This window comes from Pseudomonas sp. S2_B07, from assembly GCF_054668435.1.
In genome coordinates this window covers 3204282-3261291 of record NZ_CP162769.1, presented here as the reverse complement: position 1 = coordinate 3261291, position 57010 = coordinate 3204282, and the positions used below count along the sequence as shown (strand labels likewise).

Sequence of the window (57010 nt, the reverse complement as noted above, 5' to 3'; positions counted from 1 at the left end):
CCGGCATTGCCGTGCTGTACCTGACGGTGTTCGCCGCCATGCGTTTGCATCCGTTGCTTGATCCCACCGCAGCGCTTGGCTTGCTGGTAGCGGTGACGGTGTTCTCGGCCATTCTGGCGATCACCCAGGACTCCCTGGCGTTGGCCTGCGTCGCCGCGCTGGGCGGTTTTGCCGCGCCGATTCTCACGTCCACTGGCGCCGGCAATCACGTCGCGCTGTTCAGCTACTTTGCGTTGCTCAACGCCGGCATCCTCGCCATCGCCTGGTTCAAGGCCTGGCGATTGCTCAACTTGATTGGCTTCGTCGGCACCTTCGGTATCGGTTTCGCCTGGGGCCTGCGTTCCTACACGCCAGAGTTGCTGTGGAGCACCGAGCCGTTCCTGATCCTGTTTTTCCTGATGTACCTGGCCATCGGCCTGCTGTTCGCCCGGCGCAAGTTACTGGAAATGAGCGATGCGCCCGAGGACGACAGTCGCGAGGCGTTGCTGCGCTGGTCGGCGCGTAAAGGTGATTACGTCGACGGCACGATGCTGTTTGGCCCGCCGTTGGTGGGCTTCGGCTTGCAGTTCGCGCTGGTCCAGCACCTTGAGTTTGCCGCCGCGTTCAGCGCATTGGCGCTGGGCATGATTTACATGGGGCTGGCCCGATTGCTGATGGGCGGCCGCGCGTTGTTGGTGGCAGAAACCTGTCTGGCACTGGGTGTGATTTTCGCCAGTCTGGCGATTCCATTGGGGCTGGATGCGCGCTGGACGTCGGCGGCCTGGGCCGTCGAAGGTGCCGGGATTTTCTGGCTCGGCTTGCGTCAGCAACGCCCGTTGGCCAGGGCCTTTGCCTTGTTGCTGCAACTGGGTTCGGCGCTGGCGTTTCTCAGCGAGCTGCGGATCGGCGAAAGCAGCCTGCTCGACGGCGCACCGTTGGGTGCGTTGATGCTCGGCGTGGCGTTGTTGTTCAGCTTCTACCAATTGCGCCAAGCCTCGCCGGAGCACACGGCGCAATGGGAACGCAAAGGGCTGCCGGTACTGGCTTGCCTCGGCCTGATGTTCCTTTACCTATTGGCGCCGTTGTTTTTCTTCACCCACGGTACGGCGATCAGTTGGGCGCTGGCCGGGCTGGCGACGTTGTTTGTCGGTCTGCGCCTGCAATCGCGCACGTTCCTGTTCACCGCGTTTGCTGTGCAATTGCTCGGTGGCGCGTTGTTCCTGCTGCGTCTGCAAGGGGCTGGCGGTGAATCGGCGGCGGTGTTCAGTGCCGGCTGGAGCGGTTTGCTCAGTGCCTCGCTGATCGGCCTGGCGTTGATCGCCGGCATGCTGCTGGCGGCCCGTGATGACATGGTGCGCAGCGACGTGCGACTGCTGCGCGGTTTGTCGGTGGTGTTGCTGGCCGGCCTGGTGCTGATCAATCTGGCGGTGCTGTTCGTGCTGCCATGGCAGACCGCGAGTGCGGTGTGGGCGGCCAGTGGTTTGTTCATCATCTGGTTGAGCCTGTATCTCAAGCAGCGCGTGAGTTTTGTCTTCGGTTTGCTGTTGCAGGTGATTGGCGGCGCGGCGTTCCTGTTTGCCGGGCCGGACCTGCTCGGACCGTTGGCCAGCGAAGGACTGAAGCCACTGGCGCACAGCGGTTTCTGGACGCCGTTGGTACTGGGCTTGGCGGCGCTGGTCGGGGCCTGGCGATTGCAGCTGGGCAACCATGCTTCGGCGTTCGATGTGTTGAGCTTGCAGCGTTTGTCCGAAGTGCTGCTGGTGTGGGGTGCAGGTTGGTGGGCGCTGGCGTGGGTCAGTGAAGTGCTGCGCTTTGCGCCGGTGAATCTGCAAGCGCCGCTGCTGCTGGCGGTGGCGGCCATTAGTGTGGCGCTGTGGACACTGTTGGCACTGCGCTTGAAATGGTCTTCGCTGGGTTTGCTCTGCACCTTGCTGATACCCGCGGCCGGCGTGGTGTTGCTCGCGGCGTGGCATTCGCGTTATCACCCGGCGGCGAGTTTTGGCTGGTTGGCCTGGGCGGCGGTGTTTGTCGTGCATTTCGTTTCGCTGAAACGACTGGCGCCGATGTTGCGGGTGCGCGCGCTCAGCACCGCGCATGTGCTTGGCTGCTGGTTGTTGATCGGTGTGCTGGCGCTGGAACTGCGTTACGGCTTGCTGTTGTTGTCCGAGCAGTACAACGCCTGGCGCTGGTTGGGCTGGGCGATTCTGCCGAGTCTGTACCTGGTGCTGATGGCGGCGCCGCGCACTTGGCCGTGGCCGGTGTCGGCGTATCCCCGCGAGTACCGACTGTATGCGGCGGCACCGTTGGCGCTGCTGATGCTCGGCTGGTTCTGGCTGGCGAACGTGGTCAGCGACGGCACCGCCGAACCGCTGCCTTATGTGCCGCTGATCAACCCGCTGGAATTGGGCCTGCTATGTGCGCTGTTCGGCGTCTACGTCTGGTCGCGCAGCGCGGTGACGCAGCTGGCGATCCGCAAGGATTACGCCGAACACGCCACGCAATTGATCGCCGGGGTTTCGCTGTTCGTGTTCTTCACTGCCTTGGTGATGCGCACCGCGCACCAATGGGGCGGTGTGCCGTTCGAATTCGATGTCTTGCTGGAATCGATGCTGGTGCAGGCCGGCCTGTCCATCGTCTGGACCCTGATGGCGCTGAGCCTGATGATCGGTGGCCATTTACGCCATCGTCGCGAGGTCTGGCTGATCGGTGCGGCGTTGATTGGCGTGGTGGTGGCCAAGCTGTTCTTTGTGGAATTGAGTAACCGCGGCGGGCTCGCGCGGATCGTGTCGTTTATCGGCGTGGGTGTGCTGCTACTGGTGGTGGGCTATTTCGCGCCGCTGCCGCCCAAGCGTGCCGAGGCTGTGCCGGAATCTGAAAAACCGGCCCCGGAAACCGAAGGAGTGTCGTCTTGAGTCAGAAGCTGAACCTGGGATGGTTGGGTGCCGTTGCGCTGGGTGTGACGTTGTCAGTCAGCGCCCAGGAGCAACCGGCGGATTTCACCACTCAAGTGCCGTTGTCCGTGAGCGGCGAAGGCCCGTGGTATCGCCTCGAATTGCCGTTGAGCGTGCAGTTGAATGCGCGGCAAACCGACCTGAGTGATGTGCGTGTGTTCAACGCCGCCGGTCAGGTTCAGGCGTATGCCCTGGCGCGGGAATCGGCCCAGACCCGCAAAGATCGCACGCTGACCGACGTGAAGTGGTTCCCGCTGTACAACTCGGCGGATTCCACCGAGCGCGCGCCCAGCGTGCGGGTGCAATCGAGTGCCAACGGCACCCTGGTCGAAGTGCAGCCGTCCAGTCAGTTGGAGGCGGGCGAAGAAGTCCTGCGCGGCTGGTTGCTCGATGCCAGTGGCATCAAGGCGCCGTTGCAGCAATTGGTCCTCGACTGGACCAGCGAGCGTGACGGCTTCCAGCGATTCAGCATAGAAGCCAGCGACGACTTGCAGCATTGGCAATCGTGGGGCGAAGGGCAGGTCGCACGGCTGACGTTTGCCGACGAACAGGTCGAGCAGCATGAAGTCGGGTTGCCGGGGCAATCGGCGCGCTATCTGCGCTTGCTGTGGAATTCGCCGCAATCGGCGCCAGCGCTGACCTCGGCGCAGCTGGAAAGCGCCAGCACCCGCAGCCTGCCGCTGCCGTTGGTCTGGTCTCAAGCGTTGGCCGGCAGCAGCGCGAAGGTCGGTGAATACACTTGGCAGTTGCCGATGGGGCTGAATGTCGAACGGGTGCAGGTCGATCTGAGTCAGCCCAACAGTCTGGCGCCGGTGACGTTGTCGGGTCGCCGCGAGAGCAGTTTGCCGTGGCAGCCGCTGGGCAGCGGTTTGCTGTATCGCCTGACCCAGAGTGGCCAGGACGTGGTGCAAAACGAATTGCAGTTGTCGGGGCAAACCGTGCAGCAGTTGAAACTGGTGGTGGACGAGCGTGGCGGCGGCCTGGGTGCCGAAGCGCCGACGCTGAAGTTCGCTGTGCGCTCGACGCAACTGGTGTTCCTGGCACGCGGCCCCGGGCCTTACATGCTGGCGCTGGGGAGTGCGACGGTGAAAGCGGCGAGCTTGCCGTTGTCGACGCTGATTCCGGATTACAGCGCGCAGAAACTGGCGACATTGGGCAAGGCAACGGTGGACGGCGGGGCGGTGGTGACGCCGACATCGACGGTGATCACGACGGCAACGGCGGGCACGAGCTGGAAAAAAATCGGGTTGTGGGCGGTGTTGTTGCTGAGTGTGCTGTTCCTGGCAGCGATGGCGTTCAGCTTGCTGCGCAAGCCCCCTGTCAAACCCTGAAAGTGGGTGTTGCGCCCCCATCGCGAGCAGGCGCGCTCCCGCAGTGGATCTCCCGTGTTCATGGGATCCAAGTGGGCGTGAGCCTGCTCGCGATAGCGGTTTATCGGCCGGTAAAAATGCCCGTTTCGAACTACGCTCATCCCGGTGCATGAACTCTCTTGGGCGTATCACGTCTGATAGGAGGAAATGCGCCTCGACTCGCGTTAAACTGCGCGGGTTTTTAGCCCCCCATTCCACCGGAGCCTTCCATGTCCCGCGTTACCCTGAGTCGCTATTTGATTGAGCAGACCCGTAGCAACAACACCCCTGCCGATCTGCGTTTCCTGATCGAAGTGGTGGCGCGTGCTTGCAAAGAGATCAACCACGCCGTGTCCAAAGGCGCATTGGGTGGTGTTCTGGGCAGCATGGGCACTGAAAACGTCCAAGGTGAAGTGCAGAAAAAACTCGACGTGATCTCCAACGAGATCCTGCTCGAAGCCAACGAATGGGGCGGTCACCTGGCCGGCATGGCGTCCGAAGAAATGGACAATGCCTACCAGATCCCGGGCAAATACCCGAAAGGCGCGTACCTGCTGGTATTCGACCCGCTGGACGGTTCGTCGAACATCGACATTAACGCACCGGTCGGTACGATCTTCTCGGTGCTGCGTTGCCCGAACGAATACCTGAGCCAGAACGAGCCTTTGAACGAGAAGGCCTTCCTGCAGCCAGGCACCGAGCAAGTGGCTGCCGGTTACGCGATCTACGGTCCACAGACCATGTTGATCCTGACCCTGGGTGATGGCGTTAAAGGCTTCACCCTGGACCGTGAAATGGGCAGCTTCGTGCTGACCCACGAAGACATCAAGATCCCGACTTCCACTCAGGAATTCGCGATCAACGCCTCCAACCAGCGTCACTGGGAAGCCCCGGTACAACGTTACGTCGGCGAATTGCTGGCTGGCGAAGAAGGCCCGCTGAAAAAGAACTACAACATGCGTTGGGTCGCCGCGATGGTCGCGGACGTGCACCGCATCCTGACCCGTGGCGGTCTGTTCATGTACCCGCGCGACAGCCGCGAGCCGTCCAAGCCGGGCAAGCTGCGTCTGATGTACGAAGCCAACCCGATGTCGTTCCTGGTTGAACAGGCCGGCGGCGCTTCCACCGATGGCCATCAGCGCATTCTCGACATCAAGCCGGACGGCCTGCACCAGCGTGTCGCGGTGTTCCTCGGTTCGAAAGAAGAAGTCGAACGCGTCACGGCTTACCACAAGGCCTAAACCATGACCGCGCCCTGGCAGCCGTTGCTCGATTGGTGGTTCGGTTCTTCCGGATCAGCGAACGAAACAGCGGCCGCCAAGGGCAAGTTATGGTTCGGCAAGCGCAACAGCCAGGACCTCGAAGCGCAAACGCGTTTCGGGGACTGGGTCGAGCAGGCACTGGTCGGCGGATTGACTGACTGGGCGCAACGCCCCGAAGGTTGGCTGGCTCTGGTGCTGCTGCTCGATCAACTCCCGCGAATGATCTACCGCGACACTCCCAAATCCTTTTCCGGCGATCTCAGGGCTCAGGCTCTGGTGGCGCAAGGCATTGCTGCGGATTTTGATCGGCAGCTGCAGCCGATTCAGCGGGTGTTTATTTACCTGGTGCTGGAGCATTGCGAGCATCTGGCGGTGCAGAACGAAGCTGTTTCGCGGTTCATCGAATTGGTGGCGCAGCAGCCGGAGGCTGATCGGGCGGTGTTTGCCGATAACCTGGATTATGCCGAGCGGCATCGGGACGTGATTGCGCGGTTTGGACGGTTTCCGCATCGCAATGCGGTGTTGGGGCGGGCGTCTACGGCTGAGGAAATAGAGTTTCTTTCGGGGCCTGGATCTCGGTTCTGATGCTTCTTTTTTGCTAATGCCGCCATCGCGGGCAAGCCCGCTCCCACAATGATCTCTGTCCACCGAAGATCCCTGTGGGAGCGGGCTTGCCCGCGAAGAGGCCAGTAAGAGCGCCTTAGATTCTGAAGCTACCCACCAACTGCTTCAATCGCGCCGCCTGCTGCTCAAGATCCGCACACGCACGCAAGGTCGACTGCAAGTTCTCCACCCCTTCCTGGTTCAAGGTGTTGATCTCGGTAATGTCGACGTTGATCGACTCCACCACCGCGGTCTGTTCTTCCGTCGCTGTCGCCACTGACTGGTTCATCCCGTCGATTTCACCAATGCGCTGCGTCACGCTGCCCAGGCGTTCACCGGCCTGGTTGGCGATGCCGACGCTGCTTTCGCTCTGGCGCTGGCTGTCGGTCATGGTGCTGACCGCTTCACGGGCGCCGACTTGCAGCTCCTCGATCATCTTCTGCACTTGCTGCGCCGAATCCTGAGTGCGGTGGGCAAGGTTGCGCACCTCGTCCGCCACCACGGCAAAGCCACGACCGGCTTCACCGGCACGGGCTGCTTCGATGGCCGCGTTCAGGGCCAGCAAGTTGGTCTGCTGGGAGATGCTGGTGATCACTTCCAGAATCTGCCCGATGTTCACGGTGTTGCTGTTGAGTGTTTCGATGTTGCCGCACGAATCGCTGATCTTCGCCGACAGCTGCTGCATCGCAGCGATGGTTTTATCCACCACTTGCTGACCGTCTTCGGCGAGGGCGCGGGCGTCGCTCGAATGCTGCGAGGCGAGGGCGGCGTTCTGGGCGATTTCCTGGGCGGCGGCCCCCAGTTCGTTGATCGCGGCGGCCACGCTGCTGGTGCGCGAGGCTTGCTGGTCGGAGTTGAACATCGACGAGTTGGACGCGGCCACCACACGCAGGGCGACTTCGTTGACCTGGCCGGTGGCCGAGGACACTTCGCGAATCGAGGTGTGAATACGTTCTACAAAACGGTTGAACGAGGTGCCCAGTGCGCCGAATTCGTCCTGGCCGTGGATGGTCAGGCGTTTGGTCAGGTCACCTTCGCCTTCGGCGATGTCATGCATCGCGCGGCCCATGGTCAGCAGCGGCTGCATCAGGAAGCTGATCAACATGCCCAGCAACGCGATGATGATCACCACGGCGATGACCATGGCGATGATCGCCGAGGTGCGGAATTCGCTGAGCATCGAGAACGCGGTGTCCTGATCCAGCACCAGCGCCACATACCAGTCCGCCGACGGCACGCCGTTGACGTGGGTGAAGGAGATGAACTGGGTCTTGCCGTCGAACTCGACTTCTTTCATGCCCGGGCTGACTTTCGGCGCGCCGTTCGGGTAGGCATCGGCCAGTCCTTTGAGCACCAGTTTGCTGTCCGGGTGGATCAGGATCTTGCCGTCGGCGCTGACGATGAATGCATGGCCGTGGCCGCCGAAATTCAGCGAGTTGATGATTGCGCTGACGCTGGACAGGTCGATGTCCGCACCGGCGACACCGATCATCTGGCCCTGATTCTTCACGGGCGTGGCGACGGTGATTACCAATTTGCCCGAGGACGCAGCGATGTACGGTTCGGTGACGATGGTCTGTTGCGCGCTGTTGGCCGCCTTGTACCAGCCGCGAGCGCGAGGGTCGTAGTCGGCGGCGCGATTGCCGGCCGGGACCGAGAACATCACCCCGTCAGTGCCGCCGAAATAGCTCAGCTGGAAGTTGCTGGTGTAAGCCGGCAGGTCGATGGCGCGTTTCAGGCTGGCGGGTGCGCTGCCATCCATGGCGATCTGCTGGGACAACGATTGCAGCAACTGAATGCGGCTTTCCAGCCAGGTCTGGATGTTGCTGGTGGTCAGGCTGCCGAGTTCCTGCATCGAGGATTCGGTACTGCTGCGCAGGGTCTGGCGCTGGCGGTAGTCGTTGAACAGGATGAAACAAGCGAATGCAACGGCCACCACGAGGGCGGCAGCCAACAAGATCTTGTGGCTGAACTTCATGTTTCTGGTCATTAAATGAGCTACCGCGGAGGGGCTGATCAACTGGGGGCGTCAATTTGCCACAGTCAGGGCTGTGGGATCCCTCTGTGTCGACTGGCCAGCGCCAAAGATTAGGCGTCTTTTTGCAAAAACTGACGAAATACCCATTTGCGTAAGAAAGTGGCTGATTTTTCGAAAAAAGGCAGACGAGTGGCCTGATAAATAGCGTGACGGTCGGGGAACCAGAAGAGGGTTTTCTCTTCTAAGCTTCTGCTTGGCAGCCATGCCATTCCCCTTCGCTCCAGGAGTTTCACCATGTCGCTGCGATCTATCGCCTTGCTCTCGTTCTGCGTGTTGTTGGCCGCATGCAGCAAGGTCAATCAGGAAAACTACTCGAAACTGTCGACCGGCATGCCTAAGGCCGAGGTCGAAACGTTGTTGGGTCAACCTGCTGATTGCTCGGGCGCGCTCGGTATGTCCAGTTGCACCTGGGGCGACAAAAACAGCTTTATCAGCGTGCAGTACGCCGGTGACAAAGTATTGATGTTTTCCGGCCAAGGCCTGAAGTAAACCGGGGCGTTGCGCCCACGGGAGAAAAACAATGAAGCGGTTCCTGTTCGTACTTTTTGCCGGCCTGGTATTGGCTGGCTGCGCCACTTCTGGCCATGATTCGTTGGCGCCAAAAACGGTCAACAGCGTCAACCTCAAGCGTTACCAGGGAACCTGGTACGAGTTGGCTCGCCTGCCGATGTATTTCCAGCGCGACTGCGCGCAGTCCGAAGCCCATTACAGCCTCAAGCCTGACGGCAACATGGCGGTGTTGAACCGCTGCCTGACACCGCAGTGGCAGTGGGAAGAGGTCAAGGGCACGGCTTATCCACAGGTGTCGGGTAAATTCGACAAACTGTGGGTCGAGTTCGATACCTGGTTTTCTCGTCTGCTGCCCGGTACGGCGAAGGGCGAATACTGGGTGTTGTACGTCAGCGATGACTACAAGACAGCCATTGTGGGCGACCCGAGTCGCAAGTACCTGTGGCTGCTGTCGCGGACCCCGACGGTCAATGGCGTGGTTCGAGAGGAATTGCTGAGCAAGGCGCGTCAGCAAGGTTACGACACCACGCGGCTGATCTGGCGTGCGACGGATACGCAGATGGCCAAGACCTCGAACTAACTGTTTGCAGAAACCCAATGTGGGAGCGAGCCTGCTCGCGAAGGCGGACTGTCAGTCAACATCTCTGTTGAATCTGATGGCCCCTTCGCGAGCAGGCTCGCTCCCACATTTTGTTTGGGGTTAGCCCAGAAGATCGCGCAGGACCTGGGTGAAGGCGCGATTGCTTTCTTCTTCTCCCGCATGACGCCCGTCACGCACGACCCACTGGCCATTGACCAGCACATCACGCACCTGACGATCACCACCGGCAAACAACCAGCGATTCAAAATCCCGTCGCCACTGGCCGTCGCCAGGTACGGATCGTTGCCGTCCAGTACCAGCCAATCCGCACGCTTACCGACTTCCAATGCGCCAATCGGCTGACCCAACGCCTGAGCGCCGCCATCCAATGCCGCGTCGTACAGTGTGCGACCCACCATCGGCTGCTCCGCGCCATACAAACGATTACGCCGCTGATCGCGCAGACGCTGGCCGTATTCCAGCCAGCGCAATTCTTCCACCACGCTCAACGACACATGACTGTCGGAACCAATACCCATGCGTCCGCCCTGAGCGAGGAAATCCACCGCCGGGAAAATTCCGTCGCCAAGGTTGGCTTCGGTGGTCAGGCACAAACCGGCAATGGCGCGACTCTTGGCCATCAGCGTGACTTCTTCCGCGTTGGCGTGGGTGGCGTGAACCAGGCACCAGCGCTGATCGACCTCATTGTTTTCGTACAGCCATTGCAGCGGACGACGACCGCTCCAGGTCAAACAGTCGTCGACTTCCTTCTGTTGTTCGGCAATGTGAATGTGCACCGGGCATTGTTTGTCGCTGGCGGCCAGCACTTCGCTGATCTGCTGCGGGGTTACTGCGCGTAGCGAATGGAAGCACAAGCCCAGCGACTGCGCCGGTTGCTGCGCCAGGATCGGCTGCAAACGCGACTGAAGTTTCAGGTAGTTCTCGGTGCTGTTGATAAAGCGGCGCTGGCCTTCGTTGGGCGTCTGGCCACCGAAACCGGAATGGCTGTAGAGCACCGGCAGCAGGGTCAGGCCGATACCGGCGGAACTCGCCGCCTGGCTGATACGCAGCGCCAGTTCGGCCGGGTCGGCGTAAGGCTGGCCATTGGTGTCGTGGTGCACGTAATGAAATTCCGCGACCGAGGTGTAACCAGCCTTGAGCATTTCGATGTAGAGCTGACGGGCGATGACGCCGAGTTGATCCGGGCTGATTTTTCCGACGAGGCGATACATCAAATCGCGCCAGGTCCAGAAACTGTCGTTCGGATTACCCGCCACTTCCGCCAAACCGGCCATCGCTCGCTGGAAGGCATGGGAGTGCAGATTCGGCATCCCCGGCAGCAGCGGACCGCTTAGCCGTTCGGCGCCATCTGCATGGGAATCGGCCTGGATATGGGTCAATACGCCCGCGGCGTTGACCTCAAAACGTACATTGTTGGCCCATCCACTAGGCAGCAGCGCGCGTTCGGCAAAGAAGGCGGACATGGTTCAGCACCCCATCGTGTGTTATTTGTATATACATATACAGACGTTTGCCTGCTCGGTAAACTCCGGCAAGCTAGCAACTCTTCTCAAACGAACAAGGATTAACCGTGCCGACTCCGCCCCCAGTGTCACCGTTGGCCGCGAACATGGGCGACAGTCCGGCGCCCTTGTACGCCCGCGTCAAACAGATGATTACCCAGCAAATCGACAGTGGAAACTGGCCGCCGCACTACCGCGTTCCGTCGGAAAGCGAGCTGGTCAGCCAGCTCGGCTTCAGCCGCATGACCATCAACCGTGCCCTGCGCGAGATGACCGCCGACGGTCTGTTGGTGCGCATGCAAGGCGTGGGTACGTTCGTCGCCGAGCCGAAAAGCCAGTCCGCGCTGTTTGAAGTGCACAACATCGCCGACGAGATCGCCTCCCGTGGCCATCGCCATACCTGCAAGGTGATCACCCTTGAAGAAGAGGCCGCCGGCTCCGAGCGCGCTTTGGCGCTGGATATGCGCGAAGGGCAGAAGGTTTTCCATTCGCTGATCGTGCATTTCGAAAACGATATCCCGGTGCAAATCGAAGACCGTTTCGTCAACGCGCTGGTCGCCCCGGAGTACCTCAAGCAGGATTTCACCCTCCAAACGCCTTATGCCTACTTGAACCAGGTCGCGCCGCTGACCGAAGGTGAGCACGTGGTCGAGGCGATTCTGGCCGAGGCGTCGGAGTGCAAATTGCTGCAGATTGAAAAGGGCGAGCCGTGCCTGCTGATTCGTCGCCGCACCTGGTCCGGCCGTCAGCCCGTGACCGCCGCCCGTTTGATCCACCCCGGTTCCCGTCATCGTCTGGAAGGTCGGTTTCATAAATGAGAACAATGGTTTTACGCGCCAAAGATTACCCGCGCATGCCGTGGAAAAACGGCGGCGGCAGCACTGAAGAAATCACCCGCGATGCGGGCGTTGGCCTTGAGGGTTTCGGCTGGCGCCTGTCGATTGCCGACATCGGCGAGTCGGGTGGTTTCTCGACATTCACCGGTTACGAGCGGGTCATCACTGTGCTGCAAGGTGACGGCATGACCTTGCGGGTGGATGGCCAGGACACGCATCCGTTGTTACCGCTGCACCCGTTTGCCTTCAGTGGTGAGAGCGAAGTGTCCTGCACACTGCTCGGCGGGCCGATCCGCGATTTCAACCTGATTTATGCGCCGCAACGTTACAGCGCGCGGTTGCAGTGGCTGGCGGGTGAGCAGCGGTTTTTCAGTTCGGCGGGGACCGTGTTGGTGTTCAGCATCGCCGACGCATTGGAGGTGAAAGCCGGTAACAGCGTTTCGCAACTGGGTCGCCATGATTGCCTGCAACTGGACGGTAACACTGGGTTGTTGGAAGTCTCCAGCAATGGCCCATGCTGTGTGATCGAACTGACTGCGCACTGATTCAATATCAAGTCGCCTCTATCGCGGGCAAGCCCGCTCCCACAGGTACGATGATTTCCCTGTGGGAGCGGGCTTGCCCGCGATGCTTTTTGCCTCGCAAAAACTGTTCCCCTGCGCGCACCATCTTGTTACCGAACGCCCCAGCGTGGCGCAAAACCTCGCTCAAGTAACAGCCGTCACCCTTCTGCAACAATCCCCCCGAAAAATTTCATCTCTACCAGAACCCTTGATCTACAAGCGTTCCAGCCCATCCAAAAACTTTCTTGAACACCCATCAAACAAGTTGGCCGCTTGATTGCATATGCTTGTATGTACAAGTAAAGACGTATGCGTATGAGTCGACCGAGACTCTCCGCAGCGTCCACTGATTCGCTTGTGGCGCAACGATGCGCACAGGCTGGCTTGCCCACTGCCAGGGTTGGTTTGAATTGATCGCTGAGGAGTCTTTTTCGTGACTGACAATACCCAGAAACCTACCAAGTTTCGTAACGTTGAAATCCGTGCCGCACGCGGTAACAAGCTGACCGCCAAGAGCTGGCTGACCGAAGCGCCGCTGCGGATGCTGATGAACAACCTCGACCCGGAAGTCGCCGAGAACCCTAAAGAACTGGTGGTTTACGGTGGTATCGGACGTGCGGCACGTAACTGGGAGTGCTACGACAAGATCGTCGAAAGCCTGACCAACCTGAACGACGACGAGACGCTGTTGGTGCAATCCGGCAAACCGGTCGGCGTGTTCAAGACCCACACCAATGCACCGCGCGTGCTGATCGCCAACTCCAACCTGGTGCCACACTGGGCGAGCTGGGAACACTTCAACGAACTGGACGCCAAAGGCCTGGCCATGTACGGCCAGATGACCGCCGGCAGCTGGATCTATATCGGCAGCCAGGGCATCGTCCAGGGCACCTACGAAACCTTCGTCGAAGCCGGTCGCCAACACTACAACGATGACCTGAAAGGTCGTTGGGTCCTGACCGCCGGTCTGGGCGGCATGGGCGGCGCCCAGCCTCTGGCCGCCACTCTGGCTGGCGCTTGCTCGCTGAACATCGAATGCCAACAGGTCAGCATCGATTTCCGTTTGAACAGCCGCTACGTCGACGAGCAGGCCAAGGACCTCGACGACGCACTGGCGCGCATCGAAAAATACACCAAAGAAGGCAAAGCGATTTCCATCGCACTGCTGGGGAACGCCGCTGAAATCCTGCCGGAACTGGTTCGTCGTGGCGTACGCCCGGACATGGTCACTGACCAGACCAGCGCCCACGACCCGCTCAACGGTTACCTGCCGGCCGGCTGGACCTGGGAAGAGTACCGCGCTCGCGCCAAGACCGAGCCTGCTGCTGTGGTCAAAGCCGCCAAGCAGTCGATGGCCGTGCACGTTAAAGCGATGCTGGATTTCCAGAAAATGGGCATCCCGACCTTCGACTACGGCAACAACATCCGTCAGATGGCCCAGGAAGAAGGCGTGGAAAACGCATTCGACTTCCCAGGCTTCGTACCGGCTTACATCCGTCCACTGTTCTGCCGCGGCATCGGCCCATTCCGTTGGGCTGCACTGTCGGGCAACGCCGAAGACATCTACAAGACCGACGCCAAGGTAAAAGAGCTGATCCCGGACGACGCCCACCTGCACAACTGGCTGGACATGGCCCGCGAGCGCATCAGCTTCCAGGGTCTGCCGGCGCGTATCTGCTGGGTTGGCCTGGGTCTGCGCGCCAAGCTCGGCCTGGCCTTCAACGAAATGGTGCGCAGCGGTGAATTGTCCGCGCCGATCGTGATCGGTCGCGACCACCTGGACTCCGGTTCGGTCGCCAGCCCGAACCGCGAAACCGAATCCATGCAAGACGGTTCCGATGCCGTGTCCGACTGGCCACTGCTCAACGCTCTGCTGAACACGGCGAGCGGCGCGACCTGGGTGTCCCTGCACCACGGCGGCGGTGTCGGCATGGGCTTCTCCCAGCACTCGGGCATGGTGATTGTCTGCGACGGTACGGACGAAGCAGCCGAGCGTATTGCTCGCGTGCTGCATAACGACCCGGCGACCGGCGTTATGCGTCACGCCGATGCGGGTTACCAGATCGCGATCGACTGCGCCAAGGAACAAGGGCTGAACCTGCCGATGATTACCGGCAAATAAACAACCCGAGTAGCAGCTGCCGAAGGCTGCGTTAAGGGCCGAAGGACCTTCGTTCCACATTGGAATGCCGGGGTCGCTTCGCAACCCAACGCAGCCTGCGGCAGCTGCTACAGGGATTGCGTAAACCTACAAAACAATCCACAGAGGTTGAACCATGGCTGTCAGCGAACGTGCAGGCAACAAACCGTTGATCGAGAAGCGCTCGATCGACTACATCCCGGAAGCGGAAAGACACGGTCGTCTATTTAGCCAGTTCACCCTGTGGATGGGTGCCAACCTGCAAATCACCGCGATTGTCACCGGGGCCCTGGCCGTGGTGTTGGGCGGTGATGTGTTCTGGTCGTTGATCGGTCTGTTGATTGGTCAACTGCTCGGCGGCGGGGTCATGGCGTTGCATGCGGCGCAAGGTCCCAAGCTGGGCCTGCCGCAGATGATTTCCAGTCGGGTCCAGTTCGGCGTGTATGGCGCGGCCATCCCGATCGTGCTGGTCTGCTTGATGTACCTGGGCTTCACCGCAACAGGTACCGTGCTTTCCGGTCAGGCGCTGGGCCAGTTGTTTGGCGTCAGCGACAGCGTCGGCATCCTTATTTTCGCCAGTGTCATCGTGCTGGTCACGGTGCTCGGTTATCGGGTGATCCATTGGATCGGCCGTGTGGCCAGTGTCATTGGCGTGATTGCCTTTGTTTATCTGTTCAGCCGTCTGATGAGCCAGGTTGATGTGGGCGCACTGTTGCAAATCCGTCACTTCAGCTGGAGCAGTTTCTTGCTTGCGGTATCGCTCGCGGCCTCCTGGCAGATCGCTTTCGGCCCTTATGTGGCTGACTACTCGCGCTACCTGCCGAGCAAGATTTCTTCGGTGAAAACTTTTTTGCCGCAGGCGCAGGTTCGGTCATTGGTGCGCAGGTCGCGATGGTCCTCGGCGTGTTCGCTGCTGCATCGGCCAACGGCCAATTCGCTGGGCATGAAGTCGCCTACATCGTTGGTCTGGGCGGTACCGGTGCCACCGCTGCGCTGCTGTATTTCAGCATCGCGTTCGGCAAGGTCACCATCTCCACGCTGAACTCCTACGGCAGCTTCATGTGCATTGCGACCATCATCAGCGGTTTCCGTGGTGACCTGAAAGTATCGCGCCTGCAGCGTCTGGTCTTCGTGCTGGTGATCGTTGGTGCTGCGACCCTGATGGCGTTGCTCGGCCAGCACTCGTTCCTCGGTGCGTTCAAGTCCTTCATCCTGTTCCTGCTGGCGTTCTTCACGCCATGGAGCGCGATCAACCTGGTGGATTACTACTGCATCACCCGCGAGCGCTATGACGTGCCGGCACTGGCCGATCCTAACGGTCGCTACGGCCGTTGGAACGCCCTCGGTATCAGCGTCTATGTCTTCGGTGTGCTGGTGCAGCTGCCGTTCATCTCCACCAAGTTCTATACCGGTCCGCTGGTGGCGGCCCTCGGTGATGTGGATATCTCCTGGATCATCGGTCTGGTGATTCCCGCGGCCCTGTATTACGTGTGTGCGAAAAAATGGCACGGCACCGTGCCCGATCAACTGATTCTGCCGATCGAGCAGGACAGTGTTGTACAACCTAAAACAAACGGGACCGGTCGCGTTGCGACGCAGGCCTGATTGGACGTGGACAGGGCTGGATGCCTCTTGACTGCCGTAAGCCAATTCATGATTAGGAGCGTCACAATAATGAAATCGAACAAGACCCTGCTGACCACATTGCTTTCCATGGGCCTGCTGGCCAGTGCTGGCGCCACTCAGGCGGCTGGTTGGTGCGAGTCGGGCAAACCGGTGAAATTTGCCGGCCTGAACTGGGAAAGCGCGATGCTGCTGACCGACGTGATGCAAGTCGTGTTGGAGAAGGGCTACGACTGCAAGACCGACAGCCTGCCGGGCAACTCCATCACCATGGAAAACGCCCTGAGCAGCAACGACATTCAGGTGTTTGCCGAAGAGTGGGTCGGTCGCAGCGAAGTCTGGAACAAGGCCGAGAAGGCCGGCAAGGTCGTCGGTGTCGGCGCACCTGTGGTGGGCGCAATCGAAGGCTGGTACGTGCCGCGTTACGTCATCGAAGGCGATGCCAAGCGCAAGCTGGAAGCCAAAGCTCCCGACCTGAAAAACATTGCCGACCTGGGCAAATACTCGGCGATTTTCAAGGACGCTGAAGAGCCCTCCAAGGGCCGTTTCTACAACTGCCCGGCCGGCTGGACCTGCGAGCTGGACAACAGCGAAATGCTGAAGAGCTACGGCCTGGAAAGCACCTACACCAACTTCCGCCCAGGCACCGGCCCGGCGCTGGATGCGGCCGTGCTGTCGAGCTACAAGCGTGGCGAGCCGATCCTGTTCTACTACTGGTCGCCAACCCCACTGATGGGCCAGATCGACGCGGTGAAACTCGAAGAGAAACCAGGCGTGAACAAGACCGTGGATATCAAGGTCGGCCTGTCCAAGACTTTCCACGAACAGGCCCCGGAACTGGTGGCCGTGCTGGAAAAGGTCAACGTGCCAATCGACATCCTCAACCAGAACCTTGGGCGCATGACCAAAGAGCGGATCGAGTCGCCAAAACTGGCGAAGATCTTCTTGAAGGAACATCCTGAAGTCTGGCACGCGTGGGTGAGCGAAGACGCAGCCAAGAAAATCGACGCGGCCTTGTAGGTTGAGCCTCTCCGACTGCCGGTAGCGGCAGTCGGACGCTTGATCGCAACCCCTTGATTGAGAGTCTCCTATGTTTCCCGAAAGCTTTACCTTTTCCATCGCCGACTGGGTCAACGGTTGGGTCGATTCGCTGGTCACCAACTACGGCGACGTGTTCCGGCAGATCTCTGACACGCTGCTGTGGGCCATCGTCAACCTTGAAGGCCTGCTGCGTGCGGCGCCTTGGTGGTTGATGCTCGCCATCGTCGCGGGCATTGCCTGGCACGCCACGCGCAAAGTCGTGACCACGGCCGTGATTGTCGGGTTGTTGTTCCTGGTGGGTGCGGTCGGCCTCTGGGACAAGCTGATGCAAACCCTGGCGCTGATGATGGTCGCGACGATCATTTCGGTGCTGATCGGCATTCCGCTGGGCATTCTCTCGGCACGTAGCAATCGCCTGCGTTCGGTGCTGATGCCGTTGCTCGACATCATGCAAACCATGCCGAGCTTCGTGTACCTGATCCCGGTGCTGATGCTGTTCGGTCTGGGCAAGGTCCCGGCGATTTTCGCCACCGTGATCTACGCCGCCCCCCCGCTGATTCGCTTGACCGACCTGGGCATTCGCCAGGTTGATGGTGAAGTGATGGAGGCGATCAACGCTTTCGGTGCGAACCGCTGGCAGCAACTGTTTGGCGTGCAACTGCCCCTGGCCCTGCCGAGCATCATGGCCGGGATCAACCAGACCACCATGATGGCGCTGTCGATGGTCGTGATTGCCTCGATGATTGGTGCCCGTGGCTTGGGCGAAGACGTACTGGTGGGGATTCAGACCCTCAACGTCGGACGTGGCCTGGAAGCCGGTCTGGCGATCGTGATTCTGGCTGTGGTGATCGACCGCATTACTCAGGCGTACGGTCGGGCACGGCATGAGGTGAGCAAATGAACAACGCGACCGTAAGCAAGATTGAAGTCAAAAACGTCTTCAAGATTTTCGGCAACCGCTCCAAGGATGCGCTGGCGATGATTGGCCAGGGCAAGACCAAAGACCAGGTGCTGTCCGAAACCGGCTGCGTAGTCGGCGTGAACGATCTGTCCCTGAGCATCGGCACGGGCGAGATCTTCGTGATCATGGGCCTGTCGGGTTCCGGCAAATCGACCCTGGTGCGTCACTTCAACCGCCTGATCGACCCGACCAGCGGCGCGATCCTGGTGGACGGCGTGGACATCCTGCAATACGACATGGAAGCCCTGCGCGAATTTCGCCGGCACAAGATCAGCATGGTGTTCCAGAGCTTCGGCCTGCTGCCGCACAAGACTGTGGTGGACAACGTCGCCTACGGCCTGAAAGTGCGCGGCGAGAGCAAGCAAATGTGCTCCGAGCGCGCGCTGCACTGGATCAACACCGTGGGCCTCAAGGGCTACGAAAACAAATACCCGCATCAGCTCTCGGGCGGCATGCGTCAGCGTGTGGGCCTGGCCCGCGCCTTGGCCGCCGACACCGACATCATCCTGATGGACGAAGCGTTCAGTGCCCTTGACCCGTTGATTCGCGCCGAGATGCAGGACCAGTTGCTGGAACTGCAAAAGACCCTGCACAAGACCATCGTCTTCATCACCCACGACCTCGACGAGGCCGTGCGCATCGGCAACCGTATCGCGATCCTCAAGGACGGCCGCCTGATTCAGGTCGGCACCCCGCGCGAGATCCTGCATTCGCCGGCGGATGAATATGTCGACCGGTTTGTTCAGCGTCGGGCTGCAGTGGTTTAAAAGATTTGCGGTGACTTTTGCCGGCCTCATCGCGGGCAAGCCCGCTCCCACAGGGATTGGTTGTGTTGCATAAATTTTCTTCACACGACAGAACACTGTGGGAGCGGGCTTGCCCGCGATGGGGCCGGTAAAGCTGCATCAATATTCAGGTTTTACGCACGAGGTCAAAGATGTCCCAGGCTGAAAAAATCGTTATCACCGAAGCGCAGGTCCGCTGGCAGGATGTGGTCGCCGTTGCCCGTCATGGCGCGCAGCTTGAGCTGTCGGCGCCGGTCTGGGCACGCATTGAAAACGCCCAGGGCATCGTCCAGCGCATCGTCACCAGCGGCGAGCGTGCCTATGGCATCAACACCGGGCTGGGCGCGTTGTGCAACGTCTCCCTGCAAGATGAACAACTCAGCCAGTTGTCGCGCAACACCCTGCTCAGCCACGCCTGTGGCGTGGGCGCGCCGCTGACCAACGAGCAGACGCGCGCCATCATGTGCGCCGCCGTCGTCAACTACAGTCACGGCAAATCCGGCCTGCACCGCCAAGTGGTCGAAGCCCTGCTGGCGCTGCTCAACCGTGGCATCACCCCGCAAGTGCCGTCCCAGGGTTCTGTGGGCTACCTGACGCACATGGCTCACATCGGCATCGCGCTGCTGGGTGTTGGCAATGTCAGCTATCGCGGGCAAATCGTTTCCGCTCAGCAAGCCCTGGCCGAAGAAGGCCTGCAACCGGTCAAGCTCGGCGCCAAGGACGGTTTGTGCCTGGTCAACGGTACGCCGTGCATGACCGGCCTCAGCTGCCTGGCGATTGCCGACGCCGCGCATTTGCTGCAATGGGCCGATGTGATCGGCGCCATGAGTTTTGAAGCCCAGCGCGGTCAGATCGATGCGTTCGACGCCGAGATCATTGCGCTCAAGCCGCACCCGGGCATGCAGCAAGTCGGCGTCAACCTGCGCGCGGTGCTCGATGGCAGTGAAGTGATCGCCAGCAGCAAAGGTATTCGTACCCAGGACGCCCTGAGCATTCGCTCGATCCCGCAGGTCCACGGCGCTGCCCGTGACCAGCTGGTTCACGCGACTCAACAAATCGAAAACGAACTCAACGGCGCCACCGATAACCCGTTGGTGCTGGGCACGCCGGACAACTACCGCGTCGTTTCCCAAGCCAACCCGCACGGCCAGTCCGTAGCGATGGCAGCGGACCTGCTGGCCATCGCCATGGCTGAAATCGGCTCCATCGCCGAACGTCGCCTCGATCGCCTGATCAACCCGCACGTCAGCGGTCTGCCGGCGTTTCTGGTGGCCAATCCGGGTGTTAACTCCGGGATGATGATCGTTCAGTACGTCGCCGCGTCCCTGTGCGCGGAAAACCGGCAATTGGCGCAACCCGCCGTGCTCGACAACTACGTTACGTCGGGCCTGCAGGAAGACCACTTGAGCCTGGGCACCAACGCCGCGCTGAAGCTGCATCGTGCGCTGGAAAACTGCACGCAGATCCTTGCCATCGAGTACTTGCTGGCGGCTCAGGCGTTTGAATTCTTGAAAGAGCAACGCTTTGGCGCTGGCACCGATGTCGCGTGGCGTCTGCTGCGCGAGCGGGTTCCGGCCTACGACCAGGACCGCTGGCTTGCACCGGACATCGCCGCCGCTGCCGGTGTGTTGAAAGACCCGATTTTGCTGCACAACGCGTTGCCGAACCTGAACTGATTTCCATAACACCAGCGTGCCAAGGCGCGTCTCCCCAAAAGCGAGACGCGACGGACAACGGAAATCTCCGGAGCGTCTGGTGAGTTAATAAAAACTCTCAAAAGGAGAATGATGTGACTGCGCTTAATTTGATTCCCGGCCAACTGAGCCTTGCCCAACTGCGTGATGTTTATCAGCAACCGGTCAAAATCACCCTCGACAACAGCGCCTCGGCCCAGATCGAAGCCAGCGTGGCCTGCGTGGAACAGATCCTCGCCGAGAACCGCACCGCTTATGGCATCAACACCGGTTTCGGCCTGCTGGCCTCGACCCGTATCGCCAGCGAAGACCTGGAAAACCTCCAGCGCTCGCTCGTTTTGTCCCACGCCGCCGGTGTCGGCGAGCCGATCAGCGACGCGCTGGTACGCCTGGTCATGGTGCTCAAGGTCAACAGCCTGAGCCGTGGTTTTTCCGGGATTCGTCGCGTGGTCATCGACGCGCTGATCGCCCTGATCAACGCCGAGGTTTACCCGCACATTCCATTGAAAGGTTCGGTCGGTGCTTCCGGCGATTTGGCGCCTCTGGCGCACATGTCGCTGGTGCTGCTGGGCGAAGGCAAGGCGCGCTACAAGGGCGAATGGATGGAAGCCACCGAAGCGCTGAAAATCGCTGGCCTGACCCCGCTGACCCTGGCCGCAAAAGAAGGCCTGGCGCTGCTGAACGGCACTCAGGTATCGACTGCTTACGCCTTGCGCGGTCTGTTCGAGGGTGAAGACCTGTTCGCTGGCGCTGTCGCGCTGGGCGCGCTGACCGTTGAAGCGGTATTGGGCTCGCGCTCGCCGTTCGACGCACGCATCCACGCTGCCCGTGGCCAGAAAGGCCAGATCGACGCCGCTGCCGCTTACCGTGATCTGCTGGGCGAGCGCAGCGAAGTGTCCGACTCGCATGAAAACTGCGAAAAGGTCCAGGACCCGTACTCCCTGCGCTGCCAGCCACAAGTCATGGGCGCCTGCCTGACCCAGTTCCGTCAGGCTGCCGAAGTGTTGGCGATCGAAGCCAACGCCGTGTCGGATAACCCGCTGGTATTCGCTGCTGAAGGTGATGTGATTTCCGGCGGTAACTTCCACGCCGAACCGGTGGCCATGGCCGCCGACAACATGGCGTTGGCCATCGCTGAAATCGGTTCCCTGAGCGAACGTCGTATCTCGCTGATGATGGACAAACACATGTCGCAACTGCCCCCGTTCCTGGTGGCTAACGGTGGCGTGAACTCCGGGTTCATGATCGCTCAGGTGACGGCGGCGGCACTGGCCAGTGAGAACAAGGCCTTGGCGCATCCGCATTCGGTGGACAGCCTGCCGACTTCGGCGAACCAGGAAGACCACGTGTCCATGGCTCCGGCGGCAGGCAAGCGTCTGTGGGAAATGGCTGAAAACACCCGTGGCGTGCTGGCGGTGGAATGGCTGGCGGCGGCTCAGGGCCTGGACTTGCGCAATGGTTTGAAGACTTCGGCGAAACTGGAAAAGGCGCGTGCCATCTTGCGTAAAGAAGTGCCGTTCTATGAGAAGGATCGCTTCTTTGCACCGGACATCAATGCCGCGACCGAGTTGTTGGCAACGCGTTGCCTGAACGAGCTGTTGTCGGTGAAGTTGCTGCCTAGCCTGTAATGGCCTCTTCGCGAGCAAGCCCGCTCCCACAGTGGATCTCCAGTGTTCACACAACCCCTGTGGGAGCGAGCCTGCTCGCGATACGATTTTGAGTCGAATAAGAATAATTAAGGACGAGAAATGCAACAGCCAGCAAAAGGTTTGAAACGCGGGCTCTCTGCCCGACATATTCGCTTCATGGCACTGGGATCGGCGATCGGCACCGGGCTGTTTTACGGTTCTGCCTCGGCCATTCAAATGGCCGGGCCTGCGGTACTGCTCGCATACCTGATTGGTGGCGCGGCGGTGTTCATGGTCATGCGCGCCCTCGGCGAGATGGCGGTGCACAATCCGGTGGCCGGCTCTTTTGGCCACTACGCCAGCACCTATCTGGGGCCGATGGCGGGCTTCATCCTCGGTTGGACCTACGCGTTTGAAATGGTCATCGTCGGCATGGCCGACGTCACCGCGTTCGGTATTTACATGGGCTTCTGGTTTCCGGAAGTCGCCCGCTGGATCTGGGTGCTGGGCATCGTTTCGGTGGTCGGCGGCTTGAACCTGTGCAACGTCAAAGTCTTCGGTGAAATGGAGTTCTGGCTGTCGCTGCTCAAAGTGGCAGCTATCGTTGCGATGATCCTTGGCGGCTTTGGCATCATGCTGTTCGGCATCAGCACGGCACCCGGTGCTCAGGCGACCGACATCAGCAATCTCTGGAGCCATGGCGGATTCATGCCCAATGGCGTGGGCGGCCTGATCGCTTCGTTTGCGGTGGTGATGTTTGCGTTTGGCGGCATCGAAATCATCGGTGTGACGGCCGGCGAAGCCAAAGACCCGCAGCACGTGCTGCCCCGGGCGATCAATGCCGTACCGTTGCGTATCCTGCTGTTTTACGTGCTGACGATGTTCGTACTGATGTCGATTTTTCCATGGCAGCAGATCGGCAGCCAGGGCAGCCCGTTCGTGCAGATTTTCGACAATCTGGGGATCAGCTCGGCGGCAACCATTCTCAATATCGTGGTGATCTCGGCGGCGGTGTCGGCGATCAACAGTGACATCTTCGGGGCGGGCCGCATGATGTACGGTCTGGCCCAGCAAGGGCACGCACCCAAAGGCTTTGCCCGCTTGTCGCGCAACGGTGTGCCATGGATGACCGTGGTGGTCATGAGTGCCGCGCTGCTGCTGGGCGTGCTGCTCAACTACCTGATTCCGGAAAACGTGTTTCTGTTGATCGCCTCCATTGCCACCTTCGCAACGGTCTGGGTCTGGTTGATGATTCTGTTCACCCAGGTGGCCATGCGTCGTTCCATGAGCCGCGAACAGGTCGCCGAACTGAAATTCCCGGTGCCGTTCTGGCCCTATGCGCCGATGGCAGCGATTGCCTTCATGCTGTTCATTTTCGGCGTGCTGGGCTATTTCCCGGACACCCAGGCGGCTCTGATCGTCGGCGTGGTCTGGATTGTATTGCTGGTGCTGGCCTACCTGACGTGGGTAAAACCGGCGGCAGGGAAGGCAGTACCGGTAGAGCGGGAACCTTCTTTTTCTCATCGATAACCTAACGGAGGCCACGGATGAAAACTCTCTGGCAACACTGCCACGTCGCAACCATGGCGCAAGGCGTCTACTCGATCATCGAGGATGCGGCCATCGTGACGTCAGGTGCGCACATTGAGTGGATCGGCCCACGCGCTGAACTGCCGTCGGGCGAGTACCCGGCAGTCAATGATCTTAAAGGGGCCTGGGTGACTCCGGGCCTGATCGACTGCCATACCCACACGGTGTTTGGCGGTAACCGCAGCGGTGAATTCGAACAGCGTCTGCAAGGCGTCAGCTACGCGGAAATCGCCGCGGCCGGTGGTGGCATCGCCAGCACCGTGCGCGCTACTCGTGCGGCGACCGAAGACGAACTGTTCGCCAGTGCCGCCAAGCGTCTGAAGAGCTTGATGCGCGACGGCGTGACCACCGTCGAGATGAAATCCGGCTACGGCCTCGACCTGGCCAGCGAACGCAAAATCCTTCGCGTGATCCGCCGTCTCGGCGCCGAACTGCCGGTGAGCGTGCGCAGCACCTGCCTGGCCGCTCACGCCTTGCCGCCGGAATACGCCGATCGCGCCGACGACTACATCGATCACATCTGCGCCGACATGCTCCCGGCCCTGGCCGCCGAAGGGCTGGTGGATGCCGTGGATGCCTTCTGCGAATACCTGGCGTTCTCGCCGGCGCAGGTCGAGCGCGTGTTCGTCACCGCACAGGAGCTCGGTTTGCCGGTGAAGCTGCACGCCGAACAACTGTCGTCGCTGCACGGTTCGAGTCTGGCGGCGCGTTATCACGCACTGTCGGCGGATCACCTGGAGTTCATGACCGAGGACGACGCCATCGCCATGGCCAAGTCCGGCACCGTCGCCGTGCTGCTGCCGGGCGCGTTCTACTTCCTGCGGGAAACCCAGTTGCCGCCCATGGAAGCCCTGCGCAAGCACGGGGTGAAAATCGCCATCGCCAGCGACCTCAACCCCGGCACCTCGCCGGCGCTGTCGTTGCGCTTGATGCTGAACATGGCCTGCACCTGTTTCCGCATGACCCCGGAAGAAGCACTGGCCGGTGCAACGATTCATGCCGCCACCGCGCTGGGCATGGCCGACACCCACGGTTCGCTGGAAGCTGGCAAGGTCGCGGATTTTGTCGCCTGGCAAATCGATCGTCCGGCCGACCTGTCGTACTGGCTGGGCGGTGACCTGGAAAAACGCGTCGTGCGTCACGGCGTCGAGACAAGCGTTTAGGAGAGCAATTGTGGATAAGGTTCTGAACTTCAAACAAGGCCGCGTGCCGCTGCTGATCAGCATGCCCCACGCCGGCCTGCGCCTGACCCCGGCGGTCGAAGCCGGGTTGATCCCCGACGCCCGCAGCCTGCCGGACACCGACTGGCACATTCCGCAGCTTTACGCGTTTGCTGCAGAGTTGGGCGCGAGTACGTTGGCAGCCGAGTATTCGCGATTCGTGATCGACCTGAACCGGCCATCCGACGACAAGCCTTTGTATGTCGGCGCGACCACCGGTCTGTACCCGGCGACGCTGTTCGACGGCATTCCATTGTTCCGTGAAGGGCTGGAGCCGTCGAAAGAGGAGCGCGCGACCTATCTGGAGCAGATCTGGACGCCGTATCACACGACCTTGCAAAACGAGCTGGCGCGACTGAAAGCCGAGTTCGGCTATGCGTTGCTGTTCGACGCGCACTCGATCCGCTCGATCATCCCGCACCTGTTCGACGGCAAACTACCGGACTTCAATCTTGGCACCTTCAATGGCGCCAGTTGCGATCCGCAGTTGGCCACTCAGCTGGAAGCCATCTGCGCGCGTCACGGCGACTACAGCCATGTGCTGAACGGTCGTTTCAAGGGCGGCCACATCACCCGGCATTACGGCAACCCGGCCGAAAACATCCATGCGGTGCAACTGGAGTTGGGGCAGTGCACCTACATGGAAGAGTTCGAGCCGTTCCGCTATCGCCCGGATCTGGCCGAGCCGACGCAAGTGGTGCTCAAGGAATTGCTGCAAGGCCTGCTGGCCTGGGGCGAAAACCACTACGGCTGACTGATCGATCATTCCCGCGCAGAGTGAGGGGATGATTAAGGATGGGGGCGATTTTTGATGGTGGAAAATCGCCCTCTGTATTGAGCTGGAATTAAATAGAATGTTGGCCTCTGTTTAATAAATTGAAGTTTCCATTCATTATTCGGATATCTGTAGTGGGGCCTGGATTGTCGTGGTCCATTACCAGAAGATTGAAAGTGCCGTTGATCCGTGTTCGCTGTTGATCCCACTCGTAACTTGTCGAACCTTCGATGCCCCGGTAGTTATCGGTCGTATCTATCAGATTGTCTTTGTCAGGGTTTCTGTCGACTATCTTGAATAGGTTTCCACTGTGTTTGATCACGTTGGGCGGGAGGCGTGCGGAGACCAGCGCTTCGTTTGTTCCCTTGAGCTCTGCTCCGATATATAAGTGAATTGCGATAACCTCTTTGATGCCTGCTAAGCCAGCTTTGGGGGGGAAGTCTTTAAAAATATCGTGGAAGGCCTGTAGCTCCCAGCATTTACTCCCTGAAGAATCAATGCTCTCTTTTATGTTTATCTTGTTTGCTTTGAATGCGAAGTTTCCAGCTGGGAATTTTATGGTGGCAGTGAATTCTTCATTAAGTATTTGTGAGGTTGAGGGTGTGCTCATAATACATTTCCTGGATTGAAATATTATATTCGAGGAGGGTGAAATTACGGCTACCTTGTCGATTTAATATTTCTTCAGGTTTTTTGTCTGCTGGTACTTCTGACAGTTTTTTATATTGTTTGGTTATATTGTTTTGTTTTTTTTGCACCCTCTCGCTGAATGAATATCAACGCTTGGCCACTCAGCTGGAAGCCATCTGCGCGCCTCACGGCGACTACAGCCATGTGCTGAACGGTCGTTTCAAGGGCGGCCACATCACCCGGCATTACGGCAACCCGGCCGAAAACATCCATGCGGTGCAACGGGAGTTGGGGCAGAACTGGGCAGTACCGTCGCCACCGTGCAAATCTCGGTCGCCACAGTTCGCTTTTACCCTCTCGCTGCTGCGTAATGTGCTGAGCACGGTGCACGAAGACACCGGCCCTCACAATAATCTGCCGCACGAGACTCTCACGATGAAAAGACTGTTCACCCGCTGTCTCTCAATCCTCTGCGGCACGGCTCTTTTGAGCACCAGCGTCCTGGCCAGTGACGATGCTTCCTGCAAAGCCGTGCGCATGGGCGTGGTCAACTGGACCGACGTCATCGCCACCAGCGGCATGGCCGATGTGCTGCTCAATGGCCTGGGCTACGAAAGCAAGCAAACCAGCGCCGTGCAGCAAATCATCTTCGCCGGCATCCGCGACAAGCGGCTCGACATCTTCCTTGGTTACTGGAAACCGGCGATGGACAAAAACATCGCGCCGTTCGTGGCCGCCAATCAAGTGAAGGTCATGGACAAACCGAGCCTGGCCGATGCCCAGGCGACGCTCGCGGTGCCGGATTACGTGGCCGCCGCCGGACTGAAAACCTTCGCCGATATCGCAAAATTCAAGGACCAGCTCGGTGGCAAGATTTATGGCATCGAGCCGGGTAGCGGCGCCAACACCACAATCAAAACCATGATCGAGACCAATCACTTTGGCTTGAAGGATTTCAAACTGATCGAGTCCGGTGAGGCCGGCATGCTTGCCGCCGTGCAACGCGCGGTGAATCGCAAGGAATTCGTGGTGTTCGTCGGCTGGACGCCGCACCCGATGAACATCAACATGAAGATCGCCTACCTGACGGGCAGTGAAGACGTGTATGGGCCGAACGAAGGCGCGGCCACCGTTTCCACCGTCACCGCGCCGGATTACGCCCAGCGTTGCCCGAACGTCAATCGTCTGCTGGAAAACCTGACGTTTACCGCGTCCCAGGAAAGCCAGTTGATGGTGCCGATCATGGAACGCAAGACGCCGCAGGACGTGGCCAGGCAATGGTTGCGCGATCACCCGGAAGATTTGCAGCGCTGGCTGGCGGGCGTGTCCAGTTTTGATGGCAAGGACGGCCTCGCAACCGTACAGGCCAGTTTGAAAAACTGACCCATCGGTAATGACGAGTGCCCCCTCGCCACAAAGGCCCTGTTCACGAAATTCTGACGGACTGACACTGGCTCATGACTCCCTACCTGCTTTCCGAACAGATGACGGCCTTCGTCGAGAAAACCGTCAGCTTCAACAGCACCGACACCAGCCTCGCCGGTTTGCGCCTGGCCTACAGCGAGATGTGCCAGGCGTTTACCCCGCCGCGTCCTGAAGGGCTCTATGTCGTCGATTTCGATTTGGCCGGTGTGGCCGTCAGGTCGTATCAGCCACACGCCTCGCCATCGTCCGATACGTGCCCGTGCATCGTGTATCTGCACGGTGGCGGATGGGTGGTCGGCGATCTGGATTCCCACGACTTCATCTGCGCCGAGCTCGCCTCGACACTCGGCGTGTTGGTGATTGCCGTTGATTACCGTCTGGCGCCCGAACATCCATATCCGGCGGGATTCGATGACTGTCTCAAGGTCTGGCGCGCGTTGCGTGCCGGGCCGTTCCGACTGGATCCAGCGCGGACGCTGGTGATGGGGGACAGTGCTGGCGGCAATCTGGCCGCGGCGTTGTGCCTGGCGTTACGCGATGCCCACGAACCACTGCCCGCTGCGCAGGTCCTGATCTATCCGGGCCTGGGCGGCGATCAGCAGTCGCCATCGCGCAGCGAATGCATCGACGCGCCGTTACTCAGCAGCAGCGATGTCGATTGCTATCACGCCTTGTACTTGCGCGGCAGCCGACAGCCGGGCGCTTATGCCATGCCATTGCTCGCCGGGCATTTCGGTGGACTGCCGCCGGCCTTGATTGCCGTCGCGCAATTCGATCCTCTGCGCGATGACGGTGTGGTCTACGCCGAACAACTGGAAGCCGCTGGCGTGGACACTACGTTGTACTATGGCGAAGGGCTGGTTCACGGCTGTTTGCGCGCGCGCGGTCAGGTCGCCGAGGTGGACGAACTCTATGAAACGCTGCTCGGGTTTTTGGCTGACAGACTCTGACGCAGCAAGGGGCATGCTCATTGACGTAATTCGGGTTTATGATGCCGGACGGCAGAATAATAGAAGTCCCCCCAGGGATGACCTCGACCCCTTACGGAGCGCGCAATGCAGACTTTGTACCCACAGATCAAACCCCACGCCCGGCACGATCTGGCCGTCGATGACACCCATACGCTCTACGTCGACGAAAGCGGTTCACCGGAAGGTTTGCCGGTGGTGTTCATCCACGGCGGCCCCGGCGCCGGGTGTGATGCCCAGAGCCGTCGGTATTTCGATCCAAACCTGTATCGCATTGTCACCTTTGACCAGCGTGGTTGCGGTCGCTCCACCCCCCACGCCAGCCTCGAAAACAACACCACCTGGGATCTGGTCGCCGACCTTGAGCGAATTCGCAAGCATCTGGGCATCGACAAATGGGTGCTGTTTGGCGGCTCCTGGGGTTCAACCCTGGCGCTGGCCTACGCGCAAACCCACCCGGAGCGTGTCCACGGCCTGATCCTGCGCGGGATCTTTCTCTGCCGTCCGCAGGAAATCGAGTGGTTCTACCAGGCAGGCGCCAGCCGTCTGTTCCCCGATTACTGGCAGGATTACATTGCGCCGATCCCGCTGGACGAGCGCGACGACTTGCTCAGCGCTTTCCACAAGCGCCTGATCGGCAACGACCAGATTGCCCAGATGCATGCGGCCAAGGCCTGGTCCACGTGGGAAGGCCGGACCGCAACGTTGCGTCCGAATCCGCTGGTGGTCGATCGCTTCTCGGAACCTCAGCGCGCGTTGTCGATTGCACGCATCGAATGTCACTACTTCACCAACAACGCCTTCCTTGAGCCCAACCAGCTCATCCGTGACATGGGCAAGATTGCCCATTTGCCCGGTGTAATTATCCACGGTCGCTACGATGTGATTTGCCCGCTGGATAACGCCTGGGAATTGCACCAGAACTGGCCGAACAGTGAGCTGCAGATCATCCGTGACGCCGGCCATGCAGCGGCCGAACCGGGCATCACCGATGCGTTGGTACGGGCCGCCGGCCAGATGGCGCGCCGCTTGCTCGATCTGCCGCCCGAAGAAGCATGAAGGGGTTGTTGCAACGCGTACGGGGTGCGCGAGTCGAGGTCGCGGGGGAAGTGGTGGGGGCGATCGACCAAGGGTTGCTGGTACTGGTCGCCGTCGAGCCCGAGGATACTCGGGCCAGCGCCGACAAACTTCTCAATAAGCTGCTTAACTATCGGGTATTCAGCGACGCTGAGGGCAAGATGAATCTGTCCCTGGCGGATGTCGGTGGCGGGTTGCTGCTGGTCTCACAGTTCACCCTGGCTGCTGACACTAAAAGCGGGCTGCGTCCGAGTTTTTCGACCGCGGCCCCTCCTGCGTTGGGTGAGGAGCTTTTCGACTATCTATTAGGCAAAGCGAAACAGGTGCATGGCACTGTGGCATCAGGTAGATTCGGCGCGGATATGCAGGTGCACCTGGTCAACGATGGCCCGGTAACCTTCCTGTTACAGACCTGAAAGCGCTTGAAACAACTTTTTAAGAGCTTTTCGACTGTAAACAGGCGTTTTTCGCGAGAAATACTTTGTTGCGCCTGATGCGTTGTAACGCGGCCTACTAGATAATCGCGCGCTACGGGGATCGGCGTTCGTTGGTCCATTTTGACTTAGGTAGAGACTTGTCCTGAACCGTTTGGGGAATCATTTAGCCCCATCGGAGTCGGAACAATGCTCGCCAACTTGGCAAGAGTGGTTTGCAAGGTCGGTTTTTTCATGCCGTTGACCGTGCGAACCCTTCAACTGGCCGTTGGTTTTTTGATCTGTTTTCGGCGAGGGTTGCTCGTGATTGTTAGTCCCTGTAATGCACCAAAATTGACTGCCAAACGGTTCCGAAGCGCTCTGGTAGCGGGCTCTGCACTGCTCTGCCTATTCAGCGCCGGCCAGCTTTGGGCATTCAGTCTGGAGGATGTGTCGGTCAAGGCAAAAGAGCTGGCCGCGCAAAAATACGAAGCTCCGCGCAGTAACCTGCCAACCGAGTTCCGCGAGATGAAATTCGCGGACTATCAGAAAATTCGTTTCCTGACCGAGAAGGCCGAGTGGGCGGATCAGAAAACCCCGTTCAAGCTGTCGTTCTATCACCAGGGTATGCATTTCGATACACCGGTGAAAATCAACGAAATCACGGCTAATTCCGTCGAAGAAATCAAATATGACCCGAGTCGTTTCGATTTCGGCGACGTGAAGTTCGATCCTAAGGCCACCGAACAACTGGGTTATGCCGGTTTCCGGGTGCTGTACCCGATCAACAAGGCTGACAAGCAAGACGAAATCATGACCATGCTCGGCGCCAGCTACTTCCGCGTCGTCGGCAAGGGCCACGTTTATGGTTTGTCTGCCCGGGGTATGGCGATTGATACCGCATTGCCATCCGGCGAAGAATTCCCGCGTTTCACCGAGTTCTGGATTCAACAGCCGAAGCCGGGTGACAAGCACCTGGTGATTTTCGCGTTGCTGGATTCGCCGCGTGCGACAGGTGCCTATCGCCTGACCCTGCGTCCGGGCAGCGACACCATTGTCGACGTCAAGGCGCAGATGTTCCTGCGCGACAAGGTCGGCAAGCTGGGTATTGCTCCATTGACCAGCATGTACCTGTTCGGCGCCAACCAGCCTTCGAAAGTGCTGAACTACCGTCGTGAGCTGCACGATTCCAGCGGCCTGGCGATCCATGCCGGCAACGGCGAATGGATCTGGCGTCCGTTGAACAACCCGAAACACCTGTCGGTGAGCAACTTCTCGGTCGAGAACCCGCGTGGTTTCGGTCTGCTGCAACGTGGCCGCGATTTCAGCCACTATGAAGACCTCGACGATCGCTACGACAAGCGCCCAAGCGCCTGGATCGAGCCGAAGGGTGACTGGGGCAAGGGTACCGTGGATCTGGTCGAGATTCCGACCGCCGATGAAACCAACGATAATATCGTGGCTTTCTGGAACCCGGAAAAACTGCCAGAGCCTGGCCAGCCGCTCGATGTTGCCTATCGCATGCACTGGACCATGGACGAAGCTTCCATCCACGCGCCTGACAGTGCCTGGGTCAAACAGACCCTGCGCTCCACCGGTGACGTTAAACAGTCCAACCTGATCCGTCAGCCGGACGGTAGCGTTGCTTATCTGGTGGACTTCGAAGGCCCGTCCCTGGCGGCATTGCCACCGGATGCGGACGTTCGCAGCCAGGTCAGCGTGGGCGACAACGCTGAACTGGTCGAGAACAGCGTGCGTTACAACCCTGAAACCAAGGGCTGGCGCCTGACGCTGCGCATGAAGATCAAGGATGCGAGCAAAGCCACCGAAATGCGCGCGGCCTTGGTTCAGAACATCGTGCCGGCAGACCTGGCCAAGACGTCGGTTCCAGCCTCGAATTCGTCTGTCGCCAAAGCCGACAAGGTTGCCGCCAAGCAACAGGAAAAAGCCGACAAGGAAGCCAAGCAAGCAGAGGCCAAGCAGGCCGATGCCAAGCCGGTTGCAGATGCCAAGGACAAGGCTAATAAAGACGCCAAGCAGCCAGTCGCTGCCGACGCGGCCCCAGCCACACCGGAATCGGCATCGACTGAAGAAGTCCTGACCGAGACCTGGAGCTATCAGTTGTCTGCCGATGAGTAATTCTCAAATACAGCCAGAGACGCTTGCCGAGTATCTGGCGCATCTACCGATGACCGACGAGCAGCGCGCGGAACTCGCGGGCTGCCAGTCCTTCAGCGAATTGCACCAGCGTCTGTCGTCGCAGACGTTCGACGCTCCGACCGAGGCTGCCCAAGCCTCGGTGGGCCGTCGTTTGACCTTGAACACGGCTGAAGAACTGGAAGAAGCGGAAATGCTGGTGGTCGACGCCAGCGGTCGGGTTTGCCTCAAAGCGACCCCGCCGATCCGTCGGACCAAAGTCGTGCCGGAGCCGTGGCGCACCAACATTCTGGTACGTGGCTGGCGCCGCCTGACCGGTCGCACCAATCCGCCGGCTCCGCCGAAAGATGAACGTGTGCTGCCGGCCGCTCGCTGGCGCACTGTGGGTTCGATCCGTCGCTACATTCTGCTGGTATTGATGCTCGGCCAGACCATCGTCGCCGGCTGGTACATGAAAGGCATCATGCCGTACCAGGGCTGGTCGTTCGTCGACCTCAACGAAGTGCTGCATCAACCGCTGCTGCAAACCGCCACACAAGTGCTGCCATACGCATTACAAACCAGCATCCTGATCCTGTTCGGGATTCTGTTCTGCTGGGTGTCGGCCGGTTTCTGGACCGCGCTGATGGGCTTCCTCGAGTTGCTCACCGGGCACGATAAATACCGCATCTCCGGTAAAAGTGCCGGTAATGAGCCGATTCCAAAGGACGCGCGCACCGCATTGGTGATGCCGATCTGCAACGAAGACGTGCCGCGTGTATTTGCCGGTCTGCGGGCGACGTTTGAATCGGTAGCGGCCACGGGTGACCTGGATCGCTTCGACTTCTTCGTCCTCAGCGACAGTAACGACGCCGACATCTGCGTTGCCGAGCAGCAAGCCTGGCTGGACGTCTGCCGCGAAGCCGGTGGCTTCGGCAAGATCTTCTATCGCCGCCGTCGCCGTCGCGTGAAACGTAAAAGCGGCAACCTCGACGACTTCTGCCGTCGTTGGGGCGGTGACTACAAGTACATGGTCGTGCTCGACGCGGACTCCGTGATGAGCGGTGAATGCCTGACCAGCCTGGTGCGCTTGATGGAAGCCACACCGGACGCCGGGATCATCCAGACCGCGCCGCGTGCGTCGGGCATGGACACCCTGTATGCACGGATGCAGCAGTTTGCGACTCGCGTGTACGGTCCGTTGTTTACCGCCGGTCTGCACTTCTGGCAGTTGGGTGAATCCCACTACTGGGGCCACAACGCGATTATCCGCATGAAGCCGTTCATCGAGCACTGCGCCCTGGCGCCATTGCCGGGTAAAGGCGCATTCGCCGGTGCGATACTGTCCCACGACTTCGTTGAAGCCGCGCTGATGCGCCGTGCCGGCTGGGGCGTGTGGATTGCCTACGATTTGCCGGGCAGCTACGAAGAACTGCCGCCGAACCTGCTGGACGAACTCAAGCGTGACCGTCGCTGGTGCCACGGTAACCTGATGAACTTCCGCCTGTTCCTGGTCAAGGGCATGCACCCGGTTCACCGGGCGGTGTTCCTGACCGGCGTGATGTCTTACCTGTCGGCGCCGTTGTGGTTCTTCTTCCTCGTGTTGTCGACGGCGCTGCTGGCGGTCAACACGCTGATGGAACCGCAATACTTCATGGAGCCGCGACAGCTGTATCCGCTGTGGCCGCAATGGCACCCGGACAAGGCTGTGGCGCTGTTCTCCACGACCATCGTGCTGCTGTTCCTGCCGAAGCTGTTGAGCATCCTCCTGATCTGGGCCAAAGGTGCGAAAGAGTTCGGTGGCAAGTTCAAGGTGACGATGTCGATGCTGCTGGAGGTATTGTTCTCCATGCTGCTGGCGCCGGTGCGGATGATTTTCCACACCCGTTTCGTACTGGCCGCGTTCCTCGGCTGGGCCGCGACCTGGAACTCGCCACAACGTGACGACGATTCCACGCCATGGAGCGAAGCGGTCAAGCGCCACGGTCCGCAGACCTTGCTGGGCTTCTTCTGGGCCTTGCTGGTGATCTGGCTGAACCCGAGCTTCCTGTGGTGGCTGGTGCCGATTGTCGGTTCGTTGATGCTGTCGATTCCGGTGTCGGTGATTTCCAGCCGTGTCGGTCTGGGCTTGAAGTCCCGTGACGAAAGCCTGTTCCTGATCCCTGAGGAATACAATCCGCCGCAGGCGCTGCTGGCCACCGACCAGTACACCCACGAAAACCGTTATCACGCACTGAACGACGGCTTCATCCGGGCGGTGGTCGATCCGCAGCAGAACGCCCTGGCGTGCTCGCTGGCGACTTCTCGTCACGGTCAGGCCGAGCCAATCGAGTGGCTGCGTGTCGAACGGGTTCGTCACGCCTTGAAGGTCGGGCCTGATGGCCTGAACAACAATGAGCGTGTGCAATTGCTGAGTGACCCGGTGGCATTGGGTCGTCTGCATGAGCAGGTCTGGAGTGAAGGTCACCCCGAATGGCTGCAAGCCTGGCGTCAATCGGTGAAAGCCGATCCCCACGCGCCGTTGCTGCCGCTCAAACCGCTGAGCGCACAGCCTCAGTTGGCGTAATAGAAAACCCCGCTCATCCAGCGGGGTTTTTTTTTGCCTGATCGGCGTCAGCCAACAAATCCTGTTTCAGCCCTTGTGCAAACGGGCGAGTAGTTTAGGATCCGTCCCCGAATTGGTGCGCCCGGATAATTTTTGTCCGTATGGGGGCGTTTCCTGAGGGAAGCCGCCGTTTTTGCGCGCCTCACACCGCAATGGTTTTGGGGACATGATGATGAAGAAGTATCTCTCGATGCTGCTGGTCGGCGTCACGGCATTGGTTGCAGTCAGCGCGGCGCAGGCCGGTGCCATCGATGACGCGGTCAAGCGCGGCACGCTGAAAGTCGGCATGGACCCGACCTACATGCCGTTCGAGATGACCAACAAGCGCGGCGAGATCATCGGTTTCGAAGTCGACATCCTCAAAGCCATGTCCAAAGCCATGGGCGTCAAGCTGGAGCTGGTGTCCACCGGCTACGACGGCATCATCCCGGCCCTGATGACCGACAAGTTCGACATGATCGGCAGCGGGATGACCCTGACCCAGGAACGCAACCTGCGCCTGAACTTCAGCGAACCGTTTATCGTCGTCGGTCAGACCCTGCTGATCCGCAAAGAGCTGGAAGGCACCATCAAGTCCTATAAGGACTTGAACACCGCCGACTACCGCATCACCTCCAAGCTCGGCACCACCGGCGAGATGGTCGCCAAGAAGCTGATCTCCAAAGCCGAGTACCACGGCTATGACAATGAACAGGAAGCGGTGCTGGACGTGGTCAATGGCAAGGCTGATGCCTTCATCTACGACGCGCCGTACAACGTGGTGGCGGTGAACAAGGTTGGTGCCGGCAAACTGGTGTTCCTCGACAAGCCGTTCACGTACGAGCCGCTGGCCTTCGGCCTGAAGAAGGGTGACTACGACAGCATCAACTTCATCAACAACTTCCTGCACCAGATCCACGAAGACGGCACCTACGATCGCATCCATGACAAGTGGTTCAAAGACACCGCTTGGCTCAAGGACATGGAGTAACGCTGACAAGCGGCGTTCGGTCAGTTAGACCGCGCCGCCCCAATCGCGGGCAAGCCCGCTCCCACAGTGATCTGGGTGAACACAAATTTTGTGTCCGGCGCAGAACCTTGTGGGAGCAGGCTTGCCCGCGATGACGGCCTTCCCGGCGACACAAAATTCGGAAGCTTCAAAGCAAATGAAACAAAAAAAATCCCAATGGCCCTGGCACGTTTTAACCGTGCTGGTGCTGATCGGCCTGGCCGGCGCGTTGTATTACGCCACCTCGCTGATGTCCTACGAATGGCGCTGGAACCGAGTGCCGCAATACTTCGCCTACCACGCCGAAGAATCCCGGCGCGCCGCCGACATCTCCACCGTCAGCGAACTGGTGCGCACGGGCGATAAAGCCGAAGTCACCCTGCGCAACGACGCGGGTGATGAGCAGCGCGTGACCGTCGACGACAACAGCCTGCAAGTCGCCCAAGGCGATGATGTGGCCGAAGGCGATGTGATCGGCGTGACACGCCATTGGGCCGCCGGTCCACTGCTTTGGGGGCTGTGGACCACGTTGTGGTTGTCCGTGGTGTCTGGCGTACTCGGTCTGTTGATCGGTCTCGTCACCGGTTTGTGCCGGCTGTCGAGCAACCCGACCCTGCGCGACCTCTCGACCATTTACGTCGAACTGGTCCGTGGCACACCGCTGCTGGTACAGATCTTCATTTTCTATTTCTTCATCGGCACCGTGATGAACCTGTCCCGGGAATTCGCCGGGATCGCGGCGTTGTCGCTGTTCACGGGCGCCTACGTCGCGGAAATCATCCGTTCCGGCGTGCAGTCCATCGCCCGCGGCCAGAACGAAGCCGCGCGTTCGTTGGGGCTGAGCGCTGGCCAGTCGATGCGCCACGTGGTGATGCCTCAAGCCTTGAAGCGGGTATTGCCGCCCCTGGCCGGGCAATTCATCAGCCTAGTCAAGGACACGTCGCTGGTTTCGGTCATCGCAATTACCGAACTGTTGAAAAGCGGTCGTGAAGTCATCACCACCTCGTTCTCGCCATTCGAAATCCTGTTCTGCGTGGCCGGGTTGTACCTGTTGATCAACCTGCCGCTGTCGAAAATCGCCAGCCGGCTTGAGCGGAGGCTCGCGCAAAGTGATTGAAGTTCGCGATCTGGTAAAAGTCTTCGATACCCGCGGCCAGGTGGTTCGCGCGGTGGATAACGTCACCACGCACGTGGCCAAGGGTGAAGTGCTGGTGGTGATCGGCCCGTCCGGCTCCGGCAAATCGACCTTCCTGCGCTGCCTTAATGGCCTGGAAGCATTCGACTCGGGTTCGGTGAGCATTGATGGTCTGCAACTGGCCGACCCGAAAACCGACGTCAACGCCTACCGGCGCGAGGTCGGCATGGTGTTTCAGCACTTCAACCTGTTCCCGCATATGACCGTGCTGGAAAACCTCTGCCTGGCGCAGAAAGTCGTGCGCAAACGCGGCAAGAAAGAGCGCGAGGCCAAGGCCATGGCGTTGCTGGAAAAGGTCGGCATTGCACAGAAAGCCCACGAGTTTCCGTCGCGTCTGTCCGGCGGCCAGCAACAGCGCGTGGCGATTGCCCGGGCGTTGGCCATGGAGCCGAAGGTCATGTTGTTCGATGAGCCGACCTCGGCGCTGGACCCGGAAATGGTCGGCGAAGTGCTGGACGTGATGAAAACCCTGGCCGTGGAAGGCATGACCATGGTTTGCGTCACCCATGAAATGGGCTTTGCGCGGGAAGTGGCGGATCGGGTGTTGTTCTTCGATCACGGCAAATTGCTGGAAGATGCGTCACCGGCGGAGTTCTTTGATGCGCCGAAGGATGCGCGGGCGCAGGCGTTTTTGCGTCAGGTTCTCTAGTCGACCGCTCCCACGCTCTGCGTGGGAACGATCAGTCCGCATCACCTCAAACCTTGAACCTGCCCACCAGCATCTGCAGATGCGTTCCCAGCCGCGCCAGCTCAATACTGGATGCCGCCGTCTCTTCACTGGCTGCCGAGGTCTGCTCGGACACGTCACGCACGTTCAGCACGCTACGGTTGATCTCCTCGGCCACTGCCGTTTGCTGCTCGGCAGCGGCGGCGATCTGCTGGTTCATCGACTGAATCGCCGACACGGTGCGGGTGATGCTTTCCAGTGAGCCCCCGGCGCGGCGGGTCAGTTCGACGCTGCTGTCGGTCAGGACGCGGCTGTTGTCCATGATCGTGGCGACTTGCTGGGTGCCGTTTTGCAAGCCGACGATCAGCTCTTCGATTTCTTCGGTGGACTTCTGGGTGCGTTGCGCCAGGCTGCGAACTTCATCGGCCACCACCGCAAAACCGCGTCCGGCTTCACCGGCACGGGCGGCTTCGATGGCGGCGTTGAGGGCCAGCAGATTGGTTTGCTGGGCCACGGATTTGATGACATCGAGCACGCTGCCGATCTTGTCGCTTTCGCGTTTGAGATCGCCCATTGCGGCGGTGGAATTGCCAACTTCGAGGGCCAGGCGTTCGATCTGGGCGATGGCTTCGCCGACCACTTTGTCACCTTCGCGGGCTTGCTGATCGGCGGCGACGGCGGCTTCGGAGGCTTCTTCGGCATTGCGTGCGACTTCTTGCACGGTCGCGGTCATTTCGTTCATTGCGGTCGCTACCTGATCGGTCTCGACTTTCTGGCTGTTGACCCCGGCACTGGTCTGCTCGGTGACCGCCGACAACTCTTCGGCGGCGCTGGCGATTTGTGTAACGCCGTCGCTGATGCCGCCGATCAGTTCCCGCAGGCCCAGGGTCATGCTCTGCATGGCACGCTGAAGCTGGCCGAGTTCGTCGCGACGCTTGGAGGTCAGGTTGTGAGTCAGGTCGCCGGCGGCCACACGTTCAGCCACTTTCAGGGTCTGGTTCAGCGGGATGACGATCTGGCGAGTGATCGCCCAGGCTGCGACTATGCCGAAGGCCAGGGCCAGGGCGGTGGCCATCAGCAGCATGTTCTTGGCGTGAGCCGCATCGGTGTCGCGGACGATGGTTTGCGACACGGTGAGTTTTTTGCTGACGTCGAGCAGGATATCGCCTTGCTCGGCCATGCGCACGAGTGCGGCAGCACTGGCGACCTGGGAGTCACGGTACTGGCTGACGGCGGCACGGTAGGCCTTGAGCGAATCGGTCGCCTGTTGCAGGTTGGCGGTGTGTTCTTCCGGCAGTTTGGACGGCAGGCTTTCGAGGTTTTTCAGGGCGTTGTCGATGGCGTCCAGCGCCGGTTGTTCGGCTTCGGGCTTGGCGCTGTAGGTGTAGCCGCGAACCTGGAAGCGCGCTTGCTGAATCAATTTGCTCAAATCGATCACGCTATTGAACTGGGCGACGTTGTCGCCTTGCAGCAGGGATTTCTCGACTTCGGCGACGCGGGCGACGGCGTTGTCGGCCGTGGCCCCGAGTTTGCTGCGCGCGTCTTCGCGGTTGGCACCGGCCTGGATCATCGCGCTGAACGCTTGTTTGTACTGGCTGACGGCGGCCAATTGCTGGTCAACCATTGCCGCGTCGGCCGGTTGCTCAATCAGTTTGCGAGCGGTTTGCAGGCCCGCATCGAGTTGCGCCAGCTTGTCGTTGACCGCCCCCGGGCCTTGTTCGCCCCGGCGCATTTCATAATCCAGACGGGCCAGGCGCAGGTCTTTGGTCAGGTCATTGAGGCTGGCGATGAACCCGAGCTTGTCGCCACGGCTCGTCACGTCGCTCAGGCCAGTCCAGCCGGTGAAGGTGATCAACAGGGTAAGCAACAGCACCAGACCGAAACCGATTCCCAGTTTGCGATTGACGCTGATGTTCCCCAGATTCTCGGCTAGCCATTGGTACATGCTACAACTCCCTGGACCACTGATTGGTTTTGTGGGAACTGTATCGGCAGGCAAAGCCGGTTCTGTAGGGCGAAAAAGACTGGCGACGATCACATCCCTTGTAGCAGCAGGCTTCGCCAGCTGCTACAAGGGGCCGTGTTAGAACAGGCGGGCGAGCAGGGCGGTGACGGCGGTCTCGACGCGCAGGATGCGCTCGCCGAGCTGCACCGGTTGCAGGCCGGACTTGCCCAGCAGGTCGATCTCGTAAGGGATCCAGCCACCTTCGGGGCCGATGGCCAGGGTCACCGGTTCGTCGAGGCCGCGGGGGCAAGGCGGGTAGTTTCCGGGATGTCCGACCAGGCCGAGGGTGCCCTCGGTGATCGCCGGCAGACGGTCCTCAACGAAGGGCTTGAAGCGCTTCTCGATAACGATCTCGGGCAGCACACTGTCCCGGGCCTGTTCGAGGCCGAGGATCAATTGTTCGCGAATCGCCTCGGGTTCCAGGAACGGGGTTTGCCAGAAGCTCTTCTCGACGCGATAGCTGTTCACCAGCACGACGCGCGGCACACCCATGGCGGCCACGGTCTGAAACACCCTGCGCAGCATTTTCGGGCGCGGCAGGGCCAACACCAGGGTCAACGGCAGCTTGTTCGGGGGCGGTTGGTCGAGGGTGACGCGCAATTCGGCTTCAGCGGCGTCCAGGCGCAACACCTCGGCCGTGCCCATCAACCCACCGATCCGACCGACACGCATGCTGTCACCGACTTCGCAGCGGTGAACTTCCTGCATGTGCGTCAACCGGCGATCACGCAGGATCACCCGGTCGGCCGCAATGAAATCGGCTTCTTCGAGCAGCAGCAGGTTCACGGTTGGGTCGCTGGCGGCTGGTCGTTGTGATCGTCAACCGGTTGGTCGTCCGGATGCTCGCCACGTTTGCTGATCAGGCTGCCAAACAGGATGCCGATCTCGAACAGCAGCCACATCGGTACCGCCAACAGCGTCTGCGAGAAGATGTCCGGCGGCGTCAGGATCATGCCGACCACGAAGCAGCCGATGACCACGTACGGGCGGATTTTCTTCAGGTATTTGACGTCGACCACGCCGATCCACACCAGCAGCACCACGGCCACCGGAATTTCGAACGCCACGCCAAAGGCGAAGAACAGCGTCATGACGAAATCGAGGTAGCTGGTGATGTCGGTCATCATTTCCACGCCGGCCGGGGTGGCGGCGGCGAAGAACTTGAAGATCAACGGGAACACCAGGTAATAGGCGAACGCCATGCCGGTGTAGAACAGCACGATGCTGGACATCAGCAGCGGCACCGCGATGCGCTTTTCATGCTTGTACAGGCCCGGTGCGATGAAGCCCCAGATCTGGTGCAGGATCACCGGGATCGCCAGGAACAGCGAGACCATCATGGTCAGCTTCAGCGGCGTCAGGAAGGGCGACGACACGTCGGTGGCGATCATCGTCGCGCCGGCGGGCAGGTACGCGCGCAGCGGCGTGGAGACGAAGGTGTAGATCTGCTGGGTAAAGGCAAACAACCCGGCGAAGATGATGAAAATCGCCGCTACGCAGCGCAGCAGACGGGTACGCAACTCGGTGAGGTGCGAAACCAGCGGCATGTGCTGGTCGTTTTCGGGGAGATCGCTCATGGGGCTCGCGGCGGCAGTGTTGGGTCATGAGGGGCCGGCGCTGTCGGCGCGGCGGCAGGAGCAACCGGTGGTGCTGATACAACGGACTCAGGTTGCGCAGTCGCTACAACAGGTGCTGGCGCAGGCGTTGGTTCAGTGGCGGCGACAGGCGCGTGAATCGTCTGTTCCCCCACATGCTCCACCGGCGTCGGCTCCTGCTGGGTCGGCGAGAAAATCTTCCGCGCCTCCTGCTCCAGCGACAGAATGTGCTCGTTGTGCAGCTGCCGACGAATCTCGTCGGCACCGATTTCACGTTCAACTTCCTGTTTGATCGCGTTGAAGCTGCGCTTCAAGCGCCCGACCCACAGGCCGGCGGTGCGCGCAGCACCCGGCAAGCGCTCGGGCCCCAGCACCAGCAGGGCCACTAGGCCGACGAGCAACAGTTCAGAGAAGCTGATACCAAACATTAGTCAGTGCTCACACGTCTTTGCGGATCGGCTCTTCGACTTTTTGTGCCTGCACGTCGATGGTGTGCGGCTGGTTCACGGACTGCGTAGTCTGTGGCTGAACAGGTGGAACCGGTTGCGCCGGTGTCACGGTCGGATCGGCCGGTTTTTCGTCGTCGTTCATGGCTTTCTTGAAGCCCTTGATCGACTCGCCCACGTCCGTGCCGAGGTTTTTCAGTTTCTTGGTGCCGAATACCAATACGACAACAACCAGGATGACGATCCAGTGTTTCCAGTCAAAAATGCCCATGTTGCTGCTCCTCTCTAATAATTGTTCAGGCGGACGGGCGCGAGGCTTTCTCGGCGTGTCCGGACAGACCGAAGCGACGGTCCAGTTCATCAAGTACAGCCTGCGGATGCTGCCCCAGTTGGGCGAGCATGACCATGCTGTGGAACCACAAATCGGCGGTCTCGTAGATCACATCGCTGCAGTCGCCGCTGATGGCGGCGTCCTTGGCGGCAATGATGGTTTCGACCGACTCTTCGCCGACTTTTTCCAGAATCTTGTTCAAGCCCTTGTGGTACAGGCTGGCGACATACGAGCTGTCGGCAGCGGCGCCTTTGCGCTCTTCCAGCACTGCGGCCAGGCGGGTCAGAGTGTCACTCATGTTTGTGTCCTGCGGAATAGATGGCGTGCGGATCTTTCAGGACCGGGTCGACCGTTGTCCAGTCGCCGTTCTCATAGACGCGGTAGAAGCAGCTTTGGCGGCCGGTATGACAGGCGATGTCGCCGATCTGCTCGACCATCAGGATGATCACGTCGGCGTCGCAGTCCAGGCGCATCTCATGCAGGGTTTGCACGTGGCCGGACTCTTCGCCCTTGCGCCACAGCTTGCCACGCGAACGCGACCAGTAAATGGCACGGTTCTCGGCAGCAGTCAGTTCCAGCGCTTCACGGTTCATCCAGGCCATCATCAGGACGCGCCCGGTCTTGTGATCCTGGGCAATCGCCGGCACCAGGCCATCAGCGTCCCACTTGATCTCGTCCAGCCAGTTTTTCATCTTCGACTCCGACAGCGGGCTTCGCACTTCATTAGCCTGGCCCAACGTTCAAACAGTGTGCCAGTGGATCACACAACTGGCTATCGGCGAACGACCAGATACAAACCAACGGCCACCATGATTCCCCCGGGCCAATGACCCAGTTCGTTCAGTGGTCCACCGGCCAGCAGAATAACGCCGCCCGCCAGGTGGGCGCAGCCGAGCAGGCGCAAGAACCAGTCATCCTTGCGTTTATGCCACGGTGGTGGCGGGTCGTAGGCGTGGGGTTGGGACATGCGTTCGAGCAGGTCGCGGGCCATGTTGGCCAGGTGCGGCAGCTGTTCGAACTGGCTCTGCACGTTGCCGAGCAAGGCTTTGGGGCTGACGCGCTCGCGCATCCAGCGTTCAAGGAACGGCTGCGCGGTGTTCCACAAGTCCAGGTCCGGGTACAGCTGACGGCCCAGGCCTTCGATGTTCAACAGGGTTTTTTGCAACAGCACGAGCTGCGGCTGAACTTCCATGTTGAAGCGTCGAGCGGTCTGGAACAGGCGCATCAGAACTTGGCCGAAAGAAATATCTTTTAACGGTTTTTCAAAGATCGGCTCGCACACGGTGCGGATCGCTGCTTCGAATTCGTTGAGTTTGGTTTCCGCCGGCACCCAGCCCGAATCGATGTGCAATTGCGCCACACGCCGGTAATCACGCTTGAAGAAGGCGAACAGGTTGCGGGCCAGGTAGTCCTGGTCTTCCGGGGTCAGGCTGCCGACGATACCGCAGTCGATCGCAATGTACTGCGGGCTCCACGGGTTGACGGTGCTGACGAAGATATTGCCGGGGTGCATGTCGGCGTGGAAAAAACTGTCGCGGAACACCTGGGTGAAGAAGATCTCCACGCCGCGTTCGGCGAGCATTTTCATGTCGGTGCGCTGGTCGGCCAGGGTGGTCAGGTCGGTGACCTGGATGCCGTAGATGCGCTCCATCACCAACACTTTCGGGCGGCACCAGTCCCAATAGACTTGTGGCACGTAGAGCAGCGGCGAGCCTTCGAAGTTGCGCTTCAGCTGGCTGGCGTTGGCCGCTTCGCGCAGCAGGTCGAGTTCGTCGTAGATGGTTTTTTCGTAGTCGCTGACCACGTCCACCGGGTGCAGCAGGCGCGCGTCGGCCGAGAGCTTTTCAGCAGCGCGGGCCAGAATGAACAGCCACGCCAGATCCTGGGCGATGATCGGTTTGAGGCCCGGGCGGATCACCTTGACCACCACTTCTTCGCCGGTTTTCAACTGCGCGGCATGCACCTGCGCCACCGAAGCGGACGCCAGCGGCTCGACGTCGAAACGGCTGAACACTTCACTGATCTTCTTGCCGAGCTGCTCTTCGATCAGCTTGACCGACACTTGCGAGTCGAACGGCGGCACACGGTCCTGCAGTTTCATCAGCTCGTCGGCGATGTCTTCCGGCAACAGGTCGCGGCGGGTGGACAGGATCTGCCCGAACTTGATGAAGATAGGCCCCAGGTCCTGCAACGCCAGGCGCAATCGCGCGCCACGGCTCAGGTCCAGCGTCTTGCGCGGGAACCAGCGCCACGGCAGCGCGTAACGCAGTGCCAGCAGAAACCACGGCAGCGGCAGGGCAAACAGCAGGTCATCGAGGCGGTAACGAATCACAACGCGCTGGATGCGCAACAAACGGCGGACGGCAAGCAGCTTCATGCGTTATCGCTTGGGTCGAGGGATCGGGAAAGGCGCTCGAAGCGCGCCTCGAGTCGTTCCAGATCGAGTTTGATCTGGTCCAGTTCACTGAATCGGGCTTCGGCTTCGCGCTGACCGACAAGGGTGCGCGACTCTTCAGCCAGGTATTCGCCGAGGTTCTGCCCCAGGCTGGCGAACCCTTGCTGATACCAGCGGGCGCGACTGCGCAGGTGACCGCCAACCAGTTGCGTGGCCACCGGCCCCAGCCAGCGCGAGAGTTCGTACTCCCAGTCCAGTTCGAGGTCCTGAAGGATCGCCGCCAGTTCCAGCAGCACGCCGCTGTCACCGTCGAGTTCGACTTCAGGGCCATGCAGGACCGAAGTCTTGTCCTTGCTCATCGCCAGTTTCAACAGGCTCGAAGCCGGTGCTCGCAGGGTGCAGTCGGCGCCGGTTTCCCAGTGGGAAGCGAGCATCAGGCCTTCATCGCTGGGCAGGATGAACAGCTGCAATGCCGGGCTGCGGCAGTCGACGGCAATCACCCGGCCGCTCAAATGCGCCAGCCGCGGCAGCGCGGTGCTGTCGAGACTCAGCACCCGGTTCAGGCCGAGTTCAACGCTGGCGAGCAGGCCGGCCAGCAACATCAGGGTTTGATGCCGCGGTGCAGGGCGACGATGCCTGCGGTCATGTTGTGGTAGGTCACGCGGTCGAAACCGGCCTCGACCATCATCGACTTCAGGGTTTCCTGATTCGGGTGCATGCGGATCGACTCGGCCAGGTAGCGATAGCTTTCCGAGTCGTTGGTGATCAGCTTGCCCATCAGTGGCATGAAGGCGAACGAGTAGGCGTCGTAGGCCTTGGACATCAGCGCGTTGGTTGGCTTGGAAAACTCCAGCACCAACAGGCGACCGCCAGGCTTGAGCACGCGCAGCATCGAACGCAGGGCGTCTTCCTTGTGCGTCACGTTGCGCAGGCCGAAGGCGATGGTCACGCAGTCGAAATGGTTGTCCGGGAACGGCAGCTTTTCAGCGTCGGCCTGAACGAATTCGACGTTGCCGGCCACACCGAGGTCCAGCAGGCGGTCACGACCGACCTTGAGCATGGATTCGTTGATGTCGGCCAACACCACCTGGCCGGTCGGGCCGACGAGGTGTGAGAATTTCTTGGTCAGGTCGCCCGTGCCGCCGGCGATGTCCAGCACGCGATTGCCGGTGCGCACGCCCGAAAGCTCGATTGCGAAACGCTTCCACAAACGGTGCATGCCGCCCGACAGGAGGTCATTCATCAAGTCGTACTTGGCGGCTACCGAATGGAAAACCTCAGCGACTTTTTCCGCTTTTTGGCTTTCCGGAACGTTTTTGAAACCAAAGTGAGTGGTGGGTTCGGCATCGCTGCCTTTGCGCTGATCAGTCATATCGCTGTCACCAGAAGAGAATGCGGGACATTCTAATCCCCAAGGCATGCTTTGTCTTGGCAAGGCTGAAGGTAAGATGGGCAACCACCGGGACGTTTTGACGCAGTCATGGTCAAGATGCTTCAGGAAAGTATCCATAAAGCAGGAGTCATTCGATGGCCCGTATTAGTGTTGAACGTGCCCACGGCCTGGGCAAGGAAGCGGCCCGCGAGAAGGCCGACAAGCTGGCGCAGAAACTGTCCGATCAATACGGCCTGGAGCCGCAGTGGTCCGGTGACACGCTGAACCTCAAGCGCTCCGGAGTGAAAGGCGCGGTGCATGTCAGCGAAGATTCGATCCGCGTCGATGTGGAGTTGGGCCTGATGATGTCGGCCATGAGCGGCATGATCAAATCTGAAATCGAAAAGGCCCTCGATAAAGCGTTGGTCTGATCCGGTTCTTTCTGTGAAACACGATCCCTGTGGGAGCGGGCTTGCCCGCGAAGAGGCCGGAACATCCGCAATACATTTTGTGGTTGATCCATCGTCTTCGCGGGCAAGCCCGCTCCCACAGGTTGGTTGGCGTTCCGACTACTTGTTTATGTCAGTTGTTAGGGTGCCGTTTCTAATTTTTCTCCCTACTTTGTGCCTGAGCCCGACACTTGTCCGGGCAGTTCCTCAAACCTTCTGCGCGTGAGGTGCACCATGGCCAAAGTTATTTTGAAGAAAAAAATCGACGCATCGACCACCGCTCTGGGCGACGTCAAATCCTATGCCCGCAAGATCTGGCTGGCTGGCCTGGGTGCCTACGCCAAGGTCGGGCAAGAGGGTAGCGAGTACTTTCAAGAGTTGATCAAGGCGGGTCAAACTGTTGAAAAGAAAGGCAAAAAAGTAGTGGCTGAAAAGCTTGAAGCCGCTAACGCCGAGATCGTTGAAGCCAAGAGTGAAGTGAGTACTTTCAAAGGCAAGGTCGAAGTTCAACTCGACAAGGTCGAGAAGGCTTTTGACTCGCGTGTCGCAAGTGCCTTGAATCGTATCGGCATTCCGTCTAAACATGACGTTGAGACACTCTCTGCTAAGCTCGATGAGCTGACGGCATTGCTCGAACGCGTCGCGCGTAAATCTTAAGGAGAACGGGATGGCTGTTAAAAAGAACACCGAAAAAGAAGGCAGCTCGTGGATCGGGAAAGTCGAAGACTACTCCCGCAAAATCTGGCTGGCTGGTTTAGGCGTGTACTCGAAGATCGACACTGACGGCAGCAAGCTCTTCGATACATTGGTCAAAGACGGCGAGAAAGCCGAGAAGCTCACCAAGAACGCTGTTGGCAAGAAAGTCGACGCCGCCAAGGATTCTGCTTCGTCGGCCAAGTCGCGCATCACTGGCGTTAAAGATCGCGCGCTGGGCAAATGGGATGAGCTGGAAGGGGCTTTCGACAAGCGCCTGAACAGTGCCATTTCGCGCCTCGGTGTCCCGAGCCGCAACGAAGTGAAAGCACTGCACAGCAAGGTCGATACCCTGACCAAGCAAATCGAAAAACTCACCGGTGCCAAGGTTGCGCCTGTTGCGGCGAAAACCGCAGCGGCCAAGCCAGCGGCTAAAACCGCTGCCAAGCCACTGGCCAAAGCCGCCGCTAAACCGGCTGCCAAACCTGCTGCGAAAGCAGCGGCCAAGCCTGCTGCCAAAACTGCCGCAGCAAAACCTGCTGCTGCCAAGCCAGCGGCTAAACCGGTTGCCGCTAAAGCAGCCGCCAAGCCAGCGGCTAAACCAGCTGCCAAAACCGCAGCTGCCAAACCGGCCGCCAAGCCAGCAGCAAAACCTGCTGCAGCGAAGAAGCCAGCGGTGAAAAAACCGGCAGCGCCGAAAGCCGCCGCACCAAAACCAGCAGTGGCTGCTGTTGCCAAACCGGCAACCCCGGCCGCCCCGGTCAGCGCATCGAACTCTGCAACCGCGCCGACCCCTGCTGTAACCCCGACTGTAGCGCCAGCAACGACGCCAACCAGTCAGTCCTGATTTTCAGGGCTCAAAAAAACGCCCGGCCTGCCAAGGTCGGGCGTTTTTGTTGGTGAACCCATTCTCCAGAACACCGCCAATCCAATGTGGGAGCGGCGGTCTCAGGTTTACTCGTGTTCTTCCAGATATTGGAGCGCCATCTGCTCCGTCGCCACCTTGATCGGCGGCAGCAAGTGCGGCGCCACCAGCATCATGATCTGGTACACCACCAGCCTCACCTCACCCTCACGATCAAGAATCCGTTGGTAGTCCAGCGAGAACAGCAGCGTCATTGTGATCTGCTCCACCAACTGCCCCAACGCCTGCGTATCACTGACCAATTGCCCCTGAGCCTTCAACTGCGCGAGCAATGACGCCAGTGTGCGCTTCAGCGCATTGAGCAGGTTGCGTATGCCCTTGGCCAGCTTTGGTAGGCGTCCGGCGAGGTTCGACAGGTCCTGGAACAGAAACCGGTAATGCGACAGCCGTTCGACGATCAAGTGCAGGAACAGCCAGTAATCGTCCGGTGCCAGTTCCACATCGGCAGGAGGGTCGAGCAGCGGCGCCAGTTCAGACTGGAAGCGCTCGAACAGCCCGAGAATCAGCGGCTCCTTGCCGTGAAAGTGGTAGTAGAGGTTGCCAGGGCTGATGCCCATCTCGTTGGCAACTTCCATGGTGGAGACGTTCGGTTCGCCTTTCTGATTGAACAACTGCAAAGCACATTCGAGAATCCGGTCGCGGGTTTTCATCCAGTCTTCTTAATGATCGAGTCAGTGCCACGGCCAACGCCGGCCGTGGAGGGTTGAACGTCAGCGCACACGCACGTAAGTACCGGGTGCTGCCTCTTGCGGTGGATAGTTCTGATTGCCGAGGGCCATGTGGGTTTCTTTCAGCGCGCCGGAACGTTGCTGAATCCACTCCAGCCATTGCGTCCACCAGCTGCCGTCGACTTGCTTGGCGTCGTAATACCAGGCGCGTGGGTCGCTGCTCAATTTTGCGCCTTCGACGTAGTTGGCTTTCGGGTTGCTCGGCGGGTTGAGGATGCTCTGCACGTGGCCGCTGTTGGACAGCACGAAGCGTCGTTCACCACCCAGCAACAGAGTCGAGCGGTACACCGCGTCCCACGGCGTGATGTGGTCATTGATGCCTGCGACGCTGAAGCTGTCGACGGTGACTTTCTGCAAGTCGATGGGCGTGCCGCACACTTCAAGGCCGCCCGGGTGGCTCAGCGGGTTGTGTTTGAAGAAGTCCAGCAGATCGCCGTGAAAGGCCGCCGGCAGCCGCGTGTTGTCGTTGTTCCAGTAGAGGATGTCGAACGCGGGCGGTTCTTTGCCGAGCAGGTAGTTATTGACGAAATAACTCCAGATCAAGTCGTTGGGGCGCATCCAGGCGAACACCTTGGCCATGTCACGACCATCCAGCACACCTTTCTGATAGGACTTGCGCTTGGCCGCTTCAAGGGTCTGTTCGTCTGCGAACAGCGTTGCCGGGGAGTCCATCTGACTGTCGAGCAGGCTCACCAGGTAGGTCGCGCTCGACACCCGCCGCAGCTGTCGCTTGGCCTGCAAGTGACCTTGCAGCGCGGCGATGGTCAGCCCGCCAGCGCAGGCGCCCATCAGGTTCACTTCGCGCGCGCCGGTGATCGCCCGGCAGACATTCATCGCTTCTTCCACGGCTTCGACGTAGGTCGACAGCCCCCATTCGCGATGGCGCACATCGGGATTGCGCCAACTGATCATGAACGTCTGCAGGCCGTTCTTGAGGGCGAACTGGACGAAGCTGTTATGCGGGCTCAGGTCGAAAATGTAGTACTTGTTGATCTGCGGCGGTACCACCAGCAGCGGTTTTGAATACTGTTTTTCGCTCATTGGCTTGTACTGGATCAGCTCCAGCAGCTCGTTGCGAAACACCACCGAGCCGGTCGTGGTGGCGACGGTTTTACCCACTTCGAATGCTTGCTTGGTGACTTGCCGGGGCAGGCCGTCGTTGTGCAGGAAGTCGTCGACCAGATGGCTGATACCGCGCACCAGACTGTTGCCGCCGGAATTGAAGATTTCCTTGATCGCCAGCGGATTGAGCAGGGTATTGGACGGCGACACGGCGTCATTGAGCAAGGCAAACGCAAAGTGCGCGCGGGCGCGATCGTCGGGGGACATGGCGCTGTCGTCGATCCAGCTTTTAACCTGTTTCTGCCAGCTCAGATAGGCCTGCAGGCTGCGACGATAAAACGGGTTGAGACTCCACGCCGGATCGGTGAAACGACTGTCCTGCGGGTTGGTCGCGTGCAAGGTTTCACCCAATAAGACACGGCCCAACTGACCGCCCAGTTTCAAGGCGTGTCGGGCGCTGTGCACCGGGTTGCGCAAGCCGTGGGCCGCCACGTTGCGCAGGGTCGAAATCAGGTCCCGGCCGCGCAGGCCGGTAATTGCACTCTGTGCGTTGATGAACGCGGCGGGAGTGGGTAAAGCGTCTCTCGCTGGTTTGTCGCGCATGTCTCAACACTCCTTCGTTTCAAGCCAAAAACAAACTCACTGAACCAGATCACCATAGACGCTGTTGTGGGTTGTTGCGCGGCGCGGCGTCCTGCCGGCCGATGAAGCGACTAACTGCCCAACGGCGTCGGGTGCGGATGCATCACGGCGCGCTGGCGTTCTTCCTCGAGGAATTTCATGATGATCGGTGCCACGGCTTCGGCACGGGTGATCAGGAACAGATGCCCATCATCGATGATGTGCAGCTGGGCATTGGGAATTCGCCAGGCCAGCAGGCGCATGTTGACCAACGGGATCAACGGGTCGTCGTCACCGGCCAGTACCAGCGTCGGCTGGTTGATCTTGTGCAACCAGTGAATGCTGGTCCAGCCCAGGCCGGCAAACAACTGCCAGTAATAACCGAGCTTGCCCGCCGAACGGACTTTCGCTGCGTGGCTGGCCGCCAGGGTGGGGTCGCGACGGAAGGCGCCGCCATAGATCATCGGTGCAATGCGGATCACGTGCGACGGCTGGATGTAGCGTCGTGGGCTGGCCATCATCCACAGCACTTTCGGTTTGCCCGGCACCATGACGGCTCCAGCCGCCGTGGCCGCCAACACAAGTTTTTTGCAGCGCTCGGGGTAGTCATACGCAAATTGCTGGGCGAGGGCGCCGCCCCAGGACACGCCGATCACGTTGACTTGTCCGTAGTCGAGATAATCGAGCATCCGTGCTGTGAGTTTCGCCAGGCCCGGAAAGCGGTACGGCCGATTCGGCGTCGACGAGCCGCCGACACCGGGTACGTCGAACGCAATGACTTCCAGGTCCGGGTCCAATGCCGCGACGAACGGAAACACCAGCTCCAGGTTGGCGCCGATGCCGTTGAAAATGAGCAAGGGCGTCAAGTGAGGCTTGCCGGGGCGTACTGCCGTGCGGAGGGTCTGGCCATCCAGGTCGACGGTACGGAATATAAACGGTTGCGGCATGCTTCAGGCCCTGTGGGTTAATTCATCCCCGATCCCCTGTAGGTGGCGAGCTTGCTCGCGATAGCGGTGAGGCAGACGCAGTTACATTGACTGTGCCGCCGCCTTCGCGAGCAAGCTCGACTCCTGCAGGAGGGTGGGGTGTGTCAGTTACCGCTCATGCACATAAGTACCCGGTGCTGCTTCGCCGGCGGTGAAGGTTTTGTTGCCATAAACCGTTGGGGCCTTCTTCAGTTTGCCCGAACGTTCGGCCAGCCATGTCTGCCAGTGCAGCCACCAGGAATCGGTGTGCTTGGTGGAGTTTTCTTGCCAGTCTTCGGCCTTGGCCGGCATTTCACTGCTGGTCATGTAGCGCGATTTCGGGTTGCCCGGCGGGTTCAGAATGCTCTGGATATGTCCGCTGCTCGACAGCACGAATTCGACCTTGCCGCCAAACAGTTGCGCCGACTTGTAGCAGGACTTCCACGGGGTGATGTGGTCGGTGGTGCCAGCCAGGCTATAAATGTCTGCGGTGACTTGTTTCAGGTCGATTGGCGTGCCGCACACTTCCAGTGCATCGGGACGGATCAGTGGATTACTTTTGAACATCTCGATCAGGTCGCCGTGGAACGCGGCAGGCAATCGGGTGGTGTCATTGTTCCAGAACAGGATGTCGAACACCGGCGGTTCGTTACCCAGCAGGTAGTTGTTGACCCAGTAGTTCCAGATCAAATCGTTGGGGCGCATCCAGGCGAAGACTTTCGCCATGTCGCGGCCTTCCAGCACACCGGCCTGATAGGACTGGCGCTTGGCGGATTCCAGGGTTTGCTCGTCGACGAACAGGGCGACGTCACTGTCCAGAGTGGTGTCCAGCACGCTGACCAGCAGTGTCAGGGCGTTGACCTTTTTCTCGCCGAGTGCCGCGTAATGGCCCAGCAGCGCGGTGCAGGTGATACCGCCGGAGCAGGCGCCGAGCATGTTGATGTCTTTGCTGCCAGTGATGGCGCTAACCACATCGACCGCTTCCTTGAGCGCTTCAATGTAGGTCGACAGGCCCCACTCGCGCTGTTCCTTGGTCGGGTTGCGCCAGCTGACGATAAAGGTCTGCACATTGCTGCGCAGGCAGTAGCGCGCCAGGCTCTTTTCCGGGCTCAAGTCGAATACGTAAAATTTGTTGATCTGTGGCGGCACCACCAGCAGAGGGCGCTCCAAGACTTGTTCGGTGGTCGGCTTGTACTGAATCAGTTCCAGCACGTCGTTGCGGAACACGACAGCGCCTTCGGTCACACCCAGGCTCTTGCCGACTTCGAATGCGCCCATGTTGACCTGGCTCGGCATGCCGCCGTTGTGCACCATGTCCTTGGCCAGATGCGAAAGGCCATCGAGCAGGCTTTTGCCGCCGGTTTCGAAGAAGCGCTTGACTGCCGCCGGGTTGGCCGCCGTGTTGGTCGGGGCCATGGCTTCGGTCATGAGGTTGATCACGAAATGCCCGCGCGCGACATCCTTGGGCGCCAGGTTACTCTCGTCGATCCAGTCGTGGAGCTCCTTGCGCCACGCCAGGTAAGTTTGCAGATAACGTTTATAGAGCGGGTTCTGACTCCACGCCGGATCGGCGAAGCGACGGTCTTCGGGGGTCGGAAGCAGTTCGGATTTACCGAACAACACGTTCTTCAGTTCAAGGCCGAAATGGGCAACATGCTTGGCACTGTGGACCGGTTGTTTGATGGCCTGCCTGAGCACCATGCGAGCAGAAGCCAGTAGATCTTTACCACGCAGCCCAACGACAGGATTCAGCCCTAAAGTGTTTTCCGAGGCTTGATATTTCAAGTCATCGTTATTCTTGTTACTCATCTACGACGCTCCATTGTCCTGAGACGAGTACCTGAGCCTGACTGGGTAGTCACACAGCCAATGCCAGGTACTACTGCTCGGGTGACCGTTAATACTGCATCGCTGCTTTTTAGTTCAGAGAGCCTGCAGGGAACTTGCCAGATCCATTGGTTACCCGAGTTTAATTTTTTTCGCAAGCGGGCCAATCATTGGCCCTGAGGCGGAGCATTCAAACAGATGAAATTAGAAAATGCCCTCTAAAGAGCAAGAGGCCTGACTTAGAGCATCAGCTTGACGACGGATTCGTTTGGGTCGCGGGTTTTTCCAGCGGCTTTGAGCTCGGCAAGATAGTCATCCCAAAGTGCGTCATAGCGTCGCGCCAGCTCATAGAGGTATTCCCAGGTGAACAGGCCGCTGTCGTGGCCGTCGTCAAAGGTCAACTTCAGTGCGTACTGACCGGCCGGTTCTACCTTGGTCAGGCCGACATTCTTCTTGCCAAATTGCAGAATGGGTTTGCCGTGGCCCTGGACCTCGGCGGAGGGAGAGTGCACGCGCAGGAACTCGGCGGGCAGGTGATATTCCTCGCCGGACGCGTATTTCAGCGACAGGGTTTTCGAGGCTTTGTGCAGTTTGATGTCGGTGGGAAGCATAGGAAGAGCCTCGGGAGGAAAGCTACAAGCTGCAAGCTTAACTCGATAAGCTTGACGCTTGTAGCTTGCAACTTGAGGCTTACAGAATGTAGCGGGACAGGTCTTCGTTCTGCGCCAATTCGCCCAAGTGGCTGTTGACGTAGTCAGCGTCGATCATGATCACCTTGCCGTCATGGACGCTGGCCAGGTCACCGGCGCTGAACGACACCTCTTCAAGCAGGCGCTCGAGCAAGGTGTGCAGGCGACGGGCACCGATGTTCTCGGTCTTCTCGTTGACCTGCCAGGCAATCTCGGCAATGCGCTTGATACCGTCCGGCTGGAACTCGATGCCCAGGCCTTCGGTTTTCAGCAGTGCGCAATATTGCTCGGTGAGCGAGGCATGTGGCTCGCTGAGAATGCGCTCGAAGTCTTCCGGCGTCAGCGCCTTGAGCTCGACACGAATCGGCAGGCGGCCTTGCAGTTCCGGCACCAGGTCGCTCGGCTTGCTCAGGTGGAATGCACCGGAGGCGATGAACAGGATGTGGTCGGTCTTGACCATACCCAGCTTGGTGTTGACGGTGCAGCCTTCGATCAGCGGCAGCAAGTCGCGCTGTACGCCTTCACGGGATACGTCGACGCCGCCGGAGTTGCCGCGCTTGGCGACCTTGTCGATTTCGTCGATGAACACGATGCCGTGCTGTTCGACCGCTTCCAGCGCCTTGGCCTTCAACTCTTCTTCATTGACCAGGCGGCCGGCTTCTTCATCACGCACCAGTTTCAGTGCTTCCTTGACCTTGAGCTTGCGGCTTTTCTTTTTGCCCTTGCCCATGTTGGCAAACAGGCTCTGCAACTGGTTGGTCATTTCTTCCATGCCCGGTGGCGCGGAGATGTCGACGCCGGCTACATCGGCGACTTCGATTTCGATCTCCTTGTCATCCAGCTGACCTTCGCGCAGGCGCTTGCGGAACAGTTGGCGGGTGTTGGAATCGGTGGCCGATCCGGCGTCTTCGTTACTGAAACCCATGCGAGCCGGTGGCAGCAGGGCGTCGAGGATACGGTCTTCGGCGGCGTCTTCGGCGCGATGGCGAACCTTGGTCATTTCCTGTTCGCGCAGCAGCTTGATCGCCGCATCCGCCAGGTCCCGAATGATCGATTCAACGTCGCGGCCTACGTAGCCGACTTCGGTGAACTTGGTCGCTTCGACTTTGATGAACGGCGCGTTGGCGAGCTTGGCCAGGCGGCGAGCGATCTCGGTTTTACCGACACCGGTCGGGCCGATCATCAGGATGTTCTTGGGGGTTACTTCAACGCGCAGCTCTTCAGGCAGCTGCATCCGGCGCCAGCGGTTACGCAGCGCGATGGCGACGGCGCGCTTGGCATCGTCCTGGCCGATGATATGGCGATTGAGTTCGTGGACGATTTCACGGGGAGTCATGGACATAGTAATTGGCGGTCCTCAGGTAAAAGTGAGCCGTGGCGTGGTGGCCAAAACAGGCTTACTCAGCGAGGTCCTGCTCCTCAATGGTGAAGGTGTGGTTGGTGAATACACAGATGTCGCCGGCGATGCCGAGGGCGGTTTCGACGATTTCCCGGGCCGACAGATCGGTCTTCTTCAGCAGTGCGCTGGCAGCGGCCTGGGCGTAGCCGCCGCCGGAACCCATGGCGATCAGGCCTTCTTCAGGCTCAACCACATCGCCATTGCCGGTGATGATCAGGGAGGCGTCTTTGTTGGCGACTGCGAGCATGGCTTCGAGGCGGCTGAGGGAGCGGTCGGTGCGCCATTCTTTGGCGAGTTCGACAGCAGCGCGAACCAGGTGACCTTGGTGTTTCTCAAGCTGGCCTTCGAAACGTTCGAAGAGGGTGAAGGCGTCAGCGGTGGCCCCGGCAAAACCGGCGATAACCTGGCCGTGGTACAGGCGGCGAACTTTCTTCGCGTTGCCTTTCATCACGGTATTACCGAGAGAAACCTGGCCGTCGCCGCCCATGACGACTTTGCCGTGGCGGCGAACTGAAACGATGGTGGTCAAGGGAGAGTCTCCACGCAGCGGGGCGAAAATGCCTTATGCCAACTCATATGGGGGTGGTGGAGCGTTTTTCAACTGCGGGATGGGGCGGGAGACGAGCGGTGTGAGTCTGTGAGGGAATTGGGTGTCTATCACGACGCCATCGCGAGCAAGCTCGTTCCCACAGGGTTGGCGCATATCCTGTGGGAACGAGCTTGCTCGCGATGAACGATGACGCGGCGGTCCTGCCGTGAAGTCAGCGGCTTTGGCGTTGTTGTAACAACAGGTTGCTAAACCCTGCGCCGGCCAATTGTTTCTGCGCCGTGGTCAGTTGTTCGCGATTGCTGAACGGCCCGACCAGCACGCGATACCAGGTTTCATCCTTCACCGTGCCTGACTCAACTGCCACGGCCTGCCCCAGCAGAATGATCTGCGCGCGAACCTTGTCCGCGTCAGTTTCCTTGCGGAACGAACCGGCCTGCAGGAAGAACTTGGTCACCGGCGCCGCTTTGGAAACGGGTGGCGCCGGTGGTGGCGTAATCCCGGCCAGAGCGGCCTGAGCCCGCGCCGTGTCGATCTTCGCCGCTTCGGCTGGTGTCACCGGCGTGGTCGGAATGGCTGGCACTTGTGGCGTTGGCAGCGTCTTCTCCGGCACGGCATCCGGCGGCACGATCACTTCCGATTCCGGCAGCAAGGTGTAGAAGTCGTACTTCGGCTTCACCGGTTGCGTCGGGCTCGGCGGGGTCTTGTTGGCCTCGGCGATCTTGGCTTTCTGTTGCTGTTCCACCTTCTCGCGCTTGACCGTGTCGCTGCCCTTGCCGGGCTCCAGTTTCATCAGGAAGACGATGAACGCGCCAACCGTCAGGCCGATGGCCATCCACAGCCAGCCCGGGATCGGCTGTTTTGCAGGAGCTTGGTAACGGCTGGCGCCACGCTTGGGTGCAGGTTTTTCTTGGCAGCCAACTTACATACGCTCCAGAGTTTCCAGACCCAAGAGTTCCAGGCCTTGCTTGAGAGTGCGGCCGGTCAGCGCGGCGAGGCGCAGACGGCTTTGCATTTGCGCCGGGGTGTCGGCGCCGAGGATCGGGCAGTTCTCGTAGAAACTGGAGAACAGTCCAGCCACATCGTACAGGTAGGTGCAGAGGATGTGCGGCGTGCCTTTATCGGACACGTTGTTGAGGATTTCACCGAACTGCGCCAGTTTCGCCGCCAGTTCGTGTTCGTGTGCCGCTTCCAGCACGATCTGG

At 60.0% G+C, this 57010-nt stretch carries 51 protein-coding genes and 5 pseudogenes (2 of these 56 only partly in view); 31 read left to right on the top strand and 25 right to left on the bottom strand.

The features are described 5' to 3' along the window. From AB4N43_RS14930 to AB4N43_RS14915, 4 genes are all read left to right on the top strand, one after another. Positions 1 to 2891 carry the 3' portion of a DUF2339 domain-containing protein gene (locus AB4N43_RS14930; protein WP_460151593.1) on the top strand. 688 nt of this gene lie to the left of the window's left edge, so the window shows 2891 of its 3579 coding nt (coding positions 689–3579); its start codon lies beyond the left edge, outside the window; its stop codon occupies positions 2889 to 2891. After that, a complete protein-coding gene (locus AB4N43_RS14925) occupies positions 2888 to 4261 on the top strand; it encodes a DUF3999 domain-containing protein (protein ID WP_027922152.1) in 1374 nt (457 codons plus the stop codon). The genes AB4N43_RS14930 and AB4N43_RS14925 overlap by 4 nt, the downstream gene beginning before the upstream one ends. Before the next feature lie 248 nt (positions 4262 to 4509). Further along, positions 4510 to 5520, top strand: a complete 1011-nt coding sequence (locus AB4N43_RS14920) for a class 1 fructose-bisphosphatase (RefSeq protein ID WP_059181786.1) — start codon at positions 4510 to 4512, stop codon at positions 5518 to 5520. Positions 5521 to 5523: 3 nt separating this feature from the next. Further along, complete coding sequence (locus AB4N43_RS14915) at positions 5524 to 6126, top strand: DUF924 family protein (RefSeq protein WP_027922150.1); 603 nt, start codon at positions 5524 to 5526, stop codon at positions 6124 to 6126. A 115-nt stretch (positions 6127 to 6241) separates the two neighbouring features. On the opposite strand, the gene AB4N43_RS14910 is transcribed toward AB4N43_RS14915, so the two are convergent. From AB4N43_RS14910 to AB4N43_RS14900, 3 genes and pseudogenes are all read right to left on the bottom strand, one after another. Beyond that, the gene (locus AB4N43_RS14910; RefSeq protein WP_370694726.1) at positions 6242 to 7006 is read right to left on the bottom strand and encodes a methyl-accepting chemotaxis protein; all 765 of its coding nucleotides are present in this window, start codon (positions 7004 to 7006) and stop codon (positions 6242 to 6244) included. Positions 7007 to 7147: 141 nt separating this feature from the next. Continuing rightward, positions 7148 to 7999: pseudogene (locus AB4N43_RS14905) on the bottom strand (cache domain-containing protein); the annotation flags it as partial. A 233-nt stretch (positions 8000 to 8232) separates the two neighbouring features. Next, positions 8233 to 8391 carry a hypothetical protein gene (locus AB4N43_RS14900; RefSeq protein ID WP_155953701.1) on the bottom strand — a complete coding sequence of 53 codons (159 nt, stop codon included), beginning with the start codon at positions 8389 to 8391 and terminating at the stop codon, positions 8233 to 8235. A 25-nt stretch (positions 8392 to 8416) separates the two neighbouring features. Here AB4N43_RS14900 and AB4N43_RS14895 point away from each other — a divergent pair, with 25 nt between their 5' ends. Continuing rightward, on the top strand, positions 8417 to 8671 hold the full coding sequence (locus tag AB4N43_RS14895) for a hypothetical protein (protein ID WP_027922147.1): 255 nt from the start codon (positions 8417 to 8419) through the stop codon (positions 8669 to 8671). A gap of 31 nt (positions 8672 to 8702) precedes the next feature. After that, a complete protein-coding gene (locus tag AB4N43_RS14890) occupies positions 8703 to 9272 on the top strand; it encodes a lipocalin family protein (protein WP_027922146.1) in 570 nt (189 codons plus the stop codon). A gap of 120 nt (positions 9273 to 9392) precedes the next feature. Here the strand turns inward: AB4N43_RS14890 and AB4N43_RS14885 are convergent, their stop codons facing one another. Beyond that, positions 9393 to 10757, bottom strand: coding sequence for a formimidoylglutamate deiminase (locus AB4N43_RS14885; RefSeq protein WP_460154184.1), 1365 nt, complete (start codon positions 10755 to 10757; stop codon positions 9393 to 9395). Between the two features lie 146 nt (positions 10758 to 10903). Here AB4N43_RS14885 and hutC point away from each other — a divergent pair, with 146 nt between their 5' ends. The 12 genes and pseudogenes from hutC (at position 10904) to hutG (ending at position 25631) form a co-directional block, all read left to right on the top strand. Next, the gene (gene hutC / locus AB4N43_RS14880; protein WP_172825957.1) at positions 10904 to 11614 is read left to right on the top strand and encodes a histidine utilization repressor; all 711 of its coding nucleotides are present in this window, start codon (positions 10904 to 10906) and stop codon (positions 11612 to 11614) included. Continuing rightward, positions 11611 to 12177 carry a HutD/Ves family protein gene (locus AB4N43_RS14875; RefSeq protein WP_027922143.1) on the top strand — a complete coding sequence of 189 codons (567 nt, stop codon included), beginning with the start codon at positions 11611 to 11613 and terminating at the stop codon, positions 12175 to 12177. Before hutC ends, AB4N43_RS14875 begins: the two co-directional genes overlap by 4 nt. Positions 12178 to 12628: 451 nt before the next feature. Next, positions 12629 to 14317, top strand: coding sequence for a urocanate hydratase (gene hutU, locus AB4N43_RS14870; RefSeq protein WP_027922142.1), 1689 nt, complete (start codon positions 12629 to 12631; stop codon positions 14315 to 14317). A gap of 154 nt (positions 14318 to 14471) precedes the next feature. Next, positions 14472 to 15940, top strand: a pseudogene (locus AB4N43_RS14865) (purine-cytosine permease family protein). Between the two features lie 69 nt (positions 15941 to 16009). After that, positions 16010 to 16978, top strand: a complete 969-nt coding sequence (locus tag AB4N43_RS14860; protein ID WP_027922140.1) for an ABC transporter substrate-binding protein — start codon at positions 16010 to 16012, stop codon at positions 16976 to 16978. Positions 16979 to 17048: 70 nt separating this feature from the next. Further along, the gene (locus AB4N43_RS14855; RefSeq protein WP_027922139.1) at positions 17049 to 17900 is read left to right on the top strand and encodes an ABC transporter permease; all 852 of its coding nucleotides are present in this window, start codon (positions 17049 to 17051) and stop codon (positions 17898 to 17900) included. Next, on the top strand, positions 17897 to 18727 hold the full coding sequence (locus AB4N43_RS14850; protein WP_007948989.1) for a quaternary amine ABC transporter ATP-binding protein: 831 nt from the start codon (positions 17897 to 17899) through the stop codon (positions 18725 to 18727). The genes AB4N43_RS14855 and AB4N43_RS14850 overlap by 4 nt, the downstream gene beginning before the upstream one ends. 170 nt (positions 18728 to 18897) lie before the next feature. Next, positions 18898 to 20421, top strand: a complete 1524-nt coding sequence (locus AB4N43_RS14845; protein WP_194940884.1) for an HAL/PAL/TAL family ammonia-lyase — start codon at positions 18898 to 18900, stop codon at positions 20419 to 20421. Positions 20422 to 20534: 113 nt separating this feature from the next. Beyond that, entirely contained in the window at positions 20535 to 22067 is a 1533-nt protein-coding gene (gene hutH, locus AB4N43_RS14840; RefSeq protein ID WP_027922137.1) for a histidine ammonia-lyase, read from the top strand. A gap of 120 nt (positions 22068 to 22187) precedes the next feature. Next, a complete protein-coding gene (locus AB4N43_RS14835; RefSeq protein ID WP_059181783.1) occupies positions 22188 to 23597 on the top strand; it encodes an amino acid permease in 1410 nt (469 codons plus the stop codon). A 17-nt stretch (positions 23598 to 23614) separates the two neighbouring features. Further along, positions 23615 to 24820 (top strand): imidazolonepropionase, encoded by a 1206-nt coding sequence (gene hutI, locus AB4N43_RS14830; protein WP_027922135.1) that lies wholly within the window; start codon positions 23615 to 23617, stop codon positions 24818 to 24820. Positions 24821 to 24830: 10 nt separating this feature from the next. Continuing rightward, positions 24831 to 25631, top strand: coding sequence for an N-formylglutamate deformylase (hutG, locus tag AB4N43_RS14825; protein WP_059181781.1), 801 nt, complete (start codon positions 24831 to 24833; stop codon positions 25629 to 25631). 91 nt (positions 25632 to 25722) lie between these two features. On the opposite strand, the gene AB4N43_RS14820 is transcribed toward hutG, so the two are convergent. Beyond that, entirely contained in the window at positions 25723 to 26262 is a 540-nt protein-coding gene (locus AB4N43_RS14820; protein WP_059181780.1) for a hypothetical protein, read from the bottom strand. A 38-nt stretch (positions 26263 to 26300) separates the two neighbouring features. Here AB4N43_RS14820 and AB4N43_RS14815 point away from each other — a divergent pair. The 10 genes and pseudogenes from AB4N43_RS14815 to AB4N43_RS14770 all read left to right on the top strand — a co-directional run. Next, positions 26301 to 26519 (top strand): annotated as a pseudogene (locus tag AB4N43_RS14815) (hypothetical protein); the annotation flags it as partial. A 198-nt stretch (positions 26520 to 26717) separates the two neighbouring features. Beyond that, complete coding sequence (locus AB4N43_RS14810; protein ID WP_027922132.1) at positions 26718 to 27665, top strand: choline ABC transporter substrate-binding protein; 948 nt, start codon at positions 26718 to 26720, stop codon at positions 27663 to 27665. A 74-nt stretch (positions 27666 to 27739) separates the two neighbouring features. Beyond that, positions 27740 to 28657 carry an alpha/beta hydrolase gene (locus tag AB4N43_RS14805; RefSeq protein ID WP_027922131.1) on the top strand — a complete coding sequence of 306 codons (918 nt, stop codon included), beginning with the start codon at positions 27740 to 27742 and terminating at the stop codon, positions 28655 to 28657. Positions 28658 to 28762: 105 nt separating this feature from the next. Then, on the top strand, positions 28763 to 29734 hold the full coding sequence (pip, locus tag AB4N43_RS14800) for a prolyl aminopeptidase (RefSeq protein WP_027922130.1): 972 nt from the start codon (positions 28763 to 28765) through the stop codon (positions 29732 to 29734). Continuing rightward, positions 29731 to 30168, top strand: coding sequence for a D-aminoacyl-tRNA deacylase (gene dtd / locus AB4N43_RS14795; protein WP_059181779.1), 438 nt, complete (start codon positions 29731 to 29733; stop codon positions 30166 to 30168). The genes pip and dtd overlap by 4 nt, the downstream gene beginning before the upstream one ends. A 321-nt stretch (positions 30169 to 30489) precedes the next feature. Next, a complete protein-coding gene (locus tag AB4N43_RS14790) occupies positions 30490 to 32304 on the top strand; it encodes a glucan biosynthesis protein G (protein WP_027922128.1) in 1815 nt (604 codons plus the stop codon). Further along, positions 32297 to 34867, top strand: a complete 2571-nt coding sequence (gene mdoH / locus AB4N43_RS14785) for a glucans biosynthesis glucosyltransferase MdoH (RefSeq protein WP_027922127.1) — start codon at positions 32297 to 32299, stop codon at positions 34865 to 34867. The genes AB4N43_RS14790 and mdoH overlap by 8 nt, the downstream gene beginning before the upstream one ends. A gap of 211 nt (positions 34868 to 35078) precedes the next feature. Next, positions 35079 to 35876 carry a transporter substrate-binding domain-containing protein gene (locus tag AB4N43_RS14780; protein ID WP_194940880.1) on the top strand — a complete coding sequence of 266 codons (798 nt, stop codon included), beginning with the start codon at positions 35079 to 35081 and terminating at the stop codon, positions 35874 to 35876. 175 nt (positions 35877 to 36051) lie between these two features. After that, positions 36052 to 37011 (top strand): amino acid ABC transporter permease, encoded by a 960-nt coding sequence (locus tag AB4N43_RS14775; RefSeq protein WP_460154183.1) that lies wholly within the window; start codon positions 36052 to 36054, stop codon positions 37009 to 37011. Beyond that, the gene (locus tag AB4N43_RS14770) at positions 37004 to 37738 is read left to right on the top strand and encodes an amino acid ABC transporter ATP-binding protein (RefSeq protein ID WP_460154182.1); all 735 of its coding nucleotides are present in this window, start codon (positions 37004 to 37006) and stop codon (positions 37736 to 37738) included. The genes AB4N43_RS14775 and AB4N43_RS14770 overlap by 8 nt, the downstream gene beginning before the upstream one ends. A gap of 46 nt (positions 37739 to 37784) precedes the next feature. Here AB4N43_RS14770 and AB4N43_RS14765 read toward each other — a convergent pair whose 3' ends face one another. The 11 genes and pseudogenes from AB4N43_RS14765 to ubiE all read right to left on the bottom strand — a co-directional run bounded on the left by AB4N43_RS14765 (position 37785) and on the right by ubiE (position 45900). Continuing rightward, complete coding sequence (locus AB4N43_RS14765) at positions 37785 to 38489, bottom strand: methyl-accepting chemotaxis protein (RefSeq protein WP_460154212.1); 705 nt, start codon at positions 38487 to 38489, stop codon at positions 37785 to 37787. Positions 38490 to 38690: 201 nt separating this feature from the next. Beyond that, a pseudogene (locus tag AB4N43_RS14760) lies at positions 38691 to 39701 on the bottom strand (methyl-accepting chemotaxis protein); the annotation flags it as partial. Between the two features lie 138 nt (positions 39702 to 39839). Continuing rightward, positions 39840 to 40547 carry a 16S rRNA (uracil(1498)-N(3))-methyltransferase gene (locus AB4N43_RS14755; RefSeq protein WP_460154181.1) on the bottom strand — a complete coding sequence of 236 codons (708 nt, stop codon included), beginning with the start codon at positions 40545 to 40547 and terminating at the stop codon, positions 39840 to 39842. After that, positions 40544 to 41338: a twin-arginine translocase subunit TatC gene (gene tatC, locus AB4N43_RS14750; RefSeq protein WP_027922121.1), complete on the bottom strand. Its 795-nt coding sequence runs from the start codon at positions 41336 to 41338 to the stop codon at positions 40544 to 40546. The genes AB4N43_RS14755 and tatC overlap by 4 nt, the downstream gene beginning before the upstream one ends. Continuing rightward, positions 41335 to 41784 (bottom strand): Sec-independent protein translocase protein TatB, encoded by a 450-nt coding sequence (gene tatB / locus AB4N43_RS14745; protein WP_027922120.1) that lies wholly within the window; start codon positions 41782 to 41784, stop codon positions 41335 to 41337. Before tatB ends, tatC begins: the two co-directional genes overlap by 4 nt. A 10-nt stretch (positions 41785 to 41794) precedes the next feature. Then, on the bottom strand, positions 41795 to 42073 hold the full coding sequence (locus AB4N43_RS14740; protein ID WP_010464483.1) for a twin-arginine translocase TatA/TatE family subunit: 279 nt from the start codon (positions 42071 to 42073) through the stop codon (positions 41795 to 41797). A gap of 25 nt (positions 42074 to 42098) precedes the next feature. Next, a complete protein-coding gene (locus AB4N43_RS14735; protein WP_027922119.1) occupies positions 42099 to 42431 on the bottom strand; it encodes a phosphoribosyl-ATP diphosphatase in 333 nt (110 codons plus the stop codon). After that, positions 42424 to 42825, bottom strand: coding sequence for a phosphoribosyl-AMP cyclohydrolase (gene hisI, locus AB4N43_RS14730; RefSeq protein ID WP_007989281.1), 402 nt, complete (start codon positions 42823 to 42825; stop codon positions 42424 to 42426). Before hisI ends, AB4N43_RS14735 begins: the two co-directional genes overlap by 8 nt. An 80-nt stretch (positions 42826 to 42905) precedes the next feature. Further along, positions 42906 to 44510 (bottom strand): ubiquinone biosynthesis regulatory protein kinase UbiB, encoded by a 1605-nt coding sequence (gene ubiB / locus AB4N43_RS14725; RefSeq protein WP_027922118.1) that lies wholly within the window; start codon positions 44508 to 44510, stop codon positions 42906 to 42908. Continuing rightward, entirely contained in the window at positions 44507 to 45130 is a 624-nt protein-coding gene (locus AB4N43_RS14720) for a ubiquinone biosynthesis accessory factor UbiJ (protein ID WP_460154180.1), read from the bottom strand. The genes ubiB and AB4N43_RS14720 overlap by 4 nt, the downstream gene beginning before the upstream one ends. Beyond that, complete coding sequence (gene ubiE, locus AB4N43_RS14715) at positions 45130 to 45900, bottom strand: bifunctional demethylmenaquinone methyltransferase/2-methoxy-6-polyprenyl-1,4-benzoquinol methylase UbiE (protein WP_007948968.1); 771 nt, start codon at positions 45898 to 45900, stop codon at positions 45130 to 45132. The genes AB4N43_RS14720 and ubiE overlap by 1 nt, the downstream gene beginning before the upstream one ends. Before the next feature lie 155 nt (positions 45901 to 46055). Here ubiE and AB4N43_RS14710 point away from each other — a divergent pair, with 155 nt between their 5' ends. The 3 genes from AB4N43_RS14710 to AB4N43_RS14700 all read left to right on the top strand — a co-directional run bounded on the left by AB4N43_RS14710 (position 46056) and on the right by AB4N43_RS14700 (position 47889). Beyond that, complete coding sequence (locus AB4N43_RS14710) at positions 46056 to 46331, top strand: polyhydroxyalkanoic acid system family protein (protein ID WP_027922116.1); 276 nt, start codon at positions 46056 to 46058, stop codon at positions 46329 to 46331. Between the two features lie 252 nt (positions 46332 to 46583). Next, positions 46584 to 47006, top strand: a complete 423-nt coding sequence (locus AB4N43_RS14705) for a phasin family protein (RefSeq protein ID WP_027922115.1) — start codon at positions 46584 to 46586, stop codon at positions 47004 to 47006. Between the two features lie 10 nt (positions 47007 to 47016). Further along, positions 47017 to 47889, top strand: coding sequence for a phasin family protein (locus AB4N43_RS14700; protein WP_027922114.1), 873 nt, complete (start codon positions 47017 to 47019; stop codon positions 47887 to 47889). 107 nt (positions 47890 to 47996) lie between these two features. Here AB4N43_RS14700 and AB4N43_RS14695 read toward each other — a convergent pair whose 3' ends face one another. The 9 genes and pseudogenes from AB4N43_RS14695 to argS form a co-directional block, all read right to left on the bottom strand. Beyond that, a complete protein-coding gene (locus AB4N43_RS14695; protein WP_027922113.1) occupies positions 47997 to 48617 on the bottom strand; it encodes a TetR/AcrR family transcriptional regulator in 621 nt (206 codons plus the stop codon). Between the two features lie 60 nt (positions 48618 to 48677). Then, complete coding sequence (gene phaC, locus AB4N43_RS14690; protein WP_027922112.1) at positions 48678 to 50360, bottom strand: class II poly(R)-hydroxyalkanoic acid synthase; 1683 nt, start codon at positions 50358 to 50360, stop codon at positions 48678 to 48680. 110 nt (positions 50361 to 50470) lie between these two features. Continuing rightward, positions 50471 to 51325, bottom strand: a complete 855-nt coding sequence (gene phaZ, locus AB4N43_RS14685) for a poly(3-hydroxyalkanoate) depolymerase (RefSeq protein WP_027922111.1) — start codon at positions 51323 to 51325, stop codon at positions 50471 to 50473. A 147-nt stretch (positions 51326 to 51472) separates the two neighbouring features. Further along, on the bottom strand, positions 51473 to 53152 hold the full coding sequence (gene phaC, locus AB4N43_RS14680) for a class II poly(R)-hydroxyalkanoic acid synthase (RefSeq protein WP_027922110.1): 1680 nt from the start codon (positions 53150 to 53152) through the stop codon (positions 51473 to 51475). Between the two features lie 257 nt (positions 53153 to 53409). Further along, a complete protein-coding gene (locus AB4N43_RS14675) occupies positions 53410 to 53781 on the bottom strand; it encodes a gamma-butyrobetaine hydroxylase family protein (protein WP_027922109.1) in 372 nt (123 codons plus the stop codon). Positions 53782 to 53860: 79 nt separating this feature from the next. After that, positions 53861 to 55201, bottom strand: a complete 1341-nt coding sequence (gene hslU / locus AB4N43_RS14670) for an ATP-dependent protease ATPase subunit HslU (RefSeq protein ID WP_027922108.1) — start codon at positions 55199 to 55201, stop codon at positions 53861 to 53863. 55 nt (positions 55202 to 55256) lie between these two features. Then, complete coding sequence (gene hslV / locus AB4N43_RS14665) at positions 55257 to 55787, bottom strand: ATP-dependent protease subunit HslV (protein WP_007899242.1); 531 nt, start codon at positions 55785 to 55787, stop codon at positions 55257 to 55259. 232 nt (positions 55788 to 56019) lie between these two features. Then, positions 56020 to 56715: pseudogene (locus AB4N43_RS14660) on the bottom strand (SPOR domain-containing protein); the annotation flags it as partial. 12 nt (positions 56716 to 56727) lie between these two features. Next, positions 56728 to 57010, bottom strand: partial view of an arginine--tRNA ligase gene (gene argS / locus AB4N43_RS14655; protein ID WP_194940879.1) — the final stretch only. 1454 nt of this gene lie beyond the right edge of the window; the window shows 283 of its 1737 coding nt (coding positions 1455–1737); its start codon lies off the right edge, out of view; its stop codon occupies positions 56728 to 56730.

Bases quoted from the DNA above. Each gene is read 5' to 3' on its own strand.
- AB4N43_RS14920 (WP_059181786.1), top strand. From the start codon at position 4,510: ATGTCCCGCGTTACCCTGAGTCGCTATTTGATTGAGCAGACCCGTAGC.
- AB4N43_RS14915 (WP_027922150.1), top strand. From the start codon at position 5,524: ATGACCGCGCCCTGGCAGCCGTTGCTCGATTGGTGGTTCGGTTCTTCC.
- AB4N43_RS14910 (WP_370694726.1), bottom strand. From the start codon at position 7,006: ATGTTCAACTCCGACCAGCAAGCCTCGCGCACCAGCAGCGTGGCCGCC.
- AB4N43_RS14900 (WP_155953701.1), bottom strand. From the start codon at position 8,391: ATGGCATGGCTGCCAAGCAGAAGCTTAGAAGAGAAAACCCTCTTCTGG.
- AB4N43_RS14895 (WP_027922147.1), top strand. From the start codon at position 8,417: ATGTCGCTGCGATCTATCGCCTTGCTCTCGTTCTGCGTGTTGTTGGCC.
- AB4N43_RS14890 (WP_027922146.1), top strand. From the start codon at position 8,703: ATGAAGCGGTTCCTGTTCGTACTTTTTGCCGGCCTGGTATTGGCTGGC.
- AB4N43_RS14885 (WP_460154184.1), bottom strand. From the start codon at position 10,757: ATGTCCGCCTTCTTTGCCGAACGCGCGCTGCTGCCTAGTGGATGGGCC.
- hutC (WP_172825957.1), top strand. From the start codon at position 10,904: ATGGGCGACAGTCCGGCGCCCTTGTACGCCCGCGTCAAACAGATGATT.
- AB4N43_RS14875 (WP_027922143.1), top strand. From the start codon at position 11,611: ATGAGAACAATGGTTTTACGCGCCAAAGATTACCCGCGCATGCCGTGG.
- AB4N43_RS14860 (WP_027922140.1), top strand. From the start codon at position 16,010: ATGAAATCGAACAAGACCCTGCTGACCACATTGCTTTCCATGGGCCTG.
- AB4N43_RS14855 (WP_027922139.1), top strand. From the start codon at position 17,049: ATGTTTCCCGAAAGCTTTACCTTTTCCATCGCCGACTGGGTCAACGGT.
- AB4N43_RS14850 (WP_007948989.1), top strand. From the start codon at position 17,897: ATGAACAACGCGACCGTAAGCAAGATTGAAGTCAAAAACGTCTTCAAG.
- AB4N43_RS14845 (WP_194940884.1), top strand. From the start codon at position 18,898: ATGTCCCAGGCTGAAAAAATCGTTATCACCGAAGCGCAGGTCCGCTGG.
- AB4N43_RS14835 (WP_059181783.1), top strand. From the start codon at position 22,188: ATGCAACAGCCAGCAAAAGGTTTGAAACGCGGGCTCTCTGCCCGACAT.
- hutI (WP_027922135.1), top strand. From the start codon at position 23,615: ATGAAAACTCTCTGGCAACACTGCCACGTCGCAACCATGGCGCAAGGC.
- AB4N43_RS14820 (WP_059181780.1), bottom strand. From the start codon at position 26,262: ATGAGCACACCCTCAACCTCACAAATACTTAATGAAGAATTCACTGCC.
- AB4N43_RS14810 (WP_027922132.1), top strand. From the start codon at position 26,718: ATGAAAAGACTGTTCACCCGCTGTCTCTCAATCCTCTGCGGCACGGCT.
- AB4N43_RS14805 (WP_027922131.1), top strand. From the start codon at position 27,740: ATGACTCCCTACCTGCTTTCCGAACAGATGACGGCCTTCGTCGAGAAA.
- pip (WP_027922130.1), top strand. From the start codon at position 28,763: ATGCAGACTTTGTACCCACAGATCAAACCCCACGCCCGGCACGATCTG.
- dtd (WP_059181779.1), top strand. From the start codon at position 29,731: ATGAAGGGGTTGTTGCAACGCGTACGGGGTGCGCGAGTCGAGGTCGCG.
- mdoH (WP_027922127.1), top strand. From the start codon at position 32,297: ATGAGTAATTCTCAAATACAGCCAGAGACGCTTGCCGAGTATCTGGCG.
- AB4N43_RS14780 (WP_194940880.1), top strand. From the start codon at position 35,079: ATGAAGAAGTATCTCTCGATGCTGCTGGTCGGCGTCACGGCATTGGTT.
- AB4N43_RS14775 (WP_460154183.1), top strand. From the start codon at position 36,052: ATGAAACAAAAAAAATCCCAATGGCCCTGGCACGTTTTAACCGTGCTG.
- AB4N43_RS14765 (WP_460154212.1), bottom strand. From the start codon at position 38,489: ATGACCGCGACCGTGCAAGAAGTCGCACGCAATGCCGAAGAAGCCTCC.
- tatC (WP_027922121.1), bottom strand. From the start codon at position 41,338: ATGAGCGATCTCCCCGAAAACGACCAGCACATGCCGCTGGTTTCGCAC.
- tatB (WP_027922120.1), bottom strand. From the start codon at position 41,784: ATGTTTGGTATCAGCTTCTCTGAACTGTTGCTCGTCGGCCTAGTGGCC.
- AB4N43_RS14740 (WP_010464483.1), bottom strand. From the start codon at position 42,073: ATGGGCATTTTTGACTGGAAACACTGGATCGTCATCCTGGTTGTTGTC.
- AB4N43_RS14735 (WP_027922119.1), bottom strand. From the start codon at position 42,431: ATGAGTGACACTCTGACCCGCCTGGCCGCAGTGCTGGAAGAGCGCAAA.
- hisI (WP_007989281.1), bottom strand. From the start codon at position 42,825: ATGAAAAACTGGCTGGACGAGATCAAGTGGGACGCTGATGGCCTGGTG.
- ubiB (WP_027922118.1), bottom strand. From the start codon at position 44,510: ATGAAGCTGCTTGCCGTCCGCCGTTTGTTGCGCATCCAGCGCGTTGTG.
- AB4N43_RS14720 (WP_460154180.1), bottom strand. From the start codon at position 45,130: ATGTTGCTGGCCGGCCTGCTCGCCAGCGTTGAACTCGGCCTGAACCGG.
- ubiE (WP_007948968.1), bottom strand. From the start codon at position 45,900: ATGACTGATCAGCGCAAAGGCAGCGATGCCGAACCCACCACTCACTTT.
- AB4N43_RS14710 (WP_027922116.1), top strand. From the start codon at position 46,056: ATGGCCCGTATTAGTGTTGAACGTGCCCACGGCCTGGGCAAGGAAGCG.
- AB4N43_RS14705 (WP_027922115.1), top strand. From the start codon at position 46,584: ATGGCCAAAGTTATTTTGAAGAAAAAAATCGACGCATCGACCACCGCT.
- AB4N43_RS14700 (WP_027922114.1), top strand. From the start codon at position 47,017: ATGGCTGTTAAAAAGAACACCGAAAAAGAAGGCAGCTCGTGGATCGGG.
- AB4N43_RS14695 (WP_027922113.1), bottom strand. From the start codon at position 48,617: ATGAAAACCCGCGACCGGATTCTCGAATGTGCTTTGCAGTTGTTCAAT.
- phaC (WP_027922112.1), bottom strand. From the start codon at position 50,360: ATGCGCGACAAACCAGCGAGAGACGCTTTACCCACTCCCGCCGCGTTC.
- phaZ (WP_027922111.1), bottom strand. From the start codon at position 51,325: ATGCCGCAACCGTTTATATTCCGTACCGTCGACCTGGATGGCCAGACC.
- phaC (WP_027922110.1), bottom strand. From the start codon at position 53,152: ATGAGTAACAAGAATAACGATGACTTGAAATATCAAGCCTCGGAAAAC.
- AB4N43_RS14675 (WP_027922109.1), bottom strand. From the start codon at position 53,781: ATGCTTCCCACCGACATCAAACTGCACAAAGCCTCGAAAACCCTGTCG.
- hslU (WP_027922108.1), bottom strand. From the start codon at position 55,201: ATGTCCATGACTCCCCGTGAAATCGTCCACGAACTCAATCGCCATATC.